Consider the following 57,671-nt stretch of genomic DNA (forward strand, 5'->3'; position numbering starts at 1 on the left):
GTTAAGCCAATCACGCCATGTTTCGCCGAATTGTAGGCCGCTTTGCCGGCAAAACCGATAAGACCGTTGATGGAAGCCATGTTGATAATGCGCCCGAAGTGTTGTTTGCGCATGATGGGCAACACGTGTTTGATGGCAATGAATGGAGCCGTCAACATAATTTTTAGTATCAATTCAAAGCGGTCTGTCGGAAAGTCCTCCAGCATCGCAACATGCTGCATTCCGGCATTGTTGATGAGAATATCAAGGCGCCCGTAATGCTCGATTGCCGCTTCAACAACGTTTTTTATCTCCTCTTCATGTGTGACATCACATTTTAACCCTATGGCATTTTCGCCTAGTGAAAGAGCCGCTTCTTTTACTTTTTCTTCATTAATATCGGTTAAAATTATTTTTGCACCATTATCATGGAAGCTTTTGGCGAGTTCATAGCCAATTCCTTGTGCAGAACCTGTAATGAGAACCACTTTATTTTGAACCATTTCGAATACCTCCTACGTTTTGGGAGCAAAAAAAGTTATTGCAGCTCCCTCAAACTCTAAATCCCGAATCCTAATGAGAATAAAATAATTGCGATAATAACACCGATCACCGGAGTTGCAACGGTTGTTGCGGCAACTGCCCAATAAGCATCTTTATGTTTTTCACCACAAACGGATTGGATTGTTGTAACAACATATCCGTTATGCGGCAAAGAATCCAGTGCGCCGGAAGAAATCGCCACTATCCGGTGAAGCGCTTCTTGGTTTACCCCAGCCTCCATGTAGCCTGGTGCCACCAATGGCAAGGCGATCAATTGGCCGCCCGACGCTGAACCAGTCATGCCGGCAATCACCGAAACAGCAACAGCTGCGCCGATCAATGGAGAACCTGGAATGTTTGTCATTGCTTCAACTGCCACATTAAATGCTGGCACTGCTTTTGCGACACCACCAAAACCTACAACGGCAGCCGTATTCCCGATCGCGATAATCGCCCCAATCGTTCCTTCAGAAACTGCACCCCAAGCGTTTTTGAAGTATTTCCAGCTCACGATGAATGTTGCAATGATTCCACCTAGCAAGGCTAAAATTAGTGCGGATTGCTTTAATGAATCGTGGAAAATAAATGAAATGACCAATACGACCGCTAGTGGAATGAACGCCAGTATCGGGTTTGGAAGTGCACGCTCTGTATCAAAGGATGGATCAGTATCCCGTGATACAAAACGTTCTCCCTTATCGACCGCTTTTTTGATTAAACGTTTCAACCACCAATAACCGAAGACCGCCATGAAAACCGCAACTAGGATGCTTACTTCCCAGCCGGCATAAGGAGTTGTGTCTAAATAATCCATTGGTATCCAGTTTTGTATTTCCGGTGACCCAGCAGACGTCATGGTGAAAGTCACGGAACCCAGCGCCAAAGTAGCCGGTATAAAGCGCCGAGGTAAATCGGCTTGCTTGAATAACGAGATTGCCATCGGGTATACGGCGAATGCTACAACAAAGAGTGAGACGCCCCCATAAGTTAAAACTGCACAGGCAATAACAATCGCTAATGTTGCATATTTCATACCCAATTTATCCACCACAAATTTCGCGACCGCATCAGCAGCTCCACTGTCTTCCATTACTTTGCCGAATACGGCACCAAGCAGGAACATCAAATACCATGACATGATAAACCCTGTAAAGCCTGTCATGTAGTTTGACACGAAGTTCGCTGCGCCTTCTTCAGCAAGCTGCGGAAATAACGGCATACCTGATAGTACCGCCACAAATAGGGCAGATAATGGTCCAACAATAATAATGTTCATTCCTTTAAGTGTTAACCATATAAGTAAAATAAGACCACCAATAAGACCAATCATACTTAATGTTACATTTCCATCCATCCCATTTACCCCCTTTAATTTTAAATTGCTGTATTTTCCAGGACATTGTCCAAAATTAAATTGGCCTCTGTCGACTGGATAACTTCTTCTAGCGTGAACCCTTTGAAAACTTCTCTCAAAGCCAAGCCGTTTGGTGTCACTTCAAACAATGCTCTTTCAGTAATGATTCGATGAACCACACCTTTACCGGTTAAAGGTAACGAGCACTGTTTTCTTATCTTCGGTGAACCATCTTTTGAAACATGTTCCATAATAACGATGATTTTTTTGGCCCCGTGCACTAAATCCATGGCACCGCCCATCCCCTTGATCACCTTTCCTGGAATCATCCAATTGGATAGATCTCCTCTTTCTGACACTTCCATCCCGCCTAAAATGGCAACATCGATATGTCCACCACGTATCATCGCAAAGCTTTCCGCGCTGGAGAAAAATGCAGCACCGGGAATTGCCGTTACCGTTTCTTTCCCGGCATTGATCAAATCAGGGTCTACCTCTGCTTTATTGGGGTAGGGGCCAATACCAAGCAACCCGTTTTCGGATTGCAAGATGACGGATTTATTTGGTGATAGATGATTTGCTACCAAGGTGGGCATCCCAATTCCCAGGTTCACGTAATCCCCATGTTGTATTTCTCTCTCTGCCCGAATTGCAATGCGATCTCTTATTGATATAGACATGGTCAATCCTCCTTTAGACGTTCCGTAATGTTAATCGTTCAATCCGCTTTTCCTGTTGAGCTTGCAGCAATCCTTGAACATAAATGCTTGGTGTTTGAACTTCGTTTGGATTCATGCTGCCTGCCTCAACGATTTCTTCTGCCTCAGCAATCGTAATCTTGCCGGCTGCCGCCATCATCGGGTTAAAGTTTTGAGCCGTTTTGTTGTAGACTAAATTACCGAAAGTATCCGCTTTTGCTGCGCGGACGAATGCAAAATCAGCAATTAATGCAGTCTCTAACACGTATTCTTTTTCATTAAAGGTCCTCGTTTCTTTTCCTTCCGCTACGATTGTTCCCACCCCGGCAGGCGTGTAGAATGCGGGGATTCCAGCACCACCGGCCCGGATCCGCTCTGCAAGGGTTCCTTGCGGTATTAATTCGACTTCGATTTCGCCTGCAAGCACTTGGCGCTCAAATTCCTTATTTTCTCCCACATACGAAGCTATCATTTTCTTAATCTGCTTATTTTTCAAGAGCAATCCCAATCCCCAATCATCAACACCGCAGTTATTGGATATAATAGTCAAATCTTTAACGCCTTTTTCCACCAAAGCAAGAATCAATTGCTCCGGAATACCGACCAATCCGAAACCACCGACCATAATAGAAGCTCCATCTTCAATACAACTCACTGCGTCTTCTGCACAAGCAAAACGTTGTTTCATTGCTTATAACCTCCTCTCAAAATACAAAACTGACAAAAAAATAACATGAAAGCGCTATAACGTGTATTAAAACAGAATGATTTACTGTATGCAATAGGGTGTGTCGGAAATGTGACAGCCAAATCGTTAGTGGTTTTCCGGAAATTCGGAATTTTAGAAGGGTGTTTATTGAAAAAAGTGGAATTGGGTGCAATGAAAAAATCCGATATTCTGGATTAGTGTCCAAGATATCGGAATTTAGGTCATAAGTTGTGTTTTTTAATTTTTTCATAAAGAGTGGATCGACTGATACCCAGCTTTTTGGCAATTTTCATTTTGTCTTTTTCGTTCTCTAGGTGCTCCTGTAAAATCCGTCCTTCAATTTGGAAAAGCATTTCTTCTAATGTGCCATTACTTCTTGATAGAGTTTTTTGTCGGCGAATATGCGGAGGAAGTACATCAATCGTAATTTGATTCCCATCAGCTAAATGGATGATAGCCTGTAGCACATTCTGCAACTCTCTGACATTGCCTGGCCAATCATAATGTTGAAGACACCACCAAGCTTTACGATCGATTTTGATGCCACGCCGTCCCGCTTCGATGCTATATTTACTCAAAAAAGTCTGTATCAGTTCAGGCAAGTCTTCAATGCGGTTGCGAAGGGGAGGGATTTGCAGGGTAATTGCTTGAATCTTGTAAAATAAATCCTCGCGAAAATGTTTGCTTTTGACCATTTCTGCAAGGGATATGTTGGTGCTTAATATATAACGTACATCGACAGAAATTTCTTCCTCTGTCCCAAGGGGCTGGATTTTTTGATCTTGCAATGCTTTCAATAATTTTGCCTGCAAGGTAATAGGCAATTCATGAACTTCTTCAATAAAGAGCGTGCCACCTTCCGCACGTTGGATACGTCCTTTTTTAATATCCCGATCCCCTTCCCATTTGCCGAAGATCTCTTCTTCAAGCAAATCTTTTGGGATGGCAGAACAATTCACTTTAACAAAATAGTTTTCCGCACGATCCGATAGACCATGGATGCTTTGAGCAAACATTTCTTTTCCGGTGCCAATTTCGCCTTCGATTAAAACGGGCAATTTTGTCGGGGCGATGGTCGCAATCGTTTCTTTGATTTTGCGTATTGTTTGGGATATGCCTCTAATATCGGCAAAATTATAAAATGACTCACGATATTGATTCATATTTGTCTCGATTTGATCCATCGTTTTACGTACATGTGAACTTAGTTTTTTCCAATCATTCATGTCGCGAAAGATGACGCTTCCGAATGCCCCGATAATTTCGCCATCCACGACGATTGGCACACGATTTGCCAGCATATATGTGCCTTTTATGTAATGTGGTGAAGCAATTTGAGCAATGCCTTGCTCCATAACCAAATGCATTTCTGTATTCTCTATGATATCCGCCACATGTTTGCCTATAGCTTCTTCGCGACGAACTTCGAGGAAATGACAATATTCATCGTTAATATAGATAATTTTCGCCTCCCGATCGACAACGACAAACCATTGAAAGGCTGTTTCTAGAATTTGCGAAATCACATCCGCCGTAAGAAATTTTAACCAATCTCCCAATCTCTGCACCTCTTCTCTAAATGTCTAGTTTTTTCTATTTTACACATAAAAATACTTAAAATAGTAGTATTGAAATGATTAAACGATAGAGAACTGTTAAATACGCACCTATGGATCTAGATAGATTAGAAGGTAAGGCGTATGGGGAAAACAAAAGTGGCTTTTCAATGTCGAAAATCGTGTTTTTCAGCTATTCGTGTTAAACTATAGGTGAAATTTGATGAGTCAAGTAGGTGAATATACATGGGGAAAAAGAGAAAACAAGGCCAAAAGCAGACGCCATCTTCACAATTGGCAAAGACGGAGGAAACCTTAACTTTACAAGACCAATTAAATGGAGATGTTTTGGCTAAACTAAAGGCGGCAAAGAAAAGTTTGGTAGAAGATGAACAAGCGAAAGAAGAAGAACGTCAAGCTAGATTGGTTTTTGAGCGCAAGCAGCGTGAGAAGAATATGAGTTTTGAAGAATTGCTGGAAAAATACGGCGACCAAGGCTCTAAGTTTTAAATTTGGTAATACTGCTACGGTTGAATAAAGGCAATTGCAATTATATTCCAATATGGTTTACGGGATTTTTCCGGTCCCACATCATTTTATTGCCAAAAATGAAACAGCACTCAACATGTCGAGTGCTGTTTTACTTATTTCTGGATCCTATTTTATTCTTCTTATTACATACGTAAAGATCACCAGGATGAACCATATTGGCGTCAACAATAGGGAGGAGCGTGTTTCTTCGGACACAAACATAATGAGCAGTATTGCCGCAAACAAGGCAAGTACAACATAATTGATGAAAGGTGTCAAAGGTGCTTTAAAAGTTGATCTTTTATGTAGATTTGGCCGATATTTTTTATAGCGAATATGGGAAATCAAAATAATGCTCCATACCCAAATGAAACAAATGGCACTAATCGACGTCACGATACTGAACGCAGCGTCGGGAATTGCATAGCTTAGCAATGCACCGAGCGATACGACAATTGAAGAAACAAAAAGGGCATTTGCCGGAACCGCATTTTTATTTAATTTTCCAAAAGATTTCGCCCCTTGCTTGTTTCTGCTTAGATTGAACATAATCCGGCTTGTCGAGAATAATCCGCTATTTCCAGCGGAGGCTGCCGATGTCAAGACAACAAAGTTGATGATCCCTGCTGCCAAAGGAATTCCTACAAGTGCAAAAACTTGAACGAATGGACTGTTTTCCGCACTTAATGTTGTCCACGGGTTAATGCATAGTATGATGAAAAGAGCACCGACGTAGAACAGCAAAATCCGTACCGGTATTTTATTGATGGCAGATGGGATATTCTTGCGCGGATTTGCAGTTTCCGCTGCAGATACACCGACCAATTCCACCCCCACAAAAGAAAAGACGACCATTTGAAAGGAAAATAAAAAACCTGATATACCGTTGGGGAAGAGGCCGCCATGTGCCCACAAGTTCCGTACAGACACAACACCAGTTTCTGTTTTAAATCCGATCACTAATAACACAATTCCAATAATGATAAGGGCGATAATCGTAATAATTTTGATCATGGCAAACCAAAACTCTAACTCACCAAAGAGTTTTACAGTTAATAGATTTAATGACAGCAAAATGACGAGACATGCTATAGCAGGGACCCATTGGGGAATGTCGAACCAGTAGCGCACATAGAGGCCTACAGCTATAATATCGGCCATGGCAGTCATAATCCAGCAGAACCAATATGTCCAGCCCGTTACGTAGCCAGCCCAAGGACCAACATAATCCGATGCGAAATCTGTAAATGATTGATATCCGGAGTTTGAGAGAAGTAGCTCTCCCAACGCACGCATGACAAAGAAGACGGCAAGTCCAATAATGATATAAACGAACAATATGGAAGGTCCGGCTTTTTCAATCGCAGCGCCAGAACCTAAAAATAACCCGGTGCCAATCGTTCCACCGATGGCAATTAGTTGGACGTGCCTGTTTTTTAATTCTCTTTTTAATTCTCGATGTTCCATTTGTATGCCCCCTAATAGTTTAGCGGCCTGCTTTTGTTACATTTGGGAGGGGATTCGTGGCTATAGATTAATATAATGCGAATAGTTTTTAATTTATTCTGGCTCGTATAGAAAAAATATCGACACTTATTAACAAAATTCTTGCGCAAAGTTTACTGTAGCCCGCTGTCAATTCCATCAGGTTAAACAAAAGAGTGCATGCCAACAAAGAAATTTGCTTAATAAAGAATAACCCCAAGCCCATTGCAAAAGCTTAAAACAATTGCTGAAAATAAAAAAATGAGATAGGAACCATTCCCATCTCATGACATAAAAAATAACAAAAAGACAATAGCAAAAACGCAATTCTATTTGAGACAATACGTCAAAAACTAGATTAAGCCGTTCTTCCAAGTTGATGTTGTTACCTTTCCTGTCCTTTTGCCTGAGATTGTGAACCCTTCGGCGTCGCAAATGCGATCTCTCCAGAAATTGCTCCTGCTATAGTCATCCCATAGCAATCACCGCTATTTAATTTACTTTTGAACCATTTCACGTGTTAAGCAGAAATGTTCTGATCAGCTTCTCGGCACTATTGTCCCGGTAAAGACTGATATGTGTCATTATATCAAAAAAGTGAAAGGGGTATAGAGTTTTATTAAAAAATATTTAATATAATAAAAACCGTCCCCCAAACAAAAAAGAGAACATAACATCGAAATGCTATCTTCCCTAATCGCTTGCACTTTTTGCCTTAAAGGAGGATGGTCTTTTAAGTTTGTGATAGAGTACAAGCACCACCTTGAAGAACACGATAAAAGTGATTGCTCCGGCCGTATCAAGTATGACGTCATCAAATATCCCTGTTCTCCCGACTACGAACGTTTGCCGATATTCATCTAATGAAGCCACTATGAAAGTGGTAAAGATTGCATAGATGACAGCAAATTTTGCTTTGAATTTACGGTACATTAAATAAAATAAAATGGCAATTAATCCATAGCCAACGAAATGCAATCCTTTACGGACCAAAAATTCGATGAAATAATAATATCCGCGAGTTTCCACCGAAATGGTTTGCCCCCAATAGGTGACTTCAATTTTGCTTAGTAAATGATAGAACGGTTGACTGTTCAATATGTGTTTAAGCGTAGGGACAATGGTCTGCTGTTGATAAGTCATGCTCGAAACACTAAACAACAAGATTAAAACGGTAATGATAAGTACAACATATTTTTTCATCGATGCTCAGTATAAATGTCCTTTTTAGTAATATCGTGGATTGGCGAAAAGTCTTGGATTGTTTGTGATCTTTCATAAGCTTTCAAGTTTTCAAGCAATTGTTGTTTCGAACTAGCTCCAATCACTGTGGAAGCGACCGCTGAATGACTAAGGTTGTATGCTAAACTCAATGCATGAATATCTTCATACGCATTTTGAAGCCCGGTCAGGACGTTTTTTATCTCTTCTTTTGAGTAGGTCATATACCCGTTCGTACTTTCCGAACGTTTTTGCCACTCATTCGTTAGCAATCCTTTAGCAATTGAGCCGCGGGTGACAACAGAGGCGTTCGCATCGGCAATATCTCCAAACCATTCTTCAGGACGTCGATCCAGCAAGCTGTATTGCATCATGTTTGAGATTCCATTACTGCGTTGTAAAAAAGGCTTAAACACATTTGGGCGAATAGAAGAAATGCCGTACTCCCGAATATATCCCTCTTTTTTCAGTCGTTCAAAGGTTTCAATGATATCATCCCATGGGTCGTCGATTGTTCCACCATGTAATTGGTAGACATCGATATAGTCTGTTTTTAAACGCTTCAAGCTCATCTTAATTGCATTTTCAATGTGTGAAGGGGACGGATCCCAATGCCAGTTATCTTCACCCTGATTCCAGCGGTTTCCAACTTTTGTTGCTATGATGACGTCATGTCGGTGTGGGCTTAATAACTCTCCAACAATTTCTTCATTCATTCCTTTGTTGTAAAGGTCCGCAGTATCGAAATAGTTCACCCCTGCTTGTAGGGCTGTTTCTACAATCGGTCTCGCGTCGGTCAACGTCATCGGCAGCGACATGCAGCCTAAGCTGATTTCCGATATCTCAATTTCGCTATTTCCAAGTTTTCTTTTTTTCATTTCGCAACCCTCTTTCCTTCATACAAATTCTTCCCTAATGGTACAATGAAAACAATAAATACGACAAGTGGAGGCATTTGAAATGAAAAAATTCGAGGAAAAGTCACTGCAATCGACCCTGGTCTACGAAGGGAAAATCATCTCGTTAAAGGTGGATGATGTTTTATTGCCAAATGGCAAGGAAGCAAAAAGGGAAATTGTGAACCACCCTGGAGCTGTCGCTATCATTGCAATCACGAAAGAAGGGAAACTCGTTCTGGTTGAGCAATACCGAAAGGCGCTTGAAAGATCAATCATCGAAATTCCAGCTGGTAAACTAGAGCCCGGTGAAAAGCCGGAGTATACGGCAAAAAGAGAATTGGAGGAAGAAACAGGCTATGGATGCCATGATCTTCAATATTTGCAAACCTTTGCGACTTCGCCCGGTTTTGCGGATGAAGTAATTCATTTGTTTGTTGCAAAAGATTTATATAAAATAGAAGAAAAAGCAGATCTCGATGAGGATGAATTTGTAGAACTATTAGAGGTAACTTTGGAAGAGGCAGAAGAAATGGTGAAAGAGCAAAAAATATACGACGCAAAATCAGCTTTTGCGGTACTTTGGATGAAAGCAAACCAATAAGAGGGCAAAAAAGGCTTTTCACATTGGTGCCGAAAGAATGATAGATTATACGTAAAATCCCGACTAGTTTAAGAGTAATATTGATAGAGAACGAGCATAAGCTGTAACAACGAAAGGAGAATGCTTATGTTTCGTTCGATCTTATTTATACAATATGCTATTATTCTAGCAATTAGTTTTGTCAGTGGTGTTGTTTGTTTCCAAGTTTTCCCACTGGACAAGTCCATGAAATTAATAAGTTATATTGATCCCAGAGTGCTCGACATAACAGATATATCGGTTTGGGAAACGGTGCTGCCGCTTATAGGCTGGATGGTGTTGGTATTATTTTTTGCAACGCATCCTTATTTGCATGTCCTGGCAAAACTAGTTGTAGGTGTGAAGATTACTTTCTTTGGCTTTAGTTCCGTATTTTTATTGACACAACAAGAATCTTTGCTGATATATAGTGTTTGGTGGTTTCCGTTTCAATTAGTCTATTGCTTCCTTCTTTTTTTGTTGTGTTCTGTCTACTCTGCCAAAAGGGTGGGTCCAAATAAGAAATATGTCTTTTCCCAGAAGTTATTTGTCACCCTCCTGATCACATTATCCATTATTTGTGTAGGAGAAATCTTATCAATATCCTATATACTGCCCCGTCTTTAAATAGGACGAAAACATAAATCTAGTAGTTTCGCAAACAAAAGATCAGAAAAGTGTACGAAAATGCTCGTTTAGTTCGTTTCACTTAATAATTCATCCCTCTCTTGTAATAGCTTTTACTCATTTGTTATAATAGAGTGAGTTTAGGAGGGCGTCGTATGGAGAGCCGTATTGATCGTATAAAAAAGCAATTGCATAGTGCTGGCTATAAACTGACGCCACAGCGTGAAGCGACAGTTGCAGTACTATTAGAACATGAAGAAGACCATTTAAGTGCTGAAGATGTTTACTTATTAGTAAAAGATAAAGCACCAGAAATAGGGCTGGCTACCGTTTACAGAACTTTAGAATTATTAACAGAGTTAAAAATTGTCGATAAAATTAATTTTGGCGATGGTGTTTCGCGTTATGACCTTCGACAAGAAGGAGCTAAGCACTTCCATCATCACCTTGTCTGTATTGAATGCGGCGCAGTAGACGAAATTCAAGAAGATTTGCTTGAAGATGTAGAAGGCATTGTAGAAAAACGTTGGAACTTTATAATCAAAGACCACCGTCTAACATTCCACGGCATATGCCACAGATGTCATGACAATCAAGAAGAATGATAATAAAAAGAAAAAGGATGTACAATTCGTATCCATTCACGAATGTACATCCTTTTTTTGCATATAAAATCCCCGAGTGCCTGGATTCCCCGAGTGCCAGGCACACAAACAATTCAGAAAACAATGAGTGCCAGGCACACAAACAATTCAGAAAACAATGAGTGCCCACTAGCGTTGCACACCAGTAAAAAATGTAAATTAATATTAAATATTGCTGAAAATAAAAATTTCTCCTATTGTAGTGTAGGTAATGACGGAAATCAGTTCCCTACACTTCAAAGGAGAAACATCGCATGAAAAGTGTAGACCAAAATTTAGTCTTTCGTCAATATTTATCTTTATTACCGCAAAATAAATTCGGTTGTCCAATAAACAATTATCACTATAAAAAGATGACCGATGAGTCTTTAGTGAAGATTTTCCTTTTAGCTGGCTTATTCCGTTGGGAGAGTCTTCGTGAAATTGAGATTGGAATTCGCTCAAAGGAAGCTATCCAGCAAGAATTAAACTTGAAATCAATAAGCGCTGCGCAATTAAGTCGCCGACTTGAAATATTGGATACATCTCAACTAGCAGAAATTCTAGGACAACTCACTCAAAGATATTGGTATCTCAAATCTAGTAAATCAAAGGGAATCAACCCAAATGTGGGTCTTTTAAGAATCATAGATTCATCTCATATTAAGTTACCAAACAATGCAGCTAATTGGACGGCTGTGTCTAAAGATTCTAGTGGAGTTAAGCTTCATCTTCGAATAGTTGTTGCTTCTCCCGATAGTGCCTTTCCTGAAAAAATGATTCCTTCTACTTCGAATATTTCTGATATTGATGCAGTTAACTATTTGATTGAGGCTGATCAAGCACTCTATGTGATGGATCGTGGGTATGCTGAAAAAACAAAAATGGGTGGTTGGCTTCAAAAAGGTGTAAATTTTCTTGTAAGAATTAAAAAAACATTTCGTATGGAAACTCTAAGAGCCTATACACCAGAACTGCCGAATGTAACACGCCATGAGATTGTTTCTATAAAAACTCGGCCTGAAAGGCTGAAATTAATTGAATTTCTAGATGAAGAAGGGACTTCTTACCGTCTTCTCACAAATCGATTAGATTTAACTGAACAAGAAATATTAGATACCTATAAAAATAGATGGTATATCGAACTATTTTTCAAATGGCTAAAACAACATATAAAAGTTAATCATTTATTCAGTAATTCACCTGTTGGTATTTGGAATCAATTATTTATTGCACTAATCACGTATGCATTACTTGAAATACTAAGGCTCTTGAAAGAGCCCAACAAAAACATTTGGCAGTTTTTCAAAACAATACGTCAATATTTAATGGATTCTTGGTCAGAAATCGAAAAGGAATTTAATCGAACCTTAAAGCCTAGTAAGGGAAGACAAAAAATTCCTATAAAAGCTCACAAGGAACTAAATTTCGGTTTTAAAAGTGCCATCGTTAGTCCAATTTCCAAAGAGCATTATGAAAATAAGAGATAGAAAAAGAAAATTAATATGGTAAAAAAAGGGAACTGATTCACTCTCAGGTGCCTGCTCCCTTTTTTAATAAATCACTGCACACGCTGATGTAAGAAAATAGAATAAATGTATTTTTGTTTCAATTATGCAACGCTAGTGATGAGTGCCAGGCACACAAACAATTCAGAAAAACAATAAGGACCAGGCACTCGAACGTTCAAAAAATTGACAGGGGGATGAGTGGAAGATTTCTTGTAGACGATGGCAAAAAAAACTATAGTTAATGGTAGAAGGATAGGTGATTTCCATGAAAGATGCAAAAGAAGCGATATTAGATTATCTGCATTTCCTGCAAGTAGAAAGACAATTATCAGCCAACACGTTATCCTCTTATCGGCGTGATCTTGAAGGATATATCGAACATTTACATAAAGAACTAGGGCTATCCACTTTAAAAGAAATCGAACGGACACATATTTTACTAAGGCTGGAAGCATTAAGAACTCAAGGAATCTCTGCACGAACAATTGCGCGGCACATTTCTTCGATTCGTTCTTTCCATCAATTCTTGTTGCGTGAGAAATTAACCGACATCGACCCGACGATTCATTTGGAAATACCCCAAATCGAACAAAAACTGCCAAAAATTTTATCTATTGAAGAAATCGATATGTTAATTGGGGCGCCCAATCGCAGCAAGCCGCAGGGGCTAAGGGATGTGGCCATGCTGGAGGTGCTGTATGGAACAGGAATGCGCATCAGTGAACTTATCGGATTGAATCTCGAAGATGTTCACTTAACGATGGGCTTCGTCCGGGTATTCGGGAAAGGTGGGAAAGAACGAATTGTTCCTTTAGGGAAAGGAGCAATTCGTGCAATTGATGCGTATTTGCAAAACGCCCGTTCAAAATTACAGGGAGCTTACCCCAAAACGGAAGCTTTTTTTATCAATCAAAGAGGAAAACGTTTAACAAGGCAAGGATGTTGGAAATTATTAAAAGAGCATGCTGCCAAAGCAGATATAAAGAAAGAACTTACACCCCATACGTTAAGGCATAGCTTTGCAACGCATTTAATTGAAAATGGCGCAGATTTGCGAGCCGTTCAAGAAATGCTCGGTCATGCGGATATCTCTACTACCCAGATTTATACGCATATTGGCAAAACAAGACTTTCGGAAGTCTATAAGCAATTCCATCCGAGAGCTTAGTTGGATAAAAACCATCCGATTGAAATGTAAGTGGTGCCGGATTTGTCAAATTATAAAAAGATGCGAAATTATATTTGTAAGATGTCTGACCTTTGTTTAAAATAAAGGTTGTGGAATTTTTTTCTATAGACAGTGTTAAATGAAACTAAAGCCCATTGCACAGTAAGTGCGAAAAAGCCTTGCTAGACTAATTTGTGTTGAGCTGCACTTATAAGGCAATAGTGAGTAGGTGTGGATGATCAACACTTTTTAGTTAGTTGAAAGAGGAGGATAAATCTATGAAACCATTTAAAAAAATACATGTCGTTGTAATGGACTCTGTTGGTATCGGTGAAGCGCCTGATGCAAACATTTTTGGGGATCAAGGTGCAGACACGCTCGGTCACATCGCCGAGGAAATGAAAGGGCTAACAATGCCGAATATGGGCGCTTTAGGCCTATCAAATATTCGTGAAATAAAAGGCGTTGAAACAGCTGCCGAGCCAAAAGCCTTCTATGGCATGATGCAAGAAGCATCCGTCGGAAAAGATACAATGACTGGGCACTGGGAAATTATGGGATTAAATATCGATAAACCATTCAAAGTATATCCAGAAGGGTTCCCTATTGAACTCATTGAGAAATTAGAAGCCAAAATTGGACGTAAAGTGATTGGGAATGTACCAGCTAGCGGAACAGCAATTATAGATGAATTAGGACCTGAGCATATGGAAACTGGTGCGATTATCGTTTATACATCAGCTGATCCGGTATTGCAAATTGCAGCCCATGAAGAAATAGTTCCACTGGACGAGATATATAAAATTTGTGAAATCGCCCGGGAATTGACACTTGAGCCGGAATATTTGGTTGGCCGTGTCATAGCACGTCCTTTCATAGGAACGCCAGGCAACTTTTCGCGTACATCGAATCGTCATGACTACGCTCTCAAACCGTTCGGACGTACAACGATGAACGAATTGCAAGACGCGAAACTGGATGTCATTGCCGTAGGGAAAATCTCGGACATCTTTAATGGTGAAGGGGTAACTGAAAGTATCCGTACAAAAGATAACACAGATGGAATGGACAAATTTACGGAAGTTGTAGCGCGCGATTTCCATGGAATCAGCTTCTTGAATCTTGTAGATTTTGATGCTAACTTCGGGCATCGCCGCGATCCTATAGGATATGGACAAGCTTTGGAAGAATTTGACCGCCGTTTGCCTGAAGTAATCAATAATTTAAGCGAAGACGATTTACTGATCATCACTGCTGACCATGGGAATGATCCCACTTTCCCAGGAACGGATCATACACGTGAATATGTGCCATTAATTGTTTATTCTAAAAGATTTGCCGTGGGCCGCGAACTGCCAATACGTAAAACATTTGCAGATATTGCTGCTACGATTGCGGACAACTTTAACGTTGAAGCACCACAATTTGGCACTAGTTTTTTATCAAATTTAAAGTAGGGGGCACATTCACATGAGAATGGTCGATATCATTGAAAAAAAACGTAACGGGGAAGAATTAACAAAGGAAGAAATCCGTTTCTTTGTCCAAGGATATACAGAAGGCTCAATTCCTGATTATCAAGTAAGCAGCTTAATGATGGCAATATATTTCCAAGATATGAATGATCGCGAGAGAGCGGACTTGACAATGGCGATGGTGGAATCCGGAGACCAAATTGATTTATCCGGAATCGAAGGTGTCAAGGTGGATAAACATTCCACTGGCGGTGTAGGCGATACGACAACCCTTTCACTGGCTGCCATGGTTGCGGCATGTGGTGTACCGGTTGCCAAAATGAGTGGCCGTGGCTTGGGCCATACAGGGGGAACGATTGATAAACTGGAAGCGATTGAAGGCTTTCATGTCGAATTGACAACAGAACAATTTATGAAACAGGTCAATGACATCGGCACAGCTGTTATTGGACAAAGCGGGAATTTGACTCCTGCAGATAAAAAGTTGTATGCATTGCGCGATGTTACTGGTACAGTACCAAGCATTCCTTTAATCGCAAGCTCGATTATGTCTAAGAAAATTGCCGCTGGAGCAGATGCGATCGTACTTGATGTGAAGACGGGCGATGGCGCGTTTATGAAAACTTTTGAAGATGCAGAAAGTCTAGCGCATGCCATGGTTCAAATCGGCAATAATGTAGGCCGTAACACAATGGCCATTATCTCTGATATGAGTCAGCCACTCGGCTTTGCAATCGGCAATGCTTTGGAAGTAAAGGAAGCAATCGATACTCTGAAAGGTCAAGGTCCTGAAGATTTGATGGAACTTTGCTACACGCTCGGCTCTCAGATGGTTGTTTTAGGCGGCAAAGCCACGACAATCGAAGAAGCCCGCAAAAAACTACAGGAAGTAATTGCAAACGGCCAAGCATTGGAAGTGTTTAAAAAATTCATTGAAGCCCAAGGTGGCGACGCTTCGGTTGTGGAAAATCCAGCCTTGCTTCCTCAGGCAAAATATCAAATCGAACTTCCTGCGCGCTCGTCGGGATATGTTGCACAGATTGAAGCGGACGATGTAGGTGTGGCTGCAATGCTGCTTGGAGCAGGACGTGCTACAAAAGAATCAACAATTGACTTATCTGTTGGTCTTGTTCTCCGCAAAAAAGTAGGGGACCGCGTTGAAGAAGGCGAATCGCTAGTAACGATTCATACGAATACTGAAGACATCAATGAAATCAAAGAAAAACTTTATCAACATATCGTGATTTCAAGTGAAAAAGTTGAAGCACCAACATTAATTAAACAAGTGATTACAAAGTGACGATTTGATTTATTTTATTGGTTGAGTTCAGAGTGTGGACAAAGTGGATATTCGACTTTGTCCACACTTTTTTAGGTTATTCCGGATAGCCCAGAAAGCTTGAAAACGCTTGGCAGACAGAAGGAATACAATTTAGAGAAGACCTGAGTTGAATAAAACAATCGTGAAGGGACGAACGATACAACCAACGCAGGATGAAGGCGTTTGTCAACAGTCTGACCATTTTCCCTCTAGAAGGAAAATGGTTTTTTTGATTTAGCCTAACTTGATTTCCGTTGCGAAGGACGCGCATCAAACGGCACCGCTCGAGCCTGTATTCTCTCACTCGGCTGTCCCTCCAGTAGTTGCCCCACCACTCGAATCAATTTATATAATATCAATTTCTTAATATTAATTAATCCATTATTATAAGAAATTTTTCTACTTCTGTTCCGGCCTCATTTTTGTCTTGAGAGAATTCGACTGGCTTTGTGAGCGAATCAAGTCAATTAAAGCTTCACACGTAAGAATCAGCTCCTTGTCTGGAAAATAGATGCACTCATTGAAACTATAGTATGATAATTTGTTTAATTATGTTAAAATAAGGGTCATTCATAACTATTTTATCTGCTTTAACCATTAGGACAAATAAGATTGAAGAAGGGATTATATGAGCAAGATATGGACAGGGAGATTTGAAGGGTATTCGTTGGATTATTTCAAGAAGGATTTACTATCCGGAACGATTGTCGGAATCGTAGCAGTTCCTTTGGCGATGTCCTTTGCAATCGCATCAGGAGTGAAACCGGAATATGGAATATATACCGCAGTAATTGCAGGGATCTTAATCTCTTTACTAGGTGGTTCAAAATATCAAATCGGGGGTCCTACAGGTGCCTTTGTACCGATTCTATTAGGGATTGTTATTGCTTACGGATACGAAAATTTGCTGCTTGCCGGGTTAATGGCCGGCATCATGCTCGTTTTAATGGGGCTATTCAGATTGGGTTCCCTTATAAAATACATTCCAAGACCAGTAACAATCGGATTTACCGCAGGAATAGCAGTTATTATTTTTGCAGGTCAGCTAGCTAATTTCCTTGGTTTAAGGGACATTGAACAGCACGAGAGATTCCTGGATAATATGCTGGAAATCGGAAGTCATCTTCATACAGTTAATGTTTACAGTATCTTAGTAGCGATGATTTGCTTTCTCGTCATGTTAGGGACTCCGAGAGTGCTTCCAAAAGTGCCTGGCGCGTTAGTTGGTATTGTGGTTTCCGCTGTTGCAACAGTGCTTTTCTTTAATGGACAAGTTGCTACAATCGGCTCGACATATGGTTCCATCCCTAATGAATTGCCGAATTTTGGGATACCCGAAATCACTATGGACAAGATTATGATGTTGTTAGGTCCGGCATTTGTAATAGCAATGCTCGGGGGAATAGAGTCGCTTCTATCCGCTGTTGTTGCAGACGGCATGACGAAAAGCAAACATAATAGCAATAGAGAATTGCTCGGTCAGGGAATAGCAAATATTGTGACGCCATTATTTGGTGGTATTCCCGCTACAGGGGCGATTGCCCGGACAGCAACCAACATTAAATCCGGTGCAGCTTCGCCAATATCTGGTATAGTTCACTGCATATTTGTTTTGTTGACTTTGCTTGTGTTGGCACCATTTGCCGTTCATATTCCTCTTGCATCTTTGGCACCTGTTTTAATGATGGTAGCCTGGAACATGAGTGAAAGAAAGCACTTTGCACATATATTAAAGTTGAAATCAGGCGATTCGTTAGTATTAGTGGTTACGTTTCTACTAACTGTATTTGCAAGTTTAACGGTTGCCGTTGAAGTCGGGCTATTGACTTCGCTTGTTTTATTTACAAAGCGAATGAGCGGGATGCTTGTTGTCTCTAAAGTGCTGCCGGATCATTCTAACGATGCCGGTAAAGTGAATGCCGAAGTCGTCAGTTCCGGCCATGACTGTCCGCAAGTCTGTATCTATTCTGTGGAGGGGCCGCTATTCTTTGGCTCGGCCCAAACTTTTGAACAATCCATACTACCATCTATGAATCGGAGTCCTTTAGTGTGCATTTTACGTTTAGGCAAAGTTTCGCTAATTGATACAACAGGGGAAGAATACTTCCGTAATATACTAAGGGATTATCAAAGTCGCGGTTGCACAATGTTGCTTACGGGCGTCCGGCCTAATTTAATGAAAAGCTTTGATCAAACCGGTTTGACAGCGGAAATCGGGGAAGAGAATTTTTATGCTCATACGGGAGATGCCATTGACCGGGCAATATCTAGCCTAAACCATGATGCCTGTCATGGCTGCAAACATTTCGCCTTCAAGGAATGTACAAAACTAGTTCGGCCAGTAATGCAGCAAAAATAAGTTAATAGAAAAAAGAAGGTGCAGCCTGCTGTTTGTTGAGAGAACAAGTTGTAGGGGTTACCTTCTTTTTTTCTCTTTTAATACCAAATTGCACTTAGACTTATGTTAATAATCTGCTCGTTTCATACCCGATGGCCGCCAAATAAAGAAATGTGTGATCTATTAATTTGTTTCATGCCAAAAGTAAAATGGATGAACCCCCAATTGAAATGTAAACTAAAACAATGAATAAATATTCAATTTGACGTCCAGGATAGTATGCGTGTGTATTTATCGGATGGCTGGAAGTAAACCGGAAATATTGGGACAAACAAGGTTGTGACAAAAGTTGGTGTCACAGCCATTTTTTATGTTTAAAAAAGAAGGTTTTATACCATACTTAATTTTGGTAAAGCAATATTATTTTAGCAAATATATAAGAAACTTGCATATTTGCATACAGGACAGATATGGCTATATTTTTAGGCCATCGCTTGATCGTTATTACCCGTATAGTATTGGCACACTTTTAATTCCACTGAAAGTTTGCAAGAGACCTCCATCAACATTGAGAACGAAAAGGAACTATTAGTACGAGGACTGAACATCCTACAACAAACTTCATTTGTAGATAAATCCGAATATGCAGCTTGATTGCTTATCAATTTTGTCGCATTTTCTCTAGTTTCGGCGAATTTCTTCTAGTCTTGTCAGCAAAGAAGGATATGACAAGGAAATGTGGAATTTAGGATTCTTAAGAGGAGGCGAATTAACAAAATGAACTACGAAATTAATATGCACTTAAACGATATAGCAGTCATCAGACTCTTTGGAGAACTGGATCATCACGAAACTGAAAAAATTCGCACGCATATTTCGAAAACGATTTTACAAGGAAATTTGACGACGATAATTTGGAATCTGGAAAGATTGAACTTTATGGATAGCTCAGGGATTGGCTTGATACTAGGGCGGATGAGGGAGTTAAGTGCAGTTGATGGACAAACGCTCATTTTAAATCCATCTAATACAATGAAAAAAATATTTCAATTTTCAGGTTTAGCTTCGTTCATGATGGAGGGTACAGAAGCAGATGCAATTTTACATGCAAGGGGGATTGTGAATGGATAACGAAATGACGCTTTCATTTGTAGCAATTAGTGAAAATGAGAGTCTTGCGAGAATGGCAATTACTAGTTTTGTTGCTCAACTTGACCCAACCATTGACGAACTTTCAGAGTTTAAAACGATCGTTTCAGAAGCTGTATCCAATGCAATTATCCATGGATATGACGAAGATGGCAAAGGGATCGTTACTGTTCATGCAGTGAGGGATGGAGACTTGGTTTCTGTCGCCGTGAAGGATAATGGGAAAGGAATTTTCGATGTGAAAAAGGCGATGGAGCCGTTATTCACTTCGAAGGCAGAAATGGAGCGTTCCGGGATGGGCTTTACCATCATGGAGAGCTTTGCAGACAATCTGCAAGTTGAATCAGAGCCCAATGTAGGGACTGTTATTACTTTTTCAAAAAAATTTTTTTCAGTAAAGATGCCTCAAATCTCGTAGTGCAGCTTTTAAATAGTCGTCACTTAAATGGTGTATAGCAGCTAATCAAATGACTTATCAAATGGAATAACAATCAATTTTATGTGGACGCAAATACGGAGGTATTTGATAGAAGTTAGGGGGATGAGGACAATCGAACAGCCGTCCAATAATGTTTTGTTGACACAAGAGGAAATGCGCGGGCTGATTGAAAAAGCGCAGATAGGTGATGTTGAAGCCAGAAAACAAATGATTGAAGGCAATACACGGCTCGTATGGTCGATTGTTCAACGCTTTGCTTCTCGCGGGGTGGAGCTTGAAGACTTGTTCCAGATTGGTTGTATCGGATTGATGAAATCCGTGGACAAGTTTGATCTATCTTATGACGTGAAATTTTCAACCTATGCTGTTCCGATGATAATTGGAGAAATCCAGCGGTTTTTGCGTGACGATGGCATGGTGAAAGTCAGTAGGTCGATACGCGAGTTGAACTATAAAATTCGTCATGCGACAGATGAGTTTTTAAAAACAAATGAAAAGCCTCCTTCCATTTCTGAATTAGCCGACATATTGGGTGTAACCCAGGACGAGGTGCTTGTGGCAACTGATGCTATGCGTGATCCGGCTTCATTGCACGAACAGCTTTTCGAAAGTGAAGGAGACTCCATCACGCTGATGGACCAGATGAAAGATGAGAAGTCGGAGCTCCCGTTCCAGTACATTCCATTGAAGGAAGTTTTGACGAAGCTGGATAAGCGGGAACAGGCCATTATCTATTTAAGGTATTACTTAGACTTAACTCAAACCGATATTGCAGAAAGGTTAGGAATATCACAAGTTCAAGTTTCGCGTTTAGAAAAGAAGATTTTGGCGCAACTTAAGTCTTGGATGGAAACCAATTCATCACGAACTACTAAAAAGACGGTGAGTAAATGAGTAATCAGGTTTTTGCATCAATTGATGAAGCAAAAGACTTTTTGTATAGTAAATTTGGAAAAGACGAATCCTTTGATGTATGTATCAAGGACCTACATGTCAGAACTTTGCCCATACTCTGTGTTTATATAAGTGGGCTTGTGGATGCAGCCACACTTACGGTTCAACTGACGCCTCTCTTCACTCATACTTTTGAGAATGAACAGCATGAGATTGCGATTAAAGATGAAGTGCAATATTTTAATGACCATTTCAACTTTTATGGGAAATCCGAACCGAAAGATAAAAACGAGTTCATGTTAGGCGTATTAAGCGGACAAGTCGGTATCATAACGGCAAATGGTTTTGGCTATTTATTGGAGTTGAGAAATTATCCTGGCCGCCAGCCGGAAGAACCGGATAATGAAAAAGTGATTCGAGGTTCACGTGATGGTTTTGCAGAAAATATTATGCTGAATACCGCATTGATCCGCCGTCGTATACGTGACCCTCAATTACGCTTTGAACTTCACAAAGTATCGTCGCTCGGTCAAACCGATTTAGCGATTACTTATATGAAAGATATCGTGAACCCAAAGCATTTAGATTGGGTGCATAAAAGACTGAAGGAGATAAAACATGACGGTCTTACGATGGCGGATAAATCATTGGAGGAATGGCTTTTTAAACAGAAGTTTCATCCTTTGCCATTTGTTCGCTACTCGGAAAGGCCCGACATTGTTGCTGCACACTTACTTGAAGGGCATATTGCCATTGTTGTCGACACTTCACCTTCAGTCATCATCATTCCGGTATCCATGTTCCATTTATTGCAGCATGCCGAAGAATACCGTCAAGCACCGCTTATCGGGACAACCTTTCGTTTTTTAAGATACTTTGCTGCATTTTTCAGTCTGACATTGTTGCCAATTTGGTATTTACTAGCCACGAATGAACAATACTTGCCCGCGGGACTGGATTTTATAGGGGCTAAGGAGAAATCCGAAATCCCATTATTTTTACAAATCATTATTGCTCACTTAGGATTAGAGTATTTGCGCATAGCAGCAATTCATACACCCACGCCACTTTCGACCGCCATGGGGTTGGTAGCCGGTATTATAATCGGGCAGATTGCGATTGACGTAGGGTTATTCTCTCCGGAAGTTGTCCTCTATTCGGCTGTAACAGCGATTTTCTCATTCTCTATCCCGACCTTCGAGCTCAGTACTGCAGTGAAGTATTTTCAATTCTTCATTTTGCTTGCCACCGTTGCGGCAGGACCTAGCGGATTCTTCATATCGATCTGGGTCATTTTCTCGTACCTATGCTCATTAAAGCCGATGAAAGTGCCATATATGTGGCCGCTTGTTCCGTTCTTCCCTAAAGCGTTTAGCCGAATATTCATCCGATTTCCGATGGCAGATGATGCACTCAGACCATATATCGTCGGTGCAAAGCAACGAAAACGTGCATAAAAGTGCCGTTGCGTTAAGTTTCTACCTATGATAAAGTTCATCATAAGGTACTACAATTGCGATATTGGGGATGATTTACCTTGTTTCGCACGCAACGGAGGAGAGCGACATGCATTTATATGGGACACAAAAAGTAAATGAAAACGGTCATCTGACGATTGGTGGAGTTGATACGATCGAGCTTGCAAAAGAATACGGCACTCCACTTTTCGTTTATGATTTACAACTAATAAGAGAGCGCGCCCGTGGATTTATCGAAACATTCCATCAACTCGGGGTGAAAGCTGAAGTGGCCTATGCATCAAAAGCTTTTTCATGCATAGCTATTTACCAACTTGCCAAGGAAGAGAATCTATCTTTGGATGTTGTTTCAGGCGGAGAATTATATACGGCCATTCAAGCTGGTTTTCCTTCTGAAAGGATTCACTTCCATGGAAATAATAAATCTTCCTTCGAGTTAGAGCTTGCATTTGACTCCAATGTAGGCTGCATCGTCGTTGATAACTTCTATGAAATTGAACTGTTGAAAGAAATCGCGCAAGCTAAGCAGCAATCAATGCGTATTTTACTGCGAGTAACACCAGGTGTTGAAGCACATACACATGACTTTATTACAACAGGGCAAGCAGACTCCAAATTTGGATTTGACTTAAATAATGGACAAGCCGACGAGGCATTCCTCAAAGTGAAAGACGACGAATACTTAAATGTTCTAGGTCTACATTGTCATATTGGTTCACAAATCTTTGAGACGGATGGATTCAGCTTGGCCGCCGAAAAATTGATGAATAAAATTAGTGCGTGGAAAGAGGCATATGGTTTCCACTGTACTGTGTTAAATTTAGGTGGCGGATTCGGCATTCGTTATACGGAAGAGGACACACCCTTGGAACCCCAAGTATATGTAAAAGAAATGATTGAGACAGTACAAAGTTTTGCAGGCAAGTTGAATTTGTCGATGCCGGAGATTTGGATTGAACCAGGCCGTTCACTTGTTGGGGATGCTGGTACCTCTCTATATACAGTCGGTTCGCATAAAACTGTTCCAAATATTCGCGAATACATAGCAGTGGATGGCGGAATGAGTGATAATATCCGTCCAGCACTTTATGAAGCAAAATATGAGGCGGTTGTCGCTAATAAAGCAAATGAAGATAAATCCAATACTTACACGGTAGCTGGAAAACTATGTGAATCCGGTGACAAATTGATTGTTGACGCATTATTGCAACCTACAGAACCGGGCGATATACTAGCTGTTTTCTGTACAGGTGCTTATGGTTATTCTATGGCGTCGAATTATAACCGCATTCCCCGGCCGGCAGTCGTGTTTGTAGAAGAAGGTCAACATCAATTAGCAATCAATAGAGAAAGCTACGAGAATATTATTCAGAACGATCTTGCGCTATCTTTGAAAAGAGGGTGAGTCCGTTTATGAAAATGTCAAGATGGTGGGTCCTCGGGTTGCTGGTAGTTTTTAGTATCATTTGGGCTCTGATTTATATTTTCCTCATCATTCCAAATGTCTCAATGGATTAAGTGTAATCTTCATCAATCGTTAATAAATAGTGGCAAAGTTGATTCCTTGCTTTAAATCATGTAGTATATTTAAAGATGTTGTACTGATAGAAAACGAGGGAATGTTATTCATGTTAATACGCTATAAAAAATCTTTTGAAAAAATAGCAATGGGTCTGCTTTCGTTCATGCCTTCTGAGAAGGATGTAAAGCATTTAATGGAAACAATTCATTCATATGAAGAGAAAAACAATTGGCATTTATATTTATGGAAAAAAGATGAAGAATATATTGGCATAGTAGGAGTGATTGAGGAGGACATGGTGGCGACTGTCCAACATATCACGGTTGTCCCTTCATACAGAGGAGAGGGCATAGCGATTACAATGCTGAAGGAATTATTGAATACAGGGCAATTCAGTGAGTTAAATGCAAATGAGCATACAAAACCTTTTATAGAAAAATGTTTACCCATAGTAGAAGAGGCAGACGACTCGAAGTAACGTCAGCCTCTTCTTCTTTTTTAATAGCAGCATTGATGAAATGGCAGGAACCCCGAGGCTTCATGTACTTCTTTTTCTCGATATTTCCAGAATCCGATTGTTTCGTGCTTCAAGAATATCTGTGCGATCGCGCAGCATATGTTTATGAAGAAGGTAGTCTTTTGGCATCGATGGTAGTTCTTTCATTTTCTTGTTAACCAAGGAGGCGAGAGTTTCGTTCTTCAATACGATTTGGAACCCTTTAAACGGTTCACCATTCTCAATTGCCTTCAAGCTCATTACGCAGTCTTTACATAATTCATCGAAGCCAATAAATTCAAAGAACGCTGAAGAGTGATTCATGGTAAAGTTCTTTTGTGCCTTTTTTAATATTTTCATAGCGCCAATTGTATTGTTTCGGCGCCAATGATACATGCCGGTTGCAAGTTGGACATATCCTACCAAGGGATGATTTTTTTCGCCAGGGGCTATACTTTTCCAATATTCCTCTAACACTTCATGACATTCAAAATAATCTTGATTGCCGTTAAAATATGTACAAAATTCTACATACAATGGGTGAAACAATGGATGCATAACAATCCTCTTTCCTAATTGCTAAAATTTGATTTAAAATACATAAGGTACACATACTCATAATATATAAAAGAAAACGAACAAACGTCAGGTGGTTGACACATGTATGAAGTAAAATTAGAAGCCTTTACCGGACCTCTTGATTTATTATTGCACTTAATTCATCGCTTGGAAATTGATATATATGATATTCCAATGGCTGAGCTGACTTCACAATATATTGATCATATCCATGCAATGAAAGAATTGGAGCTGAACGAAGCGAGCGAATATCTGGTAATGGCTGCAACACTGCTGGCGATCAAAAGCCGTATGCTTCTTCCCATTCATGAGGGTGAAATGGAAGAGGCTGAATTTGAGGTGGATGGGCCAGATCCACGTGAAGAGCTCGTAACAAAACTAATCGAATATAAAAAGTACAAGGAAGCTGCAGTGGAGCTAAAGGAACTCGAAGAAAATCGTGCCCAAGTCTATACTCGTCCACCAAGTGATCTATCAGGCTTTGTTCCAGATGAACAACTTGCTCTTTTTGATTTGAATGTCAATGTTTACGATATGTTGAGTGCTTTTCAAAAGCTGCTCCGCCGTAAACAATTAAAAAAGCCATTATCAACCAGAGTGGCCAGACAGGAAATATCGGTAAAGGAACAAATGATTGCCGTCATAGATTCTTTGAAACTGAATGGTGGGAAATCTAACTTCTCCGATTTATTCCCATACGAAGATAAATCTACAATTATTGTAACGTTTTTATCGATACTCGAGCTAATGAAACGACATGTCGTTTTTGTAGAGCAAAAAAACAACTTCGAAGATTTAACGGTGACTTTACAAAAGGAGGCAACCTACGATGAACTTGAACAGTTTGATGGCCAAAATTGAAGCATTACTTTTCGTAGTAGGGGACGACGGAGTAACGGCCAAACAACTATCCCAACTATTGGAAGTTGATATGATGGAAATCGAGGCGGCATTGAGTGAACTTGCAACCAATTACAGTGAAAACGAAGAGCGCGGTCTCGAATTAAAAACGTTGGCGGGTACATACCAATTGACAACGAAACCAGAACTGGCAGATACGATTAAAAAACTAGTAGAAAATCCAAATAGCCAAGTCCTGACTACTGCATCACTGGAAGTTTTGGCAATCATTGCGTACAAGCAACCCATCACCAGAACTGAAATTGAAGATTTGCGAGGGGTGAAAAGTGAAAGGCCGATTCAAACTCTCGTGTCCCGCGCTCTTGTACAAGAAGTCGGAAGAGCAGAAGGTACGGGCCGTGCCATACTTTATGGAACAACGAAAGAATTCCTGAACTATTTTGGTCTGAAAGACTTGAACGAACTCCCGCCATTGCCTGAAGGAACTACGGTGGATGACAATGAAGAAACAGATTTATTTATGACAAAGTTCCAAGAAGCATTCAATTCTAAAGAATAACTTCCCCCATTCATGGAGTGTTTCTTATGAGACCCGAAATGATGTGGTTATAATTTGCATTTGATTTAAAAAAGGAGTGGCTCGTTGAAAAAAATTGCAAAAGTCTTTTTTGCGTTTATCTGTATGATGGTTGTATTTTTTTCTGTGACGCAAGCAGCAAGTGCTTCCTACGCTGTTATTGACGCAGAGACGGGGAGGCTGCTAGAAGGCAGCAGTCCACATAGTCGTATGCCGATTGCAAGCTTGACGAAAATTTGGACAGCTCTTATCGCGATTGAAAATAGTGAACTGGATGATGAAGTTACAATTTCCCAGAAAGCGGCTTTAAGTGAGGGTTCTTCCATCTATCTGGAACCCGGAGAGAAAATCAAAGTCGAAACTTTGTTGTATGGGTTGATGCTTAGGTCGGGAAATGATGCAGCTCATGCATTGGCGGAACATGCGGGAGGTTCGGTCGAGGGATTTGTTGATTTGATGAATGAAAAGGCGGATTTATATAGCCTGAATAATACCGACTTTACAAACCCATCTGGATTGCATCATGATATCCATTTATCTTCCGCATACGATACTGCGCAAATGCTAAGAATCGCCTTGCAAAATGAAACATTTAAGAAAATCTCCTCAACAATCAATTATAAGAGTCCAGATAAAGGTGTGACATGGCAAAACAAACATCGGCTTCTTCGCCAGCAGGTGGGTGCAGTTGCCGGGAAAACAGGTTTTACAAAAGTTGCAGGAAGAACATTGGCAACTTACTTTGAGGAGGGTGACAAAAAAGTAATCGTCGTAACCTTGAGCGAATCAAATGATTGGCAAGTACATAGAGGGCTTGCGAACAAGATTTTTGATAACTACGATTATGTCACTGTCGCAGATCAAGGAGACTATCAAGCGACAGAGGAGAAATCAGTGGAATTATCAAAGCCGATTTCTATTCTTCTTAATAAAGAGGAAGAGAAGAAAGTGCGGAATGTCCTCCATTTATCTAGGAAACAGGGGCAATTTGGCATTTGGCATGTTATGCTGAATGATGAAAGCATTTATGCAACAAGAGTGAATGTGAAAGAATAATTTAAAGTACTATGGCACTGCTAAGTTTTTAGGACTGCATTTAAAGCAGTCTCAGACTGTTGACAAACGCTTTCAACCTGCGTTGGTTGTCTCGTTCGTCCCCTCGTGAACGTCATGTTCTACTCGGGTCTTCACTCGACTGCCCGCCTTGCTTGCGAAGCGTTTTCAAGACAGTCTGAATAATCCTTTATTTGTAAGGAGATAACCTAAAAAACGTGTAGACAAAGTCGAGTATCGACTATGTCTACACTCTGGGGCTGCATTAAAGCAGTCTTATTTTTTGTGCAATTTGAGAAATTTGTCGAAATATATTTATGGGGTCTCAGGATGGACAAGTGCTAAATAACTATAAATTCCTGTCAAAATAGTGAAACAACTTAGTAAATAAGCTGTTTTTCTTTAATAATACCGTAGAATATGACATAATTTTTAGGCAGACTTATATGTGCTTACTCGGATGAATGAGGTGGAATAATGGAAAGATTACAAAAAGTGATTGCATATGCCGGTGTCGCTTCAAGGCGAAAGGCAGAACAATTAATTCTGGAAGGTAAAGTAAAGGTAAATGGAAAAGTAGTAAAAGAACTCGGTACGAAAGTTTCAAATTCGGATTCAATTGAAGTCAATGGAATCAAACTTGAAAAAGAGGATAAAGTATACTTCCTGCTTTATAAACCTAGAGGGATTATTTCGGCTGTCACGGACGATAAGGGTAGAAAAACCGTTACAGACATATTTAAAAAACATGTGCACCAACGTATTTTCCCGGTTGGACGACTGGACTACGATACTTCAGGCTTATTGTTGTTAACTAATGACGGCGAATTCGCTTACCAAATGACGCATCCCAAGTTCAAAATCGATAAAACTTATATTGCGCGTGTAAAAGGTATACCGACAATTGAAGGACTTAAGAAATTGCAGCGCGGAATTAAATTGGAGGACGGTAAAACGGCACCTGCCAAGGTTAGTATGACGTCATTTGATGAAAAAGCACAAAAAGCCATTTGCGAGATTACAATCCATGAAGGCAGAAATCGCCAAGTGCGCCGCATGTTTGAAGCAATCGGGACACCTGTTGTAAAACTGAAACGCGAACGCTTTGCTTTCCTGGATTTAGCGGGATTGATGCCTGGAGAATATAGAGAACTGACTAAACATGAAGTGAAATTACTTCGTGTCCTTTCCGATACAGGTAAGATTGAATAGAAAAAGTCCTAGAAAACGTTCATAAATCAGTCAAAAACAATAGCATACCAATTTTTTCTGTTTGCTATAATAAAAAAGATTGTACAGTTTTCGCAGGGAGGAAACACAAATGGATAAGAAAAAGAAACGATCAATCACCCGTGGTGCTATCCTCGTTGTTCTTTTAGCAGCAATTGTATATACTGTCTATACTTCTGCGACAAATGACAAGGTTAAAGTTTTGCAAGTAGGCGACAAAGCACCTGATTTTGAATTGGTGGATCTATATGAAAGCGATTTAAAGCATCGCCTTTCCGATTACGAGGGCAAAGGAGTCTTCTTGAATTTCTGGGGAACTTGGTGTGAACCATGCAAAAAAGAGATGCCGGCAATGTCCCGTCAATATGCCAATTATAAAGAGCAGGGTGTCGAAGTGTTAACAGTCAATATTGCTCAAACAGATTTTGAAGTGAAAAAATTTCTTGAAAGCTTAGATGTACACTTCCCTGCTGTTATTGATCAAACAAAGGCGGTTATGACGGCATATAATGTCAATCCTTTACCTACAACAATTTTAATTAATCCAGAAGGTAGAGTTGAAAAAATCATTACTGGTGAAATGAGCGAAAGACAAATCGCCTCATATATGGAGTCAATCAAGCCAGAACAGGAGTAATTTATATGGAAAAAATTATTTGTGTTTGTGGTCATGAAAATCCAGCTGGTACCAAACTTTGCGGAAAGTGTGGTCGACCACTAACAGAAGAGGCAAAATCGAGCAAGATCGTTGATATGAAATATGATGGTGCTGCGATTCGTTCAAAAACTCGCAACAAGTCGATGGTCGATAAAATCTGGAATTTCTTCTCGAGTGTGAAAGTAGGAATTTCACTAATTATCATAAACCTTATTGCAGCATCTATCGGGACGATTTTCCCGCAAGAGTTTTATATCAGTGTTTCGACGGATGCCGAAAAAGAAGCTTATTATGAAAATACTTATGGATCGCTCGGAAAATTATACTATGAACTTGGACTTTCCGATGTTTATAGTTCTTGGTGGTTCCAAATACTAGTAGGAATGCTGGCCATTTCAATTATCGTTGCAAGTATCGACCGCGGAATTCCATTGCACCGATCCCTAAAAAATCAGCGGGTAAAACGGCATGAAAGCTTTTTGAAACGTCAACGCATCATTGCTGAAGGTCCAATCATAAACGGTGATTCAGCGAATACATTGAACTTGATCGAAGAAAAAATGAAAAAGCTGAAATACAAAGTTCGGCGTGATGGAAATGCTCTCCTTGCTGAGCGGGGGCGTTTTTCCCGTTATGGTCCATACATAAATCACGTAGGTCTAATCATTTTTCTGGCTGCCGTAATGCTTCGACTTGTTCCGGGATTCTACGTGGATGAGTCCATGTGGGTCCGTGAAGGCGAAATGCGTGCAGTGCCGGGCATGGAAGGCTACTTTATTGAAAATGAGAAATTCATTCTAGAGATGCATGATAATGAGAAGACTGAAAACCAGGAACTTCAAGGAGTAAACGTTGTTGCGAAAAACTATCAAACCAACGCTAAATTATATAAGCAAACGGATGATGCGGTACCAGGTAAAGCGGATGATTTAGAATTGGTGAAAGAATACTCCATACGTGTAAATCACCCACTGCAACACGAGGGCTATTCATTCTATCAAATGGATTTTCGATTAAATGAAATTAAAGCAATGAACTTTGTCCTGACAAATAAGGAAACAGGCGAATCTTTTGGGGAAGTGCACGTTGATCTAACAAATCCCCAAGATGAGTATGTAATAAATGACCAAACGAAAGTTCAATTACTTGGTTACTATCCTGACTTCTCTGGATTTGAGAATGGCGAGCCGCAAACGGCAACACCAAATCCGAACAACCCAGCCTTTATTTTTAAAATGACGACACCGGACAAACCAGAGGGGGAAGTAAGTTTTGTGGCAATTCAGCAAACGGTCGAACCGAATGGTGATAATGCATATAAAATGGCATTCAAAAGTGTTGAAACAAGAAATATGACTGGTTTAACAGTGCATAAAGACAGTTCAATACCATTCCTGGCAATTGGTGGAGCGATCTTCATGATTGGGGTGGCAATTGGTTCTTATTGGAATCATCGCCGTTTATGGGTTGAGCAATTAGATGATGGGTCAATTCGTCTTGCTGCACATACAAACAAAAATTGGTTTGGTATCAAGAAAGATATAGATGCAGTGGTTGAATTCGCACATCTTCCCAAATATATTGATCAATCAGATGATGATGCAGAAAAGGAAAAGGAAGGTGACAGCACCTTATGAGTTTAATTAGTTTAAGTGGCAACCTGCTATATGTAGCATTTATAGCATACTTAGTGGGGACCCTGTTATTTGGCGGAGCTATAAAAAGTTCTAAACCGGATGGTGCGGTGAGTCGGGCGGACAAATGGGGTAAATTGGCCCTAATCGTTACGATTATTGGATTCTTGGCACATCTTAGCTATTTCATCACCCGTTGGATTCATAAAGGACATGCCCCTGTAAGTAATATGTTCGAATTTACTACTGCGTTCGGCATGTTCATAATTGCGGCATTCATCCTGATATACTATATGTATCGATTAACAGCACTCGGACTAGTGGCATTACCTGTTGCCTTACTAATAATAGGTTACGCAGCGATGTTCCCGAACAGTGTGGATCCGCTTGTGCCATCACTTCAGAGTCATTGGTTGACAATTCACGTTATTACCGCTGCAATGGGGCAATCAATCTTGGCAATAAGTGCGGTGGCAGGTTTATTATATTTATTGAAATCCATTAATCCTAAAATTCAGTCTAAGAGTCGTTTTTGGATGGAAGCGGTATTATATTTTGGTGTCCTTGTAATAGGATTCATTCTCGCAACGGTTCTATTTAAAGGCGTGGGGTACGAAGCGGACTTTACTTATATTGATACCCAAAAAGCGGAACAAGAAATAACATATAATATGCCGGCTGTCTTCGGCATGAATGATTATACATTATTAACTGAAAATGTAATGAATCCAATTGTGGAAATGCCTGCAGTAATAAATGCGAAAAAATTAACAACTGTTTTCTGGTCATTCATTATCGGTTCGGTCATCTATATAATCGTACGATTAGTTGCACGAAGAAGCATTTTGAGCATGCTGCATCCTTTAGTGCAGAAAGTTAATTTAAACTTGCTGGATGAAGTTGGTTATCGTTCTGTATTAATTGGTTTCCCTGTATTCACATTAGGGGCGCTAGTATTCGCGATGATTTGGGCACAGGAAGCGTGGGGTCGTTATTGGGGTTGGGACCCGAAAGAGGTTTGGGCTCTTATTACATGGCTTTTCTATGCTGCATACCTTCACTTGCGTTTATCAAAAGGCTGGGAAGGAAAAAAATCAGCATGGCTTGCAGTAGTCGGATTTGCCATCATCCTCTTTAACTTAATTGTTGTGAACTTGGTAATCGCTGGCTTGCACTCTTACGCTGCAAACTGAAATCATGAAAGTTCTCCCCGTTGACTGGGGAGGACTTTCTTTTTATAAAAATTCTATTAACATCCAATGTACTTTTTAATCGTTATCATCCCTGCGTCACCCTAAGTTTTCTAATATATCCTTTAAATTTATGACATGAAATTGTACAATAGGAAAGAGAAAGAATGAGAGGGGTAAAACCTATGTCTGAAAATATATCTGTATTAGTAGTAGATGATGAAGACCGTATTCGCCGCTTATTAAAAATGTACCTTGAACGTGAAGGGTATGAAGTAGATGAAGCTGAAAATGGTGAAATGGCTCTCGCAATGGCTTTAGAAAAAGATTACCATTGCATTCTTTTGGATATTATGATGCCGGAAAAAGATGGCCTGCAAGTTTGTGAGGAATTACGTGAAAATAAGACAACACCAATTATCTTGCTGACTGCGAAAGGTGAAGAAGCCAACCGCGTACAAGGGTTTGAACTTGGTGCAGACGACTATATAGTAAAACCATTCAGTCCCCGGGAAGTGATTTTACGTGTGAAAGCGATTTTACGCCGTTCTTCTGCATTTTCACCCGTTTCAACTCCGTCTACTTCCAAAGATTTAGTGGTCTTTCCACATCTTACAATCGACCATGACGCACACAGAGTATCAGCAGACGGGACAGAAGTGAATTTAACGCCTAAAGAATACGAGCTATTATATTTTTTGGCAAAAGCTCCTGACAAAGTATTTGACCGTGAGCAACTTCTAAAAGAAGTTTGGCATTATGATTTCTTCGGAGATTTGCGTACTGTTGACACACATGTAAAAAGACTGCGCGAAAAGCTCAACCGAGTGTCGGAAGATGCAGCGAAAATGATTGTCACTGTTTGGGGCGTAGGGTATAAATTTGAGGTTGTGAATGAATAGAATATGGCGCAGTATTGTCGGGAAGCTATGGTTAACCATATTGCTTCTCGTTTCGTTTGTATTATTCGTCTTTACTGTATTGATGCTGGAGTTTTTGGAAGATTATCACCAACAACAAGCGGACAGTTCCTTAAGGCAAACCGCCTCAACGATTGCGAGCATTGTCGATAATTACGATCTGGAACAGTTAACAGATGAAATTATTAATGAAATGATTACCGAAGATACGAATGCATTTATCGTCTCGCAAAAAAAGGAAGTCGTATCCGCTTTTCAAACGGGCTTAAATAGTATAGAAATTCAAAATAATATTTTAAAAAATAAAAACTTTAATGATATCTTTGAATCTACCGAGCCAATATTAGAGCGTATGATATTACCTTCACAAGTAGAAGAGGGGAAAATGGAAACGTATATTGTGCTGAGCTATCCGTTAAAAAGCGATGATAAATTGCATGGCGCGATATTTATCTATCAAAATCCTAGCGCACTCCATAAAACATCCCAAGAAACGACAAAAATTGTCTTTCTTTCGGCCTTTATTGCCTTTGTCTTAACGACCTTCTTTGCTTTCTTTCTTTCTTCTCGAATCACATGGCCACTTCGCAAAATGCGTGAACATGCATTTGAACTGGCTAAAGGAAAATTCGATGAAACTTTGCCGACGACACAAAATGACGAGATTGGGCAACTGGCGGTAGCATTTAACCAAATGGGAAGGCAATTAAAGCACCATTTGGAAGTGATCAACCAGGAAAAAGAGCAGTTGGCAAGCGTTTTAACATCCATGACAGATAGTGTCATCACATTTAACCGTGACCGAACGATTCTTTTGAGTAATCCACCTGCGGATAAGTTGCTCCAAAAATGGTTTATTGATAAAAAATTTGAAAATGATCGCCCGATTCCACAGGAAGTTTTTGAAATGTTGGAGCATGTGTTAAGTTTTGAAGATAAATTGGAAGAAGATATCGAAATCGATGGTTCCTATTATCGCATTACAATCAGTCCGTTAAAAAACAGTGAACAATCGATTCGTGGTGCCATCGCTGTCATTCGTGATATGACGGAGCGAATTCGTCTGGAGAAATTGCGTTCGGACTTTATCGCCAACGTATCCCATGAGCTTCGTACTCCTATTGCGATGTTGCAAGGGTATTCCGAAGCGTTATTGGATGATGTAGTATCAGATGAGGAGGAACGTTATGAAATCACCCGGATCATTTATGATGAATCGAAGCGGATGAGTCGTCTTGTTAACGATTTGCTTGATCTGGCCAGAATGGAAAATGGTCATACGACGCTCTATAAGGATGAAGTACATGTTGTGGATGTGGTGGAGCGTATAACACAGAAATTTACTCAAGTTGCAAAAGAAAAGAAAGTCGAATTGCAATTTAAAACAAGTCTTTCCGAAAATGTACAAATTAGTTTGGATGAAGACCGAATAGAACAAGTGCTCACAAATCTCATTGATAATGCAATACGGCATACTTCTACTCAAGGGAGTGTAACGGTTACTATAGAACAGGAATTATCGTACGCCAAAATTCAGGTTAAAGATACCGGGGAAGGAATTCCCCAAGAGGACTTGCCATATGTATTTGAGCGCTTTTATAAAGCGGATAAAGCGAGAACACGTTCAAAAGGCGGTACGGGTTTGGGACTTGCCATTGCCAAAAATATCGTAGAAGCGCATAAAGGGAATATTCGTGTTGATAGTGAGTTGGGGCAAGGAACAACCTTTACTTTCTATTTGCCGCTGTAATATTTGTACCGGCAAGCTGTGCTGTTCACGTACCCATCAAGCAAGTATAGAAGCAGAACTGGCGCATCTAGGTAAAAGCTGATTAATTTTGCAGTCAATCAGGGTATCTCTAAAGTATGTGAATATGACTTTGGAGATGCCCTTTTTTTATATGACAATACCAAATTGAGAACCTGCATTTGATTGCGGTTTTAAGCAATTATATGGTACATTTTTCCTGAAACTTTTTTACTTAAACAACGACGAATTCTATTAGAACGGGGGTGGCGTGGTGAAAGAGTCCATTTTCCATCGTTTATATGATTTATATCATCAGGATGTCTTCCAGTTTTTAATTTATATGGTCAAAAACCGTTCAGTTGCCGAAGATTTATCACATGAGGTATATGTAAAGGTTTTAAAATCCTATGAGCGATTTCAAGGGAGAAGCTCTGAAAAAACTTGGCTATTTGCCATTGCCAAAAATGTAGCAATTGATTATTTCAGAAAAAACGCGGTGCGCTCTTCGCATGCATTCGATGCATTCAATTGGGAGACCGACAATCTTGTTTCTCCTATGAAGTCACCAGAGATACTAACCGAGTTGAATGATGAAATGCGCGAATTATTGGAGGCATTGGAAAAATGCACAGGTGACCAAAAAATGGTCATTATTATGCGTTATTTCCAGGAATTATCGATAGCTGAAACAGCAGCTATCTTGAATTGGACAGAAGGCAAGGTTAAAACAACCCAGCATCGGGCAATTAATAAGCTAAGAGAAATTTTGACAGATACGACAGAAGCAAAGGAGGCAAATCGCGGATGAATCATGATAAATGGGAAGACGGTAAAATTGAAGATTTACTAGGTAAAGTACCGAAGATTCATGATCAACGTTCAAAAGAAGATGTTTTAAAACGTCTTAAAGAGGACGGTCTCTTTGATGATGAGCCTTTAAATACTAATACTTTAAAAACAAAACAGCCTAAAAGGTTGAACTGGGTTCCCATTGTTGTTTCAATCGCTGCAATATTTATACTGGCTGTCTTAATACCGTCATTTATGAATCGCGATTCTTCATCGGATACGGCAAATGAAAGCATGGAAACAAGTACTACTGAGTCAAGCGATATGCAGGAGATGAAGATTTCGGAGTCGACAGCGGAAGAGTCGGAAATGCGTACTTTCAATACGATGGAAACAGATCTTCGTACAGCGGTTTACCCTGAGGAAGTTGAAGGAAATACCTTATTTAAACTGGGGTTAGCCAGTGATGCTGCGGACAGCGTGCCGATAACTGTATTAATTCCAAATGACATTATCCAGCAGGATTTTGGAAGTGTCGCACCAAGCGGGGTAGAACTGTATAATCATTACGCACCACTCTTTAATGAAAGTGCGATAGGATTTGCGGATTATCACCCATATATGGGCACGATTTCGGAGTTAGACGATCGAGTCATCCATACCCTGCCAGATGATCAGCAGTATGACCTGGCCAGTGGTGCCCTTACTACTTATTTCGCATCATTAGTGGATACTTTCAGCGATTCTTATGAAGAAGTGGCGCTTTTGAATGAAGAAGGTGCTGCCTTTACATTTAGTGAGGTTGGGGAAGCGAGTACGCCAATTCAGTTAAATAGTGATCTTACCCAGTATAATTACTTCAGACATACACAGGCGGATGGTAGTACTTATTTAGCTCCAAATTTTAGGGAGTCCTACTCGACTGTGGAGGAAGCTATTTCGGCTATGAAAGAGGAAACGAATGATATTTATCAGTCTGTTATTATACCGGAAGTGGATTATGAGGTAAATGTGGAAAATCAAATTGTAACTGTAAAGTTTAAAGAAAATGTGGATTTGGACAGTTTCGACCAAGTTCAAGCGATGCAAATGATTGAGGGGATTTTGTTGACAGCAGCCAATTTTGATATGCAAGTGCAATTTGAAAATGTACTGCAAGCCGATTGGCAAGGGTTTGATTTTACAACAATTCTTCCAAAGCCGGTTGGGCCCAACGGAATTTCTTATTGGACTGTTTTCAATAATTAACGAAAAAATTCCAACCATATGAGTGGGGATTATATCGTTTTACATCTTTACATCATCTCAGAATCGAGATATAATGAGACTGTAACATTAAATTAAATATTGATTCATCTTCGGGGCAGGGTGAAATTCCCGATCGGCGGTAATAGAAGCTGCAACTTCCGACCATTTACTTGGAGGATTTTGCATACAGTTTCTTCAGCCCGCGAGCTTTTTTGAGCAGGATTTGGTGCGATTCCAAAGCCGACAGTATAGTCTGGATGGGAGAAGGTGAAGGTACGGTCTCTTTTCGTTATTCGATGGAAGCTGTGCGTTTAAAGTAATGCAAATGCGGAAATTCGCTTTTTCTTTACTGTTTTTTGGGTATCGTTTTTTTGGATCAGATGCTCATCTTGACGTGCAAGCTACTGTTTTTTCAATGTACCTATTTTCTCCCTTATGCAAATTAGCGTAAGGGATTTTATTGTGCATTGAGATGGATAACCGGAAGGCTGTCCTTTCTTCTTGCTTAGTTGAATCAGCAAAGAGGAGAGATTTTGATGGTAAATCAAAAGCTTAAGTTACGTTCGTTCGTAACGATTGCAATGTTAAGTAGTATTTCATTCATTTTGATGCTGCTAAACTTTCCGTTACCATGGTTCCCTGTATTTTTACAGATTGATTTCAGTGATGTACCTGCGCTGATTGCAACAATCACAATGGGACCGGTTGCGGGTATTTTAGTGGAACTATTTAAAAACATTTTGGATTGGATTTTTTCCGGTACACCAACAGGGGTTCCTGTAGGCCACATGGCAAACTTCGCAACGGGGATTTTATTCATTCTACCTGTCTACTATATCTATAAAAAGTTTCCTACAATCAAAGGCTTAAGCTTTGGTTTGATTGTCGGCACTGTGATCATGTCGGTGGGTATGAGTTTACTAAACTATGTAGCGTTTTTACCTATGTATACTTACTTCCTTGGATGGGGTACTTTCGATATGAAAGAAACGATTGTATTAGGTATTCTGCCGTTCAACATTGTTAAAGGCATTATGCTTATGGTGATCATCATTTTGCTGTTCCGCACAATGAAGGTTTGGATTGAAAATCAAAGAGCGCAGTATTTATTATAAATAGCATGTTTGAAGCTGTTCGTTAAGTCGATAAAATCGTCTTAATGAACAGCTTTTTTATATGTCCGTAAAGGAATCTTGGCTGTTGGAAAATAAACAGGCTGGAATTCTGGGAGCAGCACTGGAAAATGGTTGGCGGATTATGAAGTAGGGCGGGAATAGAAACTTCAGGAACAAAACTTGGAGATGTCGATGAAGAATCAGGAAAGCAACAATCCATCCATCCTGAATTACCAGGACATATCGAACATTCGTAGATCATTACTAAAAATGTGCGCATGACTCCATTTTCCGAAGCTTAACTAACACCAAATGAAAGCTCCTTCTTAACTCCGTCAGCAAAAAAGTTGAATAACAAAGTGAGGGGACACTGTAAACCTTGCTATCCGTTGATGATTTTTTTTATCTAGAAAATAGATGAATAAAATCGAATATTGATATGTTATTTTTCCTAACATGTAATTGATATTATAAATAACATAGATTAAAATAAAAATATGAAAGGGAGGCGATGTCGATGAGTCGAGAGTTTCGAAGAGCAATGCCGTTACTCCCTATTAGCATGGTTATGCAATTAACGGAGTTGACTGCTAGGCAAATTCGATATTACGAAGAACATAAACTGATCGAACCTGCAAGATCGGAAGGGAACCGCAGAATGTTCTCGCTAGACGATGTAGATGCATTATTGGAAATTCGGGAGCTTCTTGACCAGGGGATTAATATGGCGGGTATCAAGAAAGTGTTCGATATGAGGGTGAACAGTAGTCATGTAATTTCTTCTAACAAAATGGCCATTTCAGATTCCGAACTACGAGCAATACTGCGTGAAGAAATGCAGCAAGCACAAATCATGCAGAAAGCTTCAATAAGACAAGGAGATTTATCTCGCTTTTTCCAATCGAAGGGTGAGTGAATTATATTTTAAATTTTTTCATAATTTCAAATATTAGGAGAGTGGATTGAATGGTTAAGTATACAAAAGAAGACATAAAACAAATCGTGAAAGAAGCGGGCGTAAAATATATCCGTCTACAATTTACTGATATTCTGGGTACTATTAAAAACGTAGAAATTCCATTAAGCCAATTGGATAAAGCGCTCGATGACAAAATGATGTTCGATGGATCATCGATTGAAGGTTTCGTACGTATAGAGGAATCTGATATGTACTTAAAACCTGATTTGGATACATTTGTAATCTTCCCTTGGACTGCTGAAAAAGGGAAAGTGGCAAGACTGATCTGTGATATCACGAATCCGGATGGTACACCATTTGCCGGGGATCCACGTGCAAACTTGAAACGTGTTTTAGCCAATATGGAGGAGTTGGGATTCACTAGCTTCAACTTAGGACCGGAACCAGAGTTTTTCTTATTTAAGTTAGATGAAAAAGGAGAACCAACATTGGAGTTGAATGATGATGGTGGTTACTTCGATTTAGCACCTACGGACCTAGGGGAAAACTGCCGTCGGGATATCGTGTTGGAACTTGAGGAAATGGGCTTTGAAATCGAAGCTTCTCACCATGAGGTTGCTCCAGGTCAACATGAAATTGACTTCAAGTATGCTAATGCAGTTGAAGCATGCGACAATATTCAGACATTCAAGCTTGTGGTTAAGACGATTGCACGTAAGCATGGACTGCATGCAACATTTATGCCTAAACCGCTCTACGGTGTGAATGGTTCGGGAATGCACGCAAACCTTTCGTTGTTCAGCGGTGACAAGAACGTGTTCTTCGATGAAGATGCAGAACTGCAATTATCAAAAACTGCGCGTTCATTCATGGCTGGTATCATGAAACATGCTAAAGCATTTACAGCGGTGACGAACCCGTTGGTAAACTCTTACAAACGTTTAGTACCTGGTTACGAAGCACCATGCTACATTGCTTGGTCCGCTCGTAATCGTTCACCATTAATCCGTATTCCAGCATCCCGTGGTTTATCTACGCGTGTCGAATTACGTTCTGTTGACCCATCTGCTAACCCTTATTTAGCTCTAGCTGTTCTCCTGGAAGCAGGACTGGATGGTATCCGTAACGATTTAACACCTCCAGCACCGGTTGATCGCAACATATATGTGATGAATTCTGCTGAACTGATCGAAAATGGAATTGAAAGCTTGCCAGGTTCTTTGCTTGAAGCACTTTCCTATTTGGAGCAAGATGAAGTAATCAAATCGGCACTTGGTGAGCATATTTATTCTAACTTCAAAGAAGCAAAAGAAATTGAGTATGATATGTTCAGAACTGTCGTCCATCCTTGGGAGCGCGATCAATATTTAAAAATGTATTAATGAGCAATGCATCGGACCGTCTCAATTGGGGCGGTTTTTTCGTTGTTCATTATTGCTTTTGGAAATGTTACTTAAACTCACGTTCATTTAACTGGGCTTTGCTCATATACTTGTAAAAAAATGAACGAAGTAGGTGAGTGGATTGCCCCCGAAGAAAATAGTAACGTTATGTTTCTCGCTGGTCATTTTAGCGGGAGTGATATACACGATTGCCACAAATGTGATGATGGTATACGAGAGAAAAGGGGAAAGTGAGGAATGGGATGGATTACAGGAAAGTTACAGTGAAATGTCGGAGCAAGGTGTGCCCGTTAATGCTGAAGAGTCGGGAGCCCTTGATTCTAGCCGTGGTTACGAACAAGTCGGCCGGAAGAGCGAAACGCGTACATTAAGTGTTGAAGCTCCCGACTTTGAATTGCGAAATTTGGATGGCGAACGTGTAAGATTGTCCGACTTCAAGGGAAAAAAGGTGCTGATCAATTTTTGGGCTACTTGGTGTCCACCGTGTGTGAAGGAAATGCCTGCCATGCAGAAGTTCCATGATGAACATGCAGCTAAAGAGGGGGTAGTAATCCTTGCTGTGAATGCTACGGATAAAGAATCAAGCATAAATGCAGTCAAACGGTTTGCCCGTGAATTCGGCATCAGCTTCCCGATTCTGTTGGATGTAAACGGAGATGTCCTACTTAATTATGAAGTCCTTACACTCCCAACGAGTTTGATTATTGATGAAGAGGGAATCGTTGTTGAGCAAATATTGGGGCCGGTGACGGAGGAAGTGTTGGTCGAGAAGTTGCTCTAGCAAATCTGCCAGGGATTGCTAAAAGGACTAGCTTTTGCATTTTGCAATCGCTAGTCCTTATATTAATTAACCTAAAATATGATAACCAGAATCCACAAAGATTGTTTCACCTGTTACGCCTCGCGAAAGGGCACTCAGCATGACAAGCATCATATCTGCTACTTCTTCCTGGTTGGTATTACGTTTTAGTGGGGATGTTTCTTCAATTTTGTGAAGAATTGTGTTGAAACTTGGTACGCCTTTAGCAGCCAGTGTACGAATTGCTCCTGCTGAAATCGCATTTACACGAATTCCATCTGCCCCGAGGTCCGCGGCTAAATAACGCATCGCCGCTTCAAGTGCTGCTTTAGCAACACCCATTACATTGTAGCCATCGAGAACACGTTGACCTCCCAGGTAGCTCATTGTGACAATCGAGCCGCCTTCCGTCATGAATGGTCGTGCGGCATTCGCTACAGCTACCAATGAGTAGGCGCTTGTATCTTGTGCAAATGCATATCCCTCACGAGTTGTTTCCACAAAGCGGTTTTTTAAGTCTTCAGCGTGTGCGAAAGCTACAGAGTGTACAATGCCATGAATAACACCGAACTGTTCACCGATTTGTGAGAACGCTCTGGCGATGCTTTCGTCACTATTTACATCACATTCGATAACAGCTGTGTTATAGTCCTGGTAATTTTCCAGCACTTTTTCAATTTTTCCTTTAGAACGTTCTTTGCGGTAAGTGAAAATAACGTTTGCCCCAACTTCAAGAAGCTTTTTTGCAATTCCCCATGCGATGCTTCGTTCATTGGCAACGCCCATTACAACGATATTCTTGTCCTTCATTTGCAGTAAATCCATCCGATGATCCCCTTTACAAAATATAATTTTACATCAGTTATTAGTACCAACTACTAAAATTAAGTTTAACAGCTTGATAAATAAAAATCAAGAAGAGTCTGGTAACTTGCAATACAAAATAGTGGATAGCTATATTGTATTGCAATATACTTGAGGTACCTAGTTAATATAGCGAGGTAATATAGAAGTTCTTGAAGATGTAGTGATCTGTATGTGCGAAGCGTTGAAAAATAATAAGGCACTATAGAATCATGGGCGTTCTAAACTTTAAGTGGATACATAAGTATTTAAGTTATCAGAATTGTGCTTTCCTCATGGCAACTTAGAGATGTATGTTCCGGACTAAATCAGACAATGGGGTGAACAATATGTCCATTCGAAGCCAACTATTGAAGGGCGTTTTAGATGGGTGTGTATTAGCAATGATTGAAAAGGAGGAGATTTATGGTTATGAGCTTTCCCAAAAATTACAGGCGTTTGGCTTAATGGGAATTAGTGAAGGGACGATTTATCCTGTTTTATTAAGGCTTCAAAAGAGCAATTGGATTGTTGGGACAATGCGCCCATCCGGAAATGGGCCAAACAGGAAATATTACTCGTTAACAAATGAAGGCAAGGAGAATTTAAAACGAATACGAAGCGAGTGGAATTTACTGAACGACCCAATTACTAAAATATTAAGAGGTGATGAGGATGCAAACAACTGTTAAAGAGTTGGTGAAGCAAAATAATGAAAAGCGAAAAATTTTGACATCCGAAAATCAAAAGTATTATGAAAATATGCTCGTATATATAAGAACAAATGCTTTAAAAAGTGAGCGGGCAACAGAAGAAGTCTTGCTTGAAATGCTGGATCATCTCATAGAGGCGCAGAAGGAAGGGAAGAGTGCAGAGGATGTCTTTGGTAAAACCCCAAAAGAGCTGGCGGAAGAAATTATTGAAACCCTACCAAAAGAGACATTTAAGGACATGCTGGATTTTGGATTTGAAATTGCATTTACATTATTCGGTTGGTATCTAGCGATAAGTGGTTTATTCCCGCTAATTACAAGACAGGATCAAACGATACATCTGGGATCGGTTTTTCTTTCAGCAGTATGCTTAATTTCAAGTATTATCCTATTAATTTACTTTATATTTAGGGTTATTAAAAGAAATGCATTTGAAGACAAAGTCACGAAAAGCAAGGTTCACTGGCTATTCGGGTTACTCTTTGTATTATTATTGGGAATCGGGATCAGTGTAAATTACTTTTTTGATCCATTTGGACCATCCCTTACTATTTCTTTTATGTTTGAATTCGGACTAGGCTGTTTCTTTCTATTGGCGGCATTCCTGTTTAAAAAAATGCGGGAATCTAAGTGAAAAAAAGAGGTTGGGCACATATCCGCCAACCTCTTTTGATTATTCATATTTCAATGGGTCGCCTTCGAATGATTCATCGGCCACTTTGATAGAATCTGTAGGACAGCCTTCAAATGCATCCTGCATGTCTTCCAGTAAATCTTCTGGCACTTCAGTTGTACCCATGTTATCATCAATAATAACGAAGGCGATTCCTTCATCATCATAATCATAAATATCCGGGGCTGCAGCACCACAAGCGCCACAAGCAATACATGTATCTTTATCTACAATTGTAAATTTTGGCATGTTTTTCTCTCCTTTTTCACGTGCGCTTCCAATTAAAGCTTCTTATCTATTCTAAATCTGTTTAAATTACTTTTCAACCTAATAGTTTGAAATGGAGGGTTGATTTTGATTTTCCATCATATTCTTTTACAAATTTTCCACAATTTCAATCAGGAACGATCCATCTCTGCACCATTCCATCTACTAAGAGGGAAACGATCGGGACAGACCGTGCAGGATGTCGGAATCTACCAACTGCATCAATACTTTGGAATACTTCCGAAATTAACGAGAACCAAGTACAACGAGGAATTGTCGACTCTTATTGAAAATCAATCCCTCATCGTTAAAGATGATGGTTTTTATGAATTAACAAGGAATGCAGACGAACAATTGAAGAAGATGCAAAAACTCTCACTTGACGGTTGGCATTACCGAGGGAATGAGCATATATATTTTGCTAGATTATCGTTAATCATTCAAACATTATCCCATCAACGAGCTGGCCAAATGACCTTTGTGCCCATCCAGAAAGATGAACAGGTTCAGCAATGGGCTAAAGGTTTTTTAAAAGCAAATCAGTATAAGGGTGGGCAATTGCAACCGAGATTATTAAATGAAATCCATAGCAGTTTAGAACAAACCAATGTTGAAGAGTCAGGAAAAAATATACTCATTCTTCGATTGTCAGGTTATGGTTCGTCAGGGCTAACTTGGCAACAAATTGGTTTTCAAGAAAATATGAACGATATCGACCTGCAAGTAATTTATATCGCCACCTTACATAATTGGATGAATATAATATTGGCCAATAGTGAATATTTCCCTCTACTACACCAAATGGCTGATGGTCTCCGTATTAAAAACCCTTTGACGGGATCTGCCTTTCACTCGGCGGAGCTATTTAATAATGGACATTCCATAGAAGAAATTAGCAAGATTCGAAATCTGAAATTAAGTACGATAGAAGATCATATTGTGGAACTTGCTATGAACGAACCGCATTTCAAATTAGAGCAATTCGTTTCAACAGTAGATATCAAAAAAGTTTTCACCGCAGTGGATGATTATAATACAAGAAAGTTAAAAGTCTTACATGAAGTTGTTCCCCATCTTACATATTTTCAGTTAAGGCTTGTACTGGCGAGAGGTGAACAAGATGCAACTTGAATCAATCCTGAATAAATATTTTGGCTACTCTAATTTTCGCCCCGGCCAAAAAGAAGTTATTGAAAACGTACTCCAGGGTCAAGACGTTATTGCCCTGTTACCGACTGGAATGGGAAAATCTCTTTGTTATCAACTTCCTGGCTATATATTCGATAAACCGGTATTAATCATATCCCCGCTACTTTCATTGATGCAGGATCAGGTCGACCAAATGAAGCAATTTAAGGAAAAGCGGGTCATAGCATTGAATTCATTTTTAAACCCTGCACAAAAAAGAACAACAATTCATTATTTGCATAATTACCGTTTTATATTTATTTCTCCTGAAATGCTTCTTCAAGAGCATGTGCAACAGAAACTAAATTCTATGGAACTTTCTTTGATTGTTGTGGATGAAGCACATTGTATTTCTCAGTGGGGTTTTGACTTTAGACCGGATTATTTGCGTATCGGACAAGTAATTGGAAAAGTCAATCGCCCGCCAATATTGGCGCTGTCGGCAACCGCTACAACAAAGGTTCTTCGTGATATTGAAAGTTATTTGAATATGGATGGGCCATATAAATTCATTCATTCAGTAGATCGGCCTAATATTCACTTGGGGAAAATGTTGTTCCAAGGAAGAGAAGACAAAATTGACTGGATTATGGACCATGTATCAAAAAGTGCGGGACCTGGCATTATTTATACACAGTCCAGGTCGAAAACAGAAAGTCTTAGTGGAAGGTTGCTTCAAGCGGGTATCTCTTGTGCTGCCTATCATGGTGGGATGGACCCGTTGGACAGGCAGTTTATACAGCAACAGTTTATAGATGGTTCCCTAGAATGGATTGTTGCAACCAACGCTTTTGGCATGGGGGTGCATAAGCAAAATGTTCGTCAAGTCATCCACGAATCGCTACCTTCCAATATGGCCAATTATATGCAGGAAATCGGCAGGGCAGGAAGGGATGGCAAAGACTCTCTCGCCATTTTGCTTTATGCAGAGGGGGATGAAGAGTTTGCCAAGTTTGTAGGGATCGATGATTACCCGGTAGACGCGCATGTGGATAGTTACTTAAGTTATCGGTCAAGAAATGAACAACCGAGCTCCATGATTCAAAATGGCGAAATTTCCGAGACAGCTTTCCGTGTATTGGATTATTGGATGAATCAGCTTCAGCCTGCCGAAGTTAGACAACAATTAACATCCATGAAATATGAGAAAATGAGAGCTGTTGAAGAAGTAATGGAATTGATCGATACGAATAAATGTATGAGGGAAAAACTTGTCCATTATTTCGGTCAAACTTTGGACAATACACCGAATGATTGCTGCCAGTGCTGCGGGATGGATTATGGGAAGATAATCCATCGACGAGAGAATGATGCAACGTACCCTCACTTATTGAACTGGAAAGATAGAATTGAAATATTATTATTAGGAAACTCTTGAAAATTATCAGCTTTAAAAGGATTCAATAGGAGAAATCACATATTCTACTAAGTTTATCAATTTATCGACATAAATCTCTCAAAATTTCCAATCCTATCATTTACTTTTCATAGAAATTTCGTCATAATTAGGGAAAGATAGTGTTGGAGGTGGGACTCATGAGTAATGGAGATTACAGAGAGAAAATTGAAGAGCATCGTCAATCGATTGAACTAGAAGACCAACAAAACTCTAGAATGTCACGCTCACGTCAAAAAGTAAAAAAGAAAAAGAAAAATAGAAAGAATCCACTATTAAATATTTTGCTGTTTGTTCTATTGGGTATTCCTTTTGCTTTATTAATTTACGTTTCATTCTTTTATACGCCTGCAGATACCGACATGGCTGAAGTGGAAGAGAATGGCTCGATTGTAGAAGTACAAAAGAACAATACAGTTTCCGCAAGCAATAAAGAGACGGATGAACCAAAAATAGAACAAACTGATGCTGACTCAACAACGAATAGCAATGAACAAGCTAAAGAGAAAGAAGCAGCAGTTGCGAAGCAGGCTGAAGAAGAAGCTAAAAAAGCTGAACAGGCCAAATTGGAAAAAGAGAAGCTTGCAAAGCAACAAGAAGAGCAAAAACAAAAAGAACAGCAGCCAGGTGGCAAGACCCATACTGTACAACCGAACGAAAACTTATTCCGCATCGCACTTAAGTATTATAATGATGCGAGTGGAGTCGATAAAATCATGGCGGCAAATAATCTTTCTTCAAACAGTATATCTGTTGGACAAACATTGATTATTCCGTAACGAGCAAAAAATGATTCTAGAGTAGACTAAAAGAATGGTATAACCATTCCTTTAGTCTTTTTTTAGTGAAATTTAAGCTACCTCTACGATCATGGCAATTTTAAGTAATTACCTGAAGGAATATGATAAAATATAATGAAGAAAAATTTAAGGGACAGTTGAAAATAATGAATCATAAAAATTGAGTTCATTTTTTATATTTTCAGAAGGAGGAATTGGAGTGTTTGAGCTTTTTATCATCGTGGCTGTCATCTTACTTGCTTTTTTACTTTTTATGCTCAAGCAAGCTTCAGAAAACAATATACTATTCCATGAAGTAACTTTAAATGGAGAAAAGGAAAAAGTATCTCTATTTTTTATTTCTGATGTGCATTTAAGGAAAATTAATCAAAAAATGCTCCGGAAAATTGATGGGAAAATCGACGCCGTCATTATTGGCGGGGACTTGGCCGATAAACGTACACCAACCAGCAGGATCTATGACAATATTCGTTTGCTGCAAAATTTGGGGCCAATATACTTTGTTTGGGGAAATAATGATCGGGAAGTTGGGGAAGACAATTTACGAAAAATCTTCGACGAGATGAACGTCACAATACTTGAAAATGATTCAACCTTGATACCATCCTTGCGTAACCGCTGTTGGCTAAGTGCAATTGATGATACATCCACAAAAAATGCCCGGTACAACCAAGCCTTCGAAAAGTGTGGAAAAATGGATCATGTATTTTTTATCTCCCATAATCCTGAGGTTTTTTCATATGTCCGACGAAAATACAAAGCCAAAATCATGATGGGCGGACATTTACATGGTGGACAAATCAGATTTGGACCCTATGGCATACATCCTCATGGGTCTTTTTCAATGCGCGAAGGAGTAGCGACGCTAATTAGCAATGGCTACGGGACAACAGCAATCCCTTTAAGATTTGGCGCAAAGCCGCAGTGTCATATCATTGACGTACGTTTTGAAGGCGAAAATAACCGGGAAACTTAAATTCGGCATTAGACCGATCTAACATACTAATTGTTGCAGGTGATAAGTCCGGCTAACAGAGAGGAAATGATTCGCGAATCGTTTTAAATTGAGATTTTCTAAAGGAGATGTAATGAATGCAAAATGTGGATGCCATTATCGTAGGGGGAGGGCCGTGCGGATTATCCGCTGCGATTGAACTAAGGAATATCGGTCTAAAACCGGTCGTTATTGAGAAGGGGAATATTGTCAATGCGATCTATAACTATCCTACTCATCAAACTTTCTTTAGTTCGAGCGAGAAATTAGCCATAGGGGATGTTCCGTTTTTAATTGAGGAACGTAAACCACGAAGAAACCAAGCGCTTGTTTACTATCGTGAAGTAGTTAAGATGAAAAATATTCAGGTAAATCGCTTCGAAAAAGTACAATCTGTTAAAAAAGAACCTAGCGGCCGTTTTGCCGTTATAACCGATAAAGAAGTTTATGAAACGCCTTATGTCATTCTGGCTACAGGCTACTATGATCAGCCAAATTATCTTAATATTCCTGGGGAGAATTTACCAAAAGTCCAGCACTATTTTAAAGAGGCACACCCCTACTTTGATACAGATGTTTTAGTGATTGGTGGGAAAAACTCGGCAGTGGACGCAGCCTTGGAACTACATAAAGCAAAAGCAAGAATTACAGTGGCTTATCGTGGGAGCGACTATTCGACATCGGTTAAGCCTTGGATTTTGCCTGAATTTGCTTCCTTGGTAAGAAATGAAGAAATTTCTATGCACTTTAACACAGTTGTAAAAGAAATAAGAGAAAATGAAGTTGTTTTATCGGTGGACGGTGAAGAAAAAGTGATTGAAAATGATTTCGTTTTTGCAATGACGGGCTATCACCCAAATCATCAGTTTATACGCAGTATGGGAGTAACAATCGATGAGGAAACAGGAAGACCGAACTACAATCCGGAAACGATGGAAACGAACATAAAGAACCTCTATATAGCGGGAGTTTTGGCTGCGGGCAATAATGCCAATGAAATTTTTATAGAAAACGGGAAATTCCATGGGGGCTTTATTGCCAAGCATATTTTGTCAAATGAAAATTAGATAGTTCGTGTAAAACAATGAAAACAAAGCTGTAATGGCTTTGATTTCATTGTTTTTTTGTTGAGCAACCTATTTTAATTTAGTGCGTTATAATTATCGATAAAGAAATAAAACCGTTTTTTCTCGAAAATATCTAGTTTTTTCTCTTTAAGTATCATATTATGTCGTTAGTGTTAATATAATTATTTCATAAAGCTTCAATAGAATAGGAGGATACTATGGTAAATTCTGACACAATATATCACTCTGACAAAAAAATATCAACTACCTCCGTAACTTTGGGATTATTGAGAAAAGAGTTAATAAGCAATTTGGGGATGAAGCGGGCGAAAGCCTTTCTTTTAAGATATGGGTGGAATTTAGGTGTCGCCTATGCAAAGAAGTGGCTGCAAAATCCAGCAAATCTTGAAGATATGTTGACAAAGGGGGATCTTTTAAAAATCCAAACTGGACAAACCTCAAAAATGGCTGCAGAACGAACTTTAAAAACGAATGTGGATGGAAAAGTTGTCTATATCTTTTCAACCGGGAAATGGACGGATTCAATTGAGGTTAAAGAGCATATAAAGAATTTTGGTCTGTCAACTACCCCTGTGTGTCATACACAAGCCGGAATCAGCAGTGGATTTGTGACGATGATGACAAATAGAAAGGTATATTGCAAAGAAGTTAAATGTCGTGCCATGGGTCATGATGAATGTGCCTATGAAATAAGGATAGAAGAAGAGTGGCATAACGATCCGGATATGCTGGAGGAAATAGGGTTGTATAGAGAAAGAAGTGTCATGGATGAATTGAATCACAGTTATGAGCAATTGATTGACCAAAAAAACTATATTGAAAAAATTTCTACTTTCCATGATACATTGACGAAGAATTCATCAGAAGGCCGTTCCGTTGAGGAATTAGCTCGTACTGTATCCCGAATCCTGAAAATTCCAGTCACAATAGAGGACTTAAATTTTCAAGCAAGGTGTTATGCAGGCATGGATAAAGATACCTACGACGCGTTGAAGGAGGACTTTTTGGGATCTGTGCCAAGGAAAATTTGCGGGAAACCCAAATTAACAACCAATGATAAAAACAACATCATTCGTGGGATGTTGCACAATCGTTTAATTGCACCAATTGTTGTACAGAATGAGACAATTGGGTATATGTCTTTTATTTATGCCGATAAAACAGTGGAGTTTGAAAAGGACAGCATGTTGCTGCAGCGAGCAGCTAGTTCAATTGCCGATTGGTTTTTAGCTGAAAAGGCCAGTATCAAGGAAGCGGCAAAGATAAAGGGCTACTTATTGGAACAGTTACTGTCTAAGCCTTATCAACCAGAGTCCAGTATTGTTAATCAATGTTCGAGCATGGGCATTGATCTGAAAAAGGCATTCTATATCGCTGTACTGCAGTTTACTCCGAACGGGCTAGACACAAATATTGGCGAATTCCAAAAACAGGTGCTTAGCTCAATAACAAGATATTTAGAAATGCAAAATTATACGATCCTGATAACCCAATACGAAAATCAGCTCGTCATGTTGATGCCGAAAGTGAAAGAACTGCATTTCAACTTGGAAAATATCATAAATTATTTATCAAACGACTATTGGCAAGGAATTTTCCGTATAGGGTTGAGCAATGAAAGTGAAACGACTTCCCACATCTCCGAAAGGCTGGAAGAAGCCCAAAAAGTATTGAGAATAAACAAAAAAGATCCCATTGTGTTCCATGAGGAAACAAACATGATAGGTGCTTTAATCAACTCAAAAAATATGTCCACCATACGTCGGAAAGCCCAAAAAGAATTGCAGCCGATTCTTCAATTAAAGGATTCGAAGAGAGACGAATTATTGAAAACTATGTATGTATTTTTGCTGAACGGTGGGAATTTACAGCAATCCAGCAATGATCTTTCTTTATCAATGAGCGGTTTGCTCTACCGTATTTCGAGGATTGAAAAACTCTTAAACCAACAATTGCGTGATCCACGAGCCGCATATGAATTATTGCTCATGTTGGACGCCCTTAGAGTAATTGGGGATATCGATGTGTGATAGTTAGATGGAGTCTACGTGGAAAGTTATGAAAGGAAGGGTATTTTAGCGGATGAAAAAATCCTGATAAAATACCCTCTTTCTATAAATTTGTCATAATTATGACTGGAAGCTCTAATTAAAAAATTCCTTCAAATCAATCGGCGTACGTTCTTGATTTAAGCCGATCAACAGTTTTAATCGTGCTTTTTGACCATTGATTCCGTTAGCGAATATTACCCCGCAATTTTCAAGGCTTTTTCCGCCGCCCTCATAGCCATAAACGCCTTCAGCAATTCCGTTGAAGCATCTGGATACCAGTATGACCGGGATATTTGCCTGGAGCAATTTTTGGATACCCACGGCTACATCTGGAGGGACATTTCCTTGGCCCAAGCCTTCTAGAACGACACCGTCATACCCCAACGTTAAGATTGCTTCAATCAAATCTCTTTCCATTCCAGCATATACTTTTAAAAGAGCCACACGTTTTTCGATTGAATTGACTTCAACATAACGGCGCTTAATTGGTGCTTGATGTATATGGACCGTTTTCTTTGTCACTAAACCGATAGGACCATATTGAGGGCTTTGGAATGTATTGACACTGGATGTTGATGTTTTAGTAATGTTGAATGCCTGATGAATTTCGTCGTTCATCACAACTAATACACCTTTATCTCTCGCCTCAACGCTGCAAGCAACCCGTACTGCTTCAACCAAGTTATAAACACCGTCGGCACCCAGTTCATTGGATGACCGCATTGCTCCCGTTAAAACGATTGGAAATTCATATTTTGTGGTTAGGTCCAAAAAGTAGGCTGTTTCTTCCAATGTATCTGTTCCGTGAGTAATAACCACCCCATCCACAGGCTTATCCTTTACATGTTCAACTAAGACGTTGCGTAAGTAAAGCATCTCTTTTGGTGTAATGTGGGGGGAGGGGTGATTGAATGCTTCCATCTCAACAATATTGGCGTATTTGCCGAGTTGTTCGCTTACACCCAGAAGGGGGTTTTTTTCGTTCGGAAGTACCGCGCCTGTTTCATTCATTTTCATGGATATTGTGCCACCAGTGTGAATTAATAAAATATTTTTCTTCATGTGAAAAACCTCTCTTACCCATCTTTTCTTTAGTTACTAATGTTATAATAACATTAATGAGCTTTTATGGAAGGAGTGTAGCCTATGTTTATATTGCTATCAGCTGCAGTAGCTCCCGGTCTAGCTTTGTTGAGTTATTTCTACTTGCGTAATCAAATGGCAACAGAACCAAGAAAGACGTTATTGCAATCTTTCTTCTTTGGGACATTAATAACCTTTCCCATCATGTTTATACAATATGTGGTAAAAGAAGAGGAAGCAATTGCGAATCCATTTCTTGCAAATGTACTATTTTCAAGTGGGCTAGAAGAGTTTTTTAAATGGCTGGTCATTCTTACGCTAATTTTCAGGCACGTGGAATTTGACGATCCTTATGACGGTATTTTGTACGGAGCCAGTGTTTCGCTTGGATTTGCCACCGTAGAGAATGTATTGTATCTACTCACATTTGGAATAGACACTGCCCTGATGAGGGCGATATTACCTGTCTCCAGTCATGCCCTTTTCGGAGTTGTCATGGGGTATTACTATGGAAAAAGTAAATTTGCAAAAAATGATAAGCAAACAGAGTATTTAGTACTCTCCCTATTTGCACCATTATTCTTACATATTATATATAACTCTATTCTGACATTTGAAGGATATTGGGTATATCTCATTGCACCATTCATGTTCTTCCTGTGGTGGTTTGCATTAAGGAAAGTAAAATTAGCTCACCAGCATCTCGTCCAGCATTTATTTGAACAAAATAAAATTTAGCAGCTTCTATTTTCATTGAATTTATGAAAATGGGAGCTTTTTTTTTTTTGCAAGATACTCCTAGTTTTTTTTATATGTTTTTCTTATCGGGAACGTATAAAAGCAAATCTTTTTTACATGCTATGAGAAAGGAGTGAAATAAATGGTAAGAAGTATTTTTATGTCTGTTATTTTAATATTTGGCACACTTGCGGTAATAAAGCCAGATGAACCATTAGCATTTTCGGGACAAACCATTGAACGGGGCGCATTTGGGGATGATGTGATTGAATTGCAGGCACGATTACAATATTTGGGATTCTATAAAGGGAAAATAGATGGAATTTTTGGATATGGAACATACTGGGCTTTGCGCAATTTCCAGGATCAATATGAACTAGGGGTCGATGGGATTGCGGGAACAAAATCAAAAGATGCCTTAGTGCGGGTGAGTGACTATCATGGAGACTGGGTTCATGAACAAATTGAGAAAGGAAATCGATTCACTCATTATGGAGGGATCCCACTGGCACAACAAACTAGCGCAGGAGCAGGTTCTTCTGAAAGTACAGATGTGCAGCTTCCGGTAAAGTATTCCGAACGGGATTTACAGCTCATGGCCAATGCGGTATATGGCGAGGCTCGCGGTGAACCATATGAGGGGCAAGTGGCAGTGGCTGCAGTTATATTGAATCGATTGGAATCTGCGGAATTCCCAAATACGATTTCTGATATTATATTCCAGCCGGGTGCGTTTACAGCTGTAGCAGATGGGCAGATTTGGTTAACTCCGAACGAAAGGGCAAAACAAGCGGTATTGGATGCCATGAATGGGTGGGATCCTACAGAAAACGCCCTTTATTACTTTAATCCAGCTACCGCTACAAGTAAGTGGATTTGGTCGAGACCGCAAATAAAACAAATTGGTGAACATATATTCTGCTACTAAAGGAGGGACAATATGAAGAGTGCTATCTATTTACTTTCCATCGCTGTGTTGGCGCTAGGTTTATACTCTTATGAAGTGAGAAAGGATAATGAACATTTACAACAGACAATACACGCACAATATACAAACTCGTTGACCAATGCATCTGAAAAATTATCGACTTTACAACAATCAGTATCTCAATCTTTGTTGTTCCAAGATGAAGTAGCACTGGAAAATGAATTGGATAATATTTGGCGAATCAGTAACGAATTTCGCTCAACAATTAGTAGCCTTCCATTAAGCAGGGAAGTATCGAATGAATGGTTGCGGTATGTTGGCAATATCGGTGAAGAAGCCAAGTTTGCCGCAGATAACGACGATTTTGAATCATGGCATAAGCGAATGCCTTTAGTCAATCAGAATTTGCAAGCTTTGGCGGATGAATGGACTGTCGCGACATCAAACTTTTACCAAAATGATGCCAGTATTAGCGAATGGGCTTCTGTTGCTGAAAAAGAAGCAAATGACTCGCCTTTCAAAACCGTTGCGGCAAATTTAAAAACCTATGGTGAAACCGATTTTCCTTTAACAGCGAGTGAATCGGATTGGCTGAAGAAAAAAGAACTTCAAAATTTGGATGATCAAGAAATCACGAAAGATCAAGCGATTGAAAAATTGGAGTCGCTTATACCTGGCATCAAGGATGCGACATATACGGTAACGAAAAGCAAAGATAATGCTCCGTATCCTTTCTATCATATCCAATTTGTTAAAGGAAGCCGTATTGGGTATGCAGATATTACCGTAAAGGGCGGTTATATTTTATCCTTCTTGTCTGAAAGGCCAGTTCAAGAAAAAACGGGGATAACGCAGCAGCAAATCCGGGATTTAGTTACTCAAATTTTAAATAAAGCAGGTTATACAGATTTGCAATTGGTCGAAATGCGTGAAAACCATGAAGCGTGGCATATGTCTTTAGCTCGTGTAGTTGGGGAGGATAAGGCGTTGGTTTACGCGGATGGAGTTCAAATGAAAATTTCGAAAGATAGTGGTGAACTACTAGGTTTAAATGCTATGGAGTATGTTCAAAAAGAAGAGATAAATGAAGATCAAGAAGTGGTGCCGATTGATTGGAAGGCATTCTTTAGACCTGGAACACAAGTGGAAGAGGAACAATTGATCTACACAGAAAATGAAGCTTTCCAACTGAGAAAATGTTATCAAGTCATCGCGCGCTTTGACAACGATTTGAATGAGACATTCAGGGTAGTTGTCGATACTGAGAACCATGATGTTTTAAAAGTAGAGTATATGCAGTAAATGTGCACCGGAAAATGTAATCTTTAACAGAGCTTCTTTCACTTCATTCTCTTAGATTCGTTTTAGCAGTTGTTGCAAAATATCTAAGAGAATGAAGTAAAAAATCATGATGTTTATAGAAATAAATTCATATTCGTGCCATAATTAAACTATTATGATTGTGCGAGGCGAAGATTATGCAACTTAAACTAGGGACAACGCTAATGTTGGAACCTACCTATACGGACAGAGTTGAAAAATTCCGGTGTAAAATTGTAGAACAAGATAATACCATTCTATATATTGACTATCCGGTTAATACTGTTACAAATAAGACTGCTTTTTTAGTGGACGGTTCACAATTTCGGGCCTCATATACAGCAGAAGATAAAGTTAGTTATGCATTTAATACAGAAGTATTAGGGCGGAAATTAGGAAACATTCCAACCATCATGTTGTCTTGCCCTCCCGCGGAAGAGTTCGTGAAAATCCAGAGACGTGAGTTTGTGCGAGTGAATACACCTGTTGATATCGCGATAGAATATAATAATAAATTCTATCAATATGTCACGGATGATATAAGTGCCGGCGGGGTAGCAATACACCTGAATAAAGATCTGCCGTTTATGGAGGATGAGAGTGTCAACCTCACGATTGCACTGCCTTTTATCAATGGGGAAATTCGCTATGTCAAAACATCGGCAAAGTTGATTCGGATTATTGAAAAAGACCGTGTAAGGTTAGCGTCTCTTCAGTTTATGGAGACAGATGATCTAGATAAGCAATATATAGTGCGTTTCTGTTTTGAAAGACAACTGTCCAATAGAAGAAAAATGGAAGCGAATTAAATAAGCCAACAAATGGTGCGTCCCAAAGGTTTGATTTCCAAACTTTTGGGTCATTTTTAGATAGGAAAAGAAAGCTTATCGCAAGAGTATCATCAATCGAATATGGTACAATGTTGTAGGAAAGTAGGGATTTTATGGTTAAACAAATACAAATTGCAATCGATGGACCAGCGGGTGCAGGAAAAAGTACAATCGCCAAAATTGTAGCAGAAAATCTAGGTTTCACTTATATCGATACTGGAGCGATGTATAGAGCGGTTACGAATAAAGCTATGTCTCTAAACATAGACTTAAGTGATGCAAACTCGCTAAAAAAAATGTTGCTGGATACTTCTATTATCTTAGAACCTTCGCAAAATGGACAACTTGTCTTTGTTGATGGGAAAAATGTAACCGAAGCGATCCGTTCAAACGAGGTGACAACAAACGTAAGCGAAGTAGCAGCACATGCAAGCATCCGTGAAATTCTCGTCGCAAAACAACAAGAATTAGCTGCACTCGGTGGAATCGTAATGGATGGCAGAGATATCGCCACACATGTATTAAAAGATGCAGAGCTGAAAATTTTCATGTCCGCTTCTGTAGAAGAAAGAGCAAAACGCCGATTTCTAGATAATGAACGGAGGGGGATACCTTCGACTATAGAAAAACTAAAAAAAGAAATTGCACTACGAGATCAACTGGACAGCCAGAGGGAAGCTTCTCCCCTAATCCAGGCGGAAGATGCGATTTATCTAGATACAACCGAGCTTTCAATAGAACAAGCGGCAGAGGAAATACTAAAATTGGCAAAGCAGCAAATGGAGTAAAATGAAACTCAAAAGTGCAACTTTAGAAAAAAGTTGATGAAATTATTGATATTAGAGGAAAATTTTTTGTTTTTATGAACTATTTAGAATAAAATAGAAATTGGAAGATGCGAAGGAGGGTTACATATGTCTGAAGAAATGAACTTAGGATCAAACCAAGAGTTTCAAGAAGGAGATATTGTGAAAGGTGTTGCTGCACAGGTAGATGAAAAAGCAGTGACAATCTCTATTGAAGGTGCTCCTTTCGATGGGATTTTACCAATCAGCGAACTTTCAAGCTTGCACATTGAAAAAGCTTCTGACGTAGTATCAGTAGGTGATGAGCTGGAGCTGATGATAACGAAAGTGGAAGAAGAAAACTTTGTATTATCAAAACGTAAAGTTGACGCGTTAAAAGCTTGGGATAAGCTTGAAGAGCAATTTGCATCAGGAGAAGTATTTGAAGCAGAAGTGAAGGATGTCGTGAAGGGTGGCCTAGTGGTTGATCTGGGTGTACGTGGCTTCGTTCCTGCATCACTTGTGGAAGATCATTTCGTAGAAGATTTCGAAGATTATAAAGGCAAAACATTAACTTTTAAAATTACAGAACTGGATAAAGACAAAGGACGCTT

The 57,671-nt window shown here is 39.6% G+C and carries 56 protein-coding genes and 2 riboswitches (2 of these 58 only partly in view); of the genes, 44 read left to right on the forward strand and 12 right to left on the reverse strand.

Annotated features, from left to right (window positions below; genetic code table 11):
- The 5 genes from CD33_RS18125 to CD33_RS18145 form a co-directional block, all read right to left on the reverse strand.
- On the reverse strand, positions 1–482 hold the 5' portion of the coding sequence (locus CD33_RS18125; protein ID WP_036203456.1) for a 3-hydroxybutyrate dehydrogenase. 286 nt of this gene lie to the left of the window's left edge; 482 of the gene's 768 nt are visible here — the first part of the coding sequence; it begins with the start codon at positions 480–482; its stop codon lies off the left edge, out of view.
- 56 nt (positions 483–538) lie between these two features.
- The gene (locus CD33_RS18130; RefSeq protein ID WP_036203458.1) at positions 539–1,876 is read right to left on the reverse strand and encodes a GntP family permease; all 1,338 of its coding nucleotides are present in this window, start codon (positions 1,874–1,876) and stop codon (positions 539–541) included.
- Positions 1,877–1,896: 20 nt separating this feature from the next.
- Complete coding sequence (locus tag CD33_RS18135; protein ID WP_036203461.1) at positions 1,897–2,556, reverse strand: CoA transferase subunit B; 660 nt, start codon at positions 2,554–2,556, stop codon at positions 1,897–1,899.
- 13 nt (positions 2,557–2,569) lie between these two features.
- Positions 2,570–3,262 (reverse strand): CoA transferase subunit A, encoded by a 693-nt coding sequence (locus CD33_RS18140; RefSeq protein ID WP_036203464.1) that lies wholly within the window; start codon positions 3,260–3,262, stop codon positions 2,570–2,572.
- Positions 3,263–3,504: 242 nt separating this feature from the next.
- Complete coding sequence (locus tag CD33_RS18145; protein ID WP_036203466.1) at positions 3,505–4,842, reverse strand: sigma-54 interaction domain-containing protein; 1,338 nt, start codon at positions 4,840–4,842, stop codon at positions 3,505–3,507.
- A gap of 243 nt (positions 4,843–5,085) precedes the next feature.
- Here CD33_RS18145 and CD33_RS18150 point away from each other — a divergent pair, with 243 nt between their 5' ends.
- Positions 5,086–5,349, forward strand: coding sequence for a YqkE family protein (locus CD33_RS18150; protein WP_036203469.1), 264 nt, complete (start codon positions 5,086–5,088; stop codon positions 5,347–5,349).
- Positions 5,350–5,496: 147 nt separating this feature from the next.
- On the opposite strand, the gene CD33_RS18155 is transcribed toward CD33_RS18150, so the two are convergent.
- The 3 genes from CD33_RS18155 to CD33_RS18165 all read right to left on the reverse strand — a co-directional run bounded on the left by CD33_RS18155 (position 5,497) and on the right by CD33_RS18165 (position 8,954).
- On the reverse strand, positions 5,497–6,837 hold the full coding sequence (locus CD33_RS18155) for an amino acid permease (RefSeq protein WP_036203470.1): 1,341 nt from the start codon (positions 6,835–6,837) through the stop codon (positions 5,497–5,499).
- Positions 6,838–7,239: 402 nt separating this feature from the next.
- Positions 7,240–7,315, reverse strand: a riboswitch (glycine riboswitch).
- A 233-nt stretch (positions 7,316–7,548) separates the two neighbouring features.
- Complete coding sequence (locus tag CD33_RS18160; protein WP_036203472.1) at positions 7,549–8,058, reverse strand: VanZ family protein; 510 nt, start codon at positions 8,056–8,058, stop codon at positions 7,549–7,551.
- Positions 8,055–8,954: an aldo/keto reductase gene (locus CD33_RS18165; protein ID WP_036203475.1), complete on the reverse strand. Its 900-nt coding sequence runs from the start codon at positions 8,952–8,954 to the stop codon at positions 8,055–8,057. The genes CD33_RS18160 and CD33_RS18165 overlap by 4 nt, the downstream gene beginning before the upstream one ends.
- A gap of 82 nt (positions 8,955–9,036) precedes the next feature.
- Here CD33_RS18165 and CD33_RS18170 point away from each other — a divergent pair, with 82 nt between their 5' ends.
- From CD33_RS18170 to CD33_RS18235, 14 genes are all read left to right on the forward strand, one after another.
- The gene (locus CD33_RS18170; RefSeq protein WP_036203479.1) at positions 9,037–9,576 is read left to right on the forward strand and encodes an NUDIX domain-containing protein; all 540 of its coding nucleotides are present in this window, start codon (positions 9,037–9,039) and stop codon (positions 9,574–9,576) included.
- Positions 9,577–9,702: 126 nt separating this feature from the next.
- Positions 9,703–10,221: a hypothetical protein gene (locus tag CD33_RS18175; RefSeq protein ID WP_052130331.1), complete on the forward strand. Its 519-nt coding sequence runs from the start codon at positions 9,703–9,705 to the stop codon at positions 10,219–10,221.
- 155 nt (positions 10,222–10,376) lie between these two features.
- Positions 10,377–10,826: a ferric iron uptake transcriptional regulator gene (gene fur, locus CD33_RS18180; RefSeq protein WP_036203486.1), complete on the forward strand. Its 450-nt coding sequence runs from the start codon at positions 10,377–10,379 to the stop codon at positions 10,824–10,826.
- A 293-nt stretch (positions 10,827–11,119) separates the two neighbouring features.
- Positions 11,120–12,334, forward strand: a complete 1,215-nt coding sequence (locus tag CD33_RS18185) for an IS4 family transposase (RefSeq protein ID WP_036203489.1) — start codon at positions 11,120–11,122, stop codon at positions 12,332–12,334.
- Positions 12,335–12,620: 286 nt separating this feature from the next.
- Positions 12,621–13,523, forward strand: coding sequence for a site-specific tyrosine recombinase XerD (gene xerD, locus CD33_RS18190; protein ID WP_036203492.1), 903 nt, complete (start codon positions 12,621–12,623; stop codon positions 13,521–13,523).
- A 278-nt stretch (positions 13,524–13,801) separates the two neighbouring features.
- Positions 13,802–14,980: a phosphopentomutase gene (gene deoB / locus CD33_RS18195; RefSeq protein WP_036203495.1), complete on the forward strand. Its 1,179-nt coding sequence runs from the start codon at positions 13,802–13,804 to the stop codon at positions 14,978–14,980.
- A gap of 13 nt (positions 14,981–14,993) precedes the next feature.
- Positions 14,994–16,298: a pyrimidine-nucleoside phosphorylase gene (locus tag CD33_RS18200; protein WP_036203498.1), complete on the forward strand. Its 1,305-nt coding sequence runs from the start codon at positions 14,994–14,996 to the stop codon at positions 16,296–16,298.
- Positions 16,299–16,947: 649 nt separating this feature from the next.
- Positions 16,948–18,678 (forward strand): SulP family inorganic anion transporter, encoded by a 1,731-nt coding sequence (locus CD33_RS18205; protein WP_036203501.1) that lies wholly within the window; start codon positions 16,948–16,950, stop codon positions 18,676–18,678.
- Positions 18,679–19,434: 756 nt separating this feature from the next.
- On the forward strand, positions 19,435–19,788 hold the full coding sequence (locus CD33_RS18210; protein WP_036203504.1) for an STAS domain-containing protein: 354 nt from the start codon (positions 19,435–19,437) through the stop codon (positions 19,786–19,788).
- Entirely contained in the window at positions 19,781–20,224 is a 444-nt protein-coding gene (gene spoIIAB, locus CD33_RS18215) for an anti-sigma F factor (RefSeq protein WP_036203507.1), read from the forward strand. Before CD33_RS18210 ends, spoIIAB begins: the two co-directional genes overlap by 8 nt.
- A gap of 123 nt (positions 20,225–20,347) precedes the next feature.
- Positions 20,348–21,139: a SigF/SigG family RNA polymerase sporulation sigma factor gene (locus CD33_RS18220; protein ID WP_036203510.1), complete on the forward strand. Its 792-nt coding sequence runs from the start codon at positions 20,348–20,350 to the stop codon at positions 21,137–21,139.
- Entirely contained in the window at positions 21,136–22,596 is a 1,461-nt protein-coding gene (locus CD33_RS18225; protein WP_036203511.1) for a spore germination protein, read from the forward strand. Before CD33_RS18220 ends, CD33_RS18225 begins: the two co-directional genes overlap by 4 nt.
- A 109-nt stretch (positions 22,597–22,705) precedes the next feature.
- Positions 22,706–24,022, forward strand: a complete 1,317-nt coding sequence (lysA, locus tag CD33_RS18230; RefSeq protein WP_036203515.1) for a diaminopimelate decarboxylase — start codon at positions 22,706–22,708, stop codon at positions 24,020–24,022.
- Between the two features lie 223 nt (positions 24,023–24,245).
- Positions 24,246–24,617 carry a GNAT family N-acetyltransferase gene (locus CD33_RS18235; RefSeq protein ID WP_036203518.1) on the forward strand — a complete coding sequence of 124 codons (372 nt, stop codon included), beginning with the start codon at positions 24,246–24,248 and terminating at the stop codon, positions 24,615–24,617.
- A gap of 60 nt (positions 24,618–24,677) precedes the next feature.
- Here CD33_RS18235 and CD33_RS18240 read toward each other — a convergent pair whose 3' ends face one another.
- Complete coding sequence (locus CD33_RS18240) at positions 24,678–25,193, reverse strand: DUF309 domain-containing protein (protein WP_036203521.1); 516 nt, start codon at positions 25,191–25,193, stop codon at positions 24,678–24,680.
- Between the two features lie 102 nt (positions 25,194–25,295).
- Between CD33_RS18240 and CD33_RS18245 the strand changes: the two genes are divergently transcribed.
- The 15 genes from CD33_RS18245 (at position 25,296) to CD33_RS19625 (ending at position 41,342) form a co-directional block, all read left to right on the forward strand.
- The gene (locus CD33_RS18245; RefSeq protein ID WP_036203524.1) at positions 25,296–26,075 is read left to right on the forward strand and encodes a segregation/condensation protein A; all 780 of its coding nucleotides are present in this window, start codon (positions 25,296–25,298) and stop codon (positions 26,073–26,075) included.
- Complete coding sequence (gene scpB / locus CD33_RS18250) at positions 26,044–26,634, forward strand: SMC-Scp complex subunit ScpB (protein WP_036203527.1); 591 nt, start codon at positions 26,044–26,046, stop codon at positions 26,632–26,634. Before CD33_RS18245 ends, scpB begins: the two co-directional genes overlap by 32 nt.
- Before the next feature lie 93 nt (positions 26,635–26,727).
- The gene (locus CD33_RS18255) at positions 26,728–27,708 is read left to right on the forward strand and encodes a D-alanyl-D-alanine carboxypeptidase family protein (RefSeq protein WP_373906713.1); all 981 of its coding nucleotides are present in this window, start codon (positions 26,728–26,730) and stop codon (positions 27,706–27,708) included.
- 474 nt (positions 27,709–28,182) lie between these two features.
- The gene (locus CD33_RS18260) at positions 28,183–28,917 is read left to right on the forward strand and encodes a pseudouridine synthase (RefSeq protein WP_036203530.1); all 735 of its coding nucleotides are present in this window, start codon (positions 28,183–28,185) and stop codon (positions 28,915–28,917) included.
- Between the two features lie 109 nt (positions 28,918–29,026).
- Complete coding sequence (gene resA / locus CD33_RS18265) at positions 29,027–29,572, forward strand: thiol-disulfide oxidoreductase ResA (RefSeq protein WP_036203533.1); 546 nt, start codon at positions 29,027–29,029, stop codon at positions 29,570–29,572.
- A gap of 5 nt (positions 29,573–29,577) precedes the next feature.
- A complete protein-coding gene (locus tag CD33_RS18270) occupies positions 29,578–31,230 on the forward strand; it encodes a cytochrome c biogenesis ResB family protein (RefSeq protein WP_036203536.1) in 1,653 nt (550 codons plus the stop codon).
- The gene (gene ccsB, locus CD33_RS18275) at positions 31,227–32,420 is read left to right on the forward strand and encodes a c-type cytochrome biogenesis protein CcsB (RefSeq protein ID WP_036203538.1); all 1,194 of its coding nucleotides are present in this window, start codon (positions 31,227–31,229) and stop codon (positions 32,418–32,420) included. The genes CD33_RS18270 and ccsB overlap by 4 nt, the downstream gene beginning before the upstream one ends.
- A 182-nt stretch (positions 32,421–32,602) precedes the next feature.
- Positions 32,603–33,319, forward strand: a complete 717-nt coding sequence (locus CD33_RS18280) for a response regulator transcription factor (protein WP_036203541.1) — start codon at positions 32,603–32,605, stop codon at positions 33,317–33,319.
- A complete protein-coding gene (locus tag CD33_RS18285) occupies positions 33,312–35,087 on the forward strand; it encodes an ATP-binding protein (protein WP_036203544.1) in 1,776 nt (591 codons plus the stop codon). Before CD33_RS18280 ends, CD33_RS18285 begins: the two co-directional genes overlap by 8 nt.
- Before the next feature lie 271 nt (positions 35,088–35,358).
- Positions 35,359–35,895 (forward strand): RNA polymerase sigma factor SigX, encoded by a 537-nt coding sequence (locus CD33_RS18290; RefSeq protein WP_036203546.1) that lies wholly within the window; start codon positions 35,359–35,361, stop codon positions 35,893–35,895.
- Complete coding sequence (locus CD33_RS18295) at positions 35,892–37,124, forward strand: hypothetical protein (RefSeq protein WP_036203549.1); 1,233 nt, start codon at positions 35,892–35,894, stop codon at positions 37,122–37,124. The genes CD33_RS18290 and CD33_RS18295 overlap by 4 nt, the downstream gene beginning before the upstream one ends.
- A gap of 102 nt (positions 37,125–37,226) precedes the next feature.
- A riboswitch (FMN riboswitch) is annotated at positions 37,227–37,397 on the forward strand.
- 263 nt (positions 37,398–37,660) lie between these two features.
- On the forward strand, positions 37,661–38,239 hold the full coding sequence (locus CD33_RS18300; protein ID WP_036203553.1) for an ECF transporter S component: 579 nt from the start codon (positions 37,661–37,663) through the stop codon (positions 38,237–38,239).
- A gap of 517 nt (positions 38,240–38,756) precedes the next feature.
- Positions 38,757–39,155 (forward strand): MerR family transcriptional regulator, encoded by a 399-nt coding sequence (locus tag CD33_RS18305; protein WP_036203556.1) that lies wholly within the window; start codon positions 38,757–38,759, stop codon positions 39,153–39,155.
- 50 nt (positions 39,156–39,205) lie between these two features.
- Positions 39,206–40,540 (forward strand): type I glutamate--ammonia ligase, encoded by a 1,335-nt coding sequence (glnA, locus tag CD33_RS18310; protein WP_036203559.1) that lies wholly within the window; start codon positions 39,206–39,208, stop codon positions 40,538–40,540.
- A gap of 142 nt (positions 40,541–40,682) precedes the next feature.
- Complete coding sequence (locus tag CD33_RS19625) at positions 40,683–41,342, forward strand: peroxiredoxin family protein (protein WP_052130332.1); 660 nt, start codon at positions 40,683–40,685, stop codon at positions 41,340–41,342.
- Positions 41,343–41,408: 66 nt separating this feature from the next.
- Here CD33_RS19625 and fabI read toward each other — a convergent pair whose 3' ends face one another.
- Complete coding sequence (gene fabI, locus CD33_RS18320) at positions 41,409–42,185, reverse strand: enoyl-ACP reductase FabI (RefSeq protein WP_036203562.1); 777 nt, start codon at positions 42,183–42,185, stop codon at positions 41,409–41,411.
- Between the two features lie 368 nt (positions 42,186–42,553).
- Here fabI and CD33_RS18325 point away from each other — a divergent pair, with 368 nt between their 5' ends.
- Together CD33_RS18325 and CD33_RS18330 are read left to right on the forward strand one after the other, a co-directional pair.
- Positions 42,554–42,895, forward strand: a complete 342-nt coding sequence (locus tag CD33_RS18325; protein WP_036203565.1) for a PadR family transcriptional regulator — start codon at positions 42,554–42,556, stop codon at positions 42,893–42,895.
- Entirely contained in the window at positions 42,879–43,550 is a 672-nt protein-coding gene (locus CD33_RS18330) for a DUF1129 family protein (protein WP_052130333.1), read from the forward strand. The genes CD33_RS18325 and CD33_RS18330 overlap by 17 nt, the downstream gene beginning before the upstream one ends.
- A gap of 39 nt (positions 43,551–43,589) precedes the next feature.
- Here CD33_RS18330 and CD33_RS18335 read toward each other — a convergent pair whose 3' ends face one another.
- On the reverse strand, positions 43,590–43,838 hold the full coding sequence (locus CD33_RS18335; RefSeq protein ID WP_036203567.1) for a ferredoxin: 249 nt from the start codon (positions 43,836–43,838) through the stop codon (positions 43,590–43,592).
- 105 nt (positions 43,839–43,943) lie between these two features.
- On the opposite strand from CD33_RS18335, the gene CD33_RS18340 reads away from it, so the two are divergent.
- From CD33_RS18340 to CD33_RS18365, 6 genes are all read left to right on the forward strand, one after another.
- The gene (locus CD33_RS18340) at positions 43,944–44,987 is read left to right on the forward strand and encodes a YpbB family protein (RefSeq protein ID WP_036203571.1); all 1,044 of its coding nucleotides are present in this window, start codon (positions 43,944–43,946) and stop codon (positions 44,985–44,987) included.
- Positions 44,977–46,422 (forward strand): RecQ family ATP-dependent DNA helicase, encoded by a 1,446-nt coding sequence (locus CD33_RS18345; protein ID WP_036203573.1) that lies wholly within the window; start codon positions 44,977–44,979, stop codon positions 46,420–46,422. The genes CD33_RS18340 and CD33_RS18345 overlap by 11 nt, the downstream gene beginning before the upstream one ends.
- Positions 46,423–46,580: 158 nt before the next feature.
- Positions 46,581–47,219: a LysM peptidoglycan-binding domain-containing protein gene (locus CD33_RS18350; RefSeq protein WP_036203577.1), complete on the forward strand. Its 639-nt coding sequence runs from the start codon at positions 46,581–46,583 to the stop codon at positions 47,217–47,219.
- 220 nt (positions 47,220–47,439) lie between these two features.
- Entirely contained in the window at positions 47,440–48,216 is a 777-nt protein-coding gene (locus CD33_RS18355; RefSeq protein WP_036203580.1) for a metallophosphoesterase, read from the forward strand.
- Positions 48,217–48,332: 116 nt separating this feature from the next.
- Positions 48,333–49,301, forward strand: coding sequence for a YpdA family putative bacillithiol disulfide reductase (locus CD33_RS18360; RefSeq protein ID WP_036203583.1), 969 nt, complete (start codon positions 48,333–48,335; stop codon positions 49,299–49,301).
- A gap of 218 nt (positions 49,302–49,519) precedes the next feature.
- Positions 49,520–51,352 carry a V4R domain-containing protein gene (locus CD33_RS18365; RefSeq protein ID WP_036203586.1) on the forward strand — a complete coding sequence of 611 codons (1,833 nt, stop codon included), beginning with the start codon at positions 49,520–49,522 and terminating at the stop codon, positions 51,350–51,352.
- Positions 51,353–51,466: 114 nt separating this feature from the next.
- Here the strand turns inward: CD33_RS18365 and CD33_RS18370 are convergent, their stop codons facing one another.
- Positions 51,467–52,435, reverse strand: a complete 969-nt coding sequence (locus CD33_RS18370; protein WP_036203589.1) for an asparaginase — start codon at positions 52,433–52,435, stop codon at positions 51,467–51,469.
- Positions 52,436–52,519: 84 nt separating this feature from the next.
- Between CD33_RS18370 and prsW the strand changes: the two genes are divergently transcribed.
- From prsW to rpsA, 6 genes are all read left to right on the forward strand, one after another.
- Entirely contained in the window at positions 52,520–53,194 is a 675-nt protein-coding gene (gene prsW / locus CD33_RS18375; RefSeq protein WP_036203592.1) for a glutamic-type intramembrane protease PrsW, read from the forward strand.
- Between the two features lie 142 nt (positions 53,195–53,336).
- Positions 53,337–54,122, forward strand: a complete 786-nt coding sequence (gene sleB, locus CD33_RS18380) for a spore cortex-lytic enzyme (RefSeq protein WP_036203595.1) — start codon at positions 53,337–53,339, stop codon at positions 54,120–54,122.
- Between the two features lie 12 nt (positions 54,123–54,134).
- Positions 54,135–55,424 carry a PepSY1/2 domain-containing protein gene (locus CD33_RS18385; protein WP_036203598.1) on the forward strand — a complete coding sequence of 430 codons (1,290 nt, stop codon included), beginning with the start codon at positions 54,135–54,137 and terminating at the stop codon, positions 55,422–55,424.
- A gap of 176 nt (positions 55,425–55,600) precedes the next feature.
- Complete coding sequence (locus CD33_RS18390) at positions 55,601–56,251, forward strand: flagellar brake protein (protein WP_036203601.1); 651 nt, start codon at positions 55,601–55,603, stop codon at positions 56,249–56,251.
- 134 nt (positions 56,252–56,385) lie between these two features.
- Entirely contained in the window at positions 56,386–57,060 is a 675-nt protein-coding gene (cmk, locus tag CD33_RS18395; protein ID WP_036203603.1) for a (d)CMP kinase, read from the forward strand.
- A 126-nt stretch (positions 57,061–57,186) separates the two neighbouring features.
- On the forward strand, positions 57,187–57,671 hold the 5' portion of the coding sequence (rpsA, locus tag CD33_RS18400; protein ID WP_036203606.1) for a 30S ribosomal protein S1. 661 nt of this gene lie beyond the right edge of the window; the window shows 485 of its 1,146 coding nt (coding positions 1–485); its start codon is at positions 57,187–57,189; its stop codon lies off the right edge, out of view.

It is taken from the genome of Ureibacillus sinduriensis BLB-1 = JCM 15800 (assembly GCF_000772955.1).
Lineage (GTDB): Bacteria > Bacillota > Bacilli > Bacillales_A > Planococcaceae > Ureibacillus > Ureibacillus sinduriensis.

Bases quoted from the DNA above. Each gene is read 5' to 3' on its own strand.
- CD33_RS18130 (WP_036203458.1), bottom strand. From the start codon at position 1,876: ATGGATGGAAATGTAACATTAAGTATGATTGGTCTTATTGGTGGTCTT.
- CD33_RS18135 (WP_036203461.1), bottom strand. From the start codon at position 2,556: ATGTCTATATCAATAAGAGATCGCATTGCAATTCGGGCAGAGAGAGAA.
- CD33_RS18140 (WP_036203464.1), bottom strand. From the start codon at position 3,262: ATGAAACAACGTTTTGCTTGTGCAGAAGACGCAGTGAGTTGTATTGAA.
- CD33_RS18150 (WP_036203469.1), top strand. From the start codon at position 5,086: ATGGGGAAAAAGAGAAAACAAGGCCAAAAGCAGACGCCATCTTCACAA.
- CD33_RS18155 (WP_036203470.1), bottom strand. From the start codon at position 6,837: ATGGAACATCGAGAATTAAAAAGAGAATTAAAAAACAGGCACGTCCAA.
- CD33_RS18160 (WP_036203472.1), bottom strand. From the start codon at position 8,058: ATGAAAAAATATGTTGTACTTATCATTACCGTTTTAATCTTGTTGTTT.
- CD33_RS18165 (WP_036203475.1), bottom strand. From the start codon at position 8,954: ATGAAAAAAAGAAAACTTGGAAATAGCGAAATTGAGATATCGGAAATC.
- CD33_RS18170 (WP_036203479.1), top strand. From the start codon at position 9,037: ATGAAAAAATTCGAGGAAAAGTCACTGCAATCGACCCTGGTCTACGAA.
- CD33_RS18175 (WP_052130331.1), top strand. From the start codon at position 9,703: ATGTTTCGTTCGATCTTATTTATACAATATGCTATTATTCTAGCAATT.
- fur (WP_036203486.1), top strand. From the start codon at position 10,377: ATGGAGAGCCGTATTGATCGTATAAAAAAGCAATTGCATAGTGCTGGC.
- CD33_RS18185 (WP_036203489.1), top strand. From the start codon at position 11,120: ATGAAAAGTGTAGACCAAAATTTAGTCTTTCGTCAATATTTATCTTTA.
- xerD (WP_036203492.1), top strand. From the start codon at position 12,621: ATGAAAGATGCAAAAGAAGCGATATTAGATTATCTGCATTTCCTGCAA.
- deoB (WP_036203495.1), top strand. From the start codon at position 13,802: ATGAAACCATTTAAAAAAATACATGTCGTTGTAATGGACTCTGTTGGT.
- CD33_RS18200 (WP_036203498.1), top strand. From the start codon at position 14,994: ATGAGAATGGTCGATATCATTGAAAAAAAACGTAACGGGGAAGAATTA.
- CD33_RS18205 (WP_036203501.1), top strand. From the start codon at position 16,948: ATGAGCAAGATATGGACAGGGAGATTTGAAGGGTATTCGTTGGATTAT.
- CD33_RS18210 (WP_036203504.1), top strand. From the start codon at position 19,435: ATGAACTACGAAATTAATATGCACTTAAACGATATAGCAGTCATCAGA.
- spoIIAB (WP_036203507.1), top strand. From the start codon at position 19,781: ATGGATAACGAAATGACGCTTTCATTTGTAGCAATTAGTGAAAATGAG.
- CD33_RS18220 (WP_036203510.1), top strand. From the start codon at position 20,348: ATGAGGACAATCGAACAGCCGTCCAATAATGTTTTGTTGACACAAGAG.
- CD33_RS18225 (WP_036203511.1), top strand. From the start codon at position 21,136: ATGAGTAATCAGGTTTTTGCATCAATTGATGAAGCAAAAGACTTTTTG.
- lysA (WP_036203515.1), top strand. From the start codon at position 22,706: ATGCATTTATATGGGACACAAAAAGTAAATGAAAACGGTCATCTGACG.
- CD33_RS18235 (WP_036203518.1), top strand. From the start codon at position 24,246: ATGTTAATACGCTATAAAAAATCTTTTGAAAAAATAGCAATGGGTCTG.
- CD33_RS18240 (WP_036203521.1), bottom strand. From the start codon at position 25,193: ATGCATCCATTGTTTCACCCATTGTATGTAGAATTTTGTACATATTTT.
- CD33_RS18245 (WP_036203524.1), top strand. From the start codon at position 25,296: ATGTATGAAGTAAAATTAGAAGCCTTTACCGGACCTCTTGATTTATTA.
- scpB (WP_036203527.1), top strand. From the start codon at position 26,044: ATGAACTTGAACAGTTTGATGGCCAAAATTGAAGCATTACTTTTCGTA.
- CD33_RS18260 (WP_036203530.1), top strand. From the start codon at position 28,183: ATGGAAAGATTACAAAAAGTGATTGCATATGCCGGTGTCGCTTCAAGG.
- resA (WP_036203533.1), top strand. From the start codon at position 29,027: ATGGATAAGAAAAAGAAACGATCAATCACCCGTGGTGCTATCCTCGTT.
- CD33_RS18270 (WP_036203536.1), top strand. From the start codon at position 29,578: ATGGAAAAAATTATTTGTGTTTGTGGTCATGAAAATCCAGCTGGTACC.
- ccsB (WP_036203538.1), top strand. From the start codon at position 31,227: ATGAGTTTAATTAGTTTAAGTGGCAACCTGCTATATGTAGCATTTATA.
- CD33_RS18280 (WP_036203541.1), top strand. From the start codon at position 32,603: ATGTCTGAAAATATATCTGTATTAGTAGTAGATGATGAAGACCGTATT.
- CD33_RS18285 (WP_036203544.1), top strand. From the start codon at position 33,312: ATGAATAGAATATGGCGCAGTATTGTCGGGAAGCTATGGTTAACCATA.
- CD33_RS18295 (WP_036203549.1), top strand. From the start codon at position 35,892: ATGAATCATGATAAATGGGAAGACGGTAAAATTGAAGATTTACTAGGT.
- CD33_RS18300 (WP_036203553.1), top strand. From the start codon at position 37,661: ATGGTAAATCAAAAGCTTAAGTTACGTTCGTTCGTAACGATTGCAATG.
- CD33_RS18305 (WP_036203556.1), top strand. From the start codon at position 38,757: ATGAGTCGAGAGTTTCGAAGAGCAATGCCGTTACTCCCTATTAGCATG.
- glnA (WP_036203559.1), top strand. From the start codon at position 39,206: ATGGTTAAGTATACAAAAGAAGACATAAAACAAATCGTGAAAGAAGCG.
- fabI (WP_036203562.1), bottom strand. From the start codon at position 42,185: ATGGATTTACTGCAAATGAAGGACAAGAATATCGTTGTAATGGGCGTT.
- CD33_RS18325 (WP_036203565.1), top strand. From the start codon at position 42,554: ATGTCCATTCGAAGCCAACTATTGAAGGGCGTTTTAGATGGGTGTGTA.
- CD33_RS18330 (WP_052130333.1), top strand. From the start codon at position 42,879: ATGCAAACAACTGTTAAAGAGTTGGTGAAGCAAAATAATGAAAAGCGA.
- CD33_RS18335 (WP_036203567.1), bottom strand. From the start codon at position 43,838: ATGCCAAAATTTACAATTGTAGATAAAGATACATGTATTGCTTGTGGC.
- CD33_RS18345 (WP_036203573.1), top strand. From the start codon at position 44,977: ATGCAACTTGAATCAATCCTGAATAAATATTTTGGCTACTCTAATTTT.
- CD33_RS18350 (WP_036203577.1), top strand. From the start codon at position 46,581: ATGAGTAATGGAGATTACAGAGAGAAAATTGAAGAGCATCGTCAATCG.
- CD33_RS18360 (WP_036203583.1), top strand. From the start codon at position 48,333: ATGCAAAATGTGGATGCCATTATCGTAGGGGGAGGGCCGTGCGGATTA.
- CD33_RS18365 (WP_036203586.1), top strand. From the start codon at position 49,520: ATGGTAAATTCTGACACAATATATCACTCTGACAAAAAAATATCAACT.
- CD33_RS18370 (WP_036203589.1), bottom strand. From the start codon at position 52,435: ATGAAGAAAAATATTTTATTAATTCACACTGGTGGCACAATATCCATG.
- prsW (WP_036203592.1), top strand. From the start codon at position 52,520: ATGTTTATATTGCTATCAGCTGCAGTAGCTCCCGGTCTAGCTTTGTTG.
- sleB (WP_036203595.1), top strand. From the start codon at position 53,337: ATGGTAAGAAGTATTTTTATGTCTGTTATTTTAATATTTGGCACACTT.
- CD33_RS18385 (WP_036203598.1), top strand. From the start codon at position 54,135: ATGAAGAGTGCTATCTATTTACTTTCCATCGCTGTGTTGGCGCTAGGT.
- CD33_RS18390 (WP_036203601.1), top strand. From the start codon at position 55,601: ATGCAACTTAAACTAGGGACAACGCTAATGTTGGAACCTACCTATACG.
- cmk (WP_036203603.1), top strand. From the start codon at position 56,386: ATGGTTAAACAAATACAAATTGCAATCGATGGACCAGCGGGTGCAGGA.